The organism is Clostridioides sp. ZZV14-6387 (assembly GCF_020657835.1).
Taxonomy (GTDB): Bacteria; Bacillota; Clostridia; order Peptostreptococcales; family Peptostreptococcaceae; genus Clostridioides; species Clostridioides difficile_A.
This window is the reverse complement of the sequence record NZ_JAGWCW010000001.1, coordinates 173,015-230,685: the sequence shown is the minus strand read 5'-3', so window position 1 is coordinate 230,685 and position 57,671 is coordinate 173,015. Positions and strand designations below refer to the sequence as shown.

The window sequence follows — 57,671 nt, the reverse complement described above, 5'->3', positions numbered from 1 at the left end:
AAAGAAACAGGGCTTCCAGTAATAGTAAGTATGGGATATTCAGCAGAGCAAATAGCTGAGGTTGCTCCTTTAGTAAAACCTTATGCTGATGCAGTTGAATTATCTACTCATTATGTAGGTACAGATGTTGCTCCAATAGTAAATGCTTTAAAAGCAGCAAAAGCTGTTTTAGATGTACCAGTGTTTATGAAAATGAGTCCTCATACTGATATTCAAACTATTGCAAAAGCTGTTGAAGAAGCAGGAGCAGATGGACTTGTAATGATAAACTCATTTGGACCATGTATGGCTATAGATGTAAATACAGGATACCCTATAATGGGAAGTAAAGCTGGATATGGATGGTTATCAGGTGCACCAATAAGACCTTTAGCAATAAGATGTATATATGAAGCTTCTCAAGTTGTAAATATACCAATAATAGGTGTTGGTGGAATCACTTGTGGAAAAGATGTAGCTGAAATGATGATGGCTGGAGCAAGTGCTGTTCAAGTATGTACAGAAGCAATTCTTAAAGGGCCTTCTATCTATGGAAAAATTGCTAAAGAATTAAATGAATTTTTAGATGAAAACGGATATTCTGATGTTAATGAAATAAAAGGATTAACTCATAAGAAAATGGCAGCTAGAGGATTTAGAACTCATTCAGTAGCTCCAGTTGTAGATGATAACAAGTGTATCAAATGTAAGCAATGTGTAACAAGCTGTGTATATGAAGCATTAGAAGTTACAGATAAATTAAATATAGATGCAGACAAATGTTTTGGATGTGGATTATGTGTAACTAGATGTCCAAAAGGAGCTTTAAGCATCTGCTACAATCAAGTAGAAGCTGTAAATGAATAATATTGTATAGAATTTTAATAATTAACTTAGAGTAATATGTACTGAAATGATAAATATATATGATTAGTAGACGAGCTATAGTAATAATCTAATATAAAGCAATATACAAAACTATTCTAGCACAGTTTAGGTGGTATAAGAGTTCTAGTAAAATTACTTTAAGTTAATTGCTTGAGATAAAATAAATTGATACGTTATAAGTAAGGTGGAGTCTATATGGGAATTGTTTTAAAAGGTGGCAAAGTAGTAACAAGTGAAAAAACTTACTGTGCAGATGTAAGAATAGAAGATGAAAAAATAGTCGATATAGGTTTTGATATATCAAAAGAAAATGATGAAATAGTCGATGTTAGTGATTCTTATGTTATACCAGGAGGTATAGATACACACACTCACTTTGACTTAGATACAGGGGTTACTAAAACAGCAGATAACTTTGAGACAGGAACAAAAGCTGCTATAGTTGGAGGAACTACTACTATATTGGATTTTGCTACACAAGCTAAGGGATGTTCTTTAAGAGAAGGATTAGAAGAATGGCATGAAAAAGCCAAAGATAAATCTTACTCAGATTATGGTTTTCACATGGCTATAACAGACTGGAATGACTCAGTTTGTAATGAAATGGAAGATATGGTAAAAGAGGGTGTATCTTCATTTAAATTGTATATGGCATATAAAGGAAGTCTCCAAGTTGATGATGGTGTCATATTTGAAGCCTTGAGAAAAGCAGAAGAGATAGGTGGAATTATTGGATTCCATTGTGAAAATGGGGATATAATATGTGAACTTGTGGATAAAGCGAGGGCAGAAAATAATTTGTCTCCAAAATATCATCAATTAACTAGACCAGCTATACTCGAGGCAGAAGCTACATCAAGGCTTATGAAGATAGCTGAAGTTGCAAATTCTAAGGTGTATGTAGTTCATCTAAGTTGCAAAGAATCCTTGGATGAAGTTTTAAAAGCTAAGCAAAGAGGTGTGGATGTAATAGTTGAAACTTGTCCTCAGTACCTTCTATTAAATGATAAATTGTATGATTTAGATGGATTTGAAAGTGCTAAATACATTATGTCACCACCTTTAAGAGATAAAGAAAATAATGAAATATTATGGAATGCTATTTCAGATAGTCAAATAGATACTATAGGAACAGACCATTGTTCTTTTAATTATAGGGGACAAAAGGAGCTTGGAATAAACGATTTCAGCAAGATACCAAATGGTTCTCCAGGTGTAGAACATAGGATGAGTCTTTTATACACATATGGAGTATGTAAAAATAAAATATCTATTAACAAAATGGTAGAAGTAACATCAACTAATGCAGCAAAATTATTTGGAATGTATCCTAGTAAAGGAACTATAGAAATAGGTAGTGATGCAGATATATTAGTCTTAAATCCAAACAAGAAAACTAAAATAGAAGCAAAGAAACAATTGCAAAATGTAGATTATACACCTTATGAAGGGTATGAAGTGGATTGTCAAATAGAACATGTTTATTTAAGAGGAAAAGAAGTAGTTAAAGAGGGAGAGTTAATCTGTAATACTCCAAGTGGGAAATATATAAAGAGGCGTCTAACAAAGGGGGCTAGAGAATGGTAGAATTTATATTAAATGGAAAGAAAGTTGTTGCAAAAGAAGGAAAAAAACTTTTGGACTTCCTTAGAGAAGATATGAATATAACTTCAGTTAAAAATGGATGCTCAGAAGGTGCTTGTGGAACATGTATGGTTATAATAGATGGCAAAGCAACTAAAGCATGTGTATTTAAAACTGATAAATTAGCTGGGAAAAACATAACGACTATAGAGGGATTATCAGAAAGAGAAAGAGATGTTTTTGCATATTCTTTTGCTAGCCAAGGAGCTGTACAATGTGGATTTTGTATTCCAGGTATGGTAATTAGTTCAAAAGCACTCATAGACGTTAACGATAATCCTACTGAAGAGGATATAAAGAAAGCTTTAAAAGGTAATATATGTAGATGTACAGGATATGTAAAAATAATTAAAGCTGTCGATTTAGCAGCAAAGATTTTTAGAGAAGATATAGATGTACCAAAAGTAAACTGTAAAGGTCTAGTAGGTGAAAATCTTCCTAGAGTTGATGCAGTAGGTAAAGCACTTGGATATTCTGAATATGTAGATGATATGAGAATTGAGGGTATGATTTATGGTTCAGCAGTTAGAGCAAAATATCCTAGAGCTTTAGTCAAAAAAATAGATATAGAAGAAGCAAAAGCCTATCCAGGAGTTGTTGCAGTGTTAACAGCTAAAGATATTCCAGGAACTATAAAAGTAGGTCACTTAAAGAAGGATTGGGACACTTTAATACCAGAAGGTGAAATAACTAGATATTTAGGTGATGGAATAGTCTTAGTAGCAGCAGAAACTAGAGAAGCATTAGAAGAAGCAAAAAAGCTAGTTAAAATAGATTATGAAGAATTAACACCATTAAGTACTACAGCAGATGCTCTTAGAGAGGATGCTCCAAAGATACATGAGACAGGTAATATACTTGTTAAGGAACATTTAGTAAGAGGAAACGCTGAAGAAAAGATAGAAAATTCAAAATATGTTGTAACTAAAAGATATACTACACCTGCTACAGAACATGCATTTTTAGAGCCTGAGTGTGCAGTAGCTGGTCCTTATGAAGAAGATGGAGTAATAATCTATTCAACAGACCAAGGAGTATTTGCTACTCAGCATGAATGTGCAGACATGTTAGGGTTACCACATGAAAAAGTAAGAGTGATAAATAAAATGGTAGGTGGAGGATTTGGTGGAAAAGAAGATATGAGCGTTCAACACCATGCAGCCTTACTTGCTTATCATACGAAAAGATTTGTAAAGGTACAGTTAACAAGAAAAGAAAGTATTATTGTTCATCCAAAACGACATGCCACAGAAATGGAATTTACGACAGCATGTGATGAAAATGGATATTTAACAGGGATGAAAGCAACTATAATATCTGATACAGGTGCATATGCATCTCTTGGAGGACCAGTACTACAAAGATTGTGTACTCATGCAGCAGGACCATATAATTATCAAGATATTGATATAACAGGAACAGCAGTATATACTAATAATCCTCCTGGTGGAGCATTTAGAGGTTTTGGAGTTACACAGAGTTGTTTTGCAACAGAATGTAACCTAAATTTACTTGCTGAAATGGCAGGCATATCACCTTGGGAAATAAGATATAAGAATGCAATAAGACCTGGGCAAGTTTTACCAAATGGTCAATTTGCAGATGAAGGAACAGCAATGGCAGAAACGCTAGAAGCTGTGAAAGAAGAGTATGAGAAGCACCCACGTGCAGGTATAGCTTGTGCAATGAAAAATAGTGGAGTTGGCGTTGGTATACCTGATGTTGGAAGATGCAGATTAGTAATAAAAGATGGAAGAGTTCATATAAGAACAAGTGCTTCTTGTATAGGTCAAGGTCTTGGTACTGTTATGACTCAAGTAGTTTGTGAAGCTACTGGTTTACCACCTGAAAGTATAGTGCATGAAGTTCCAGATACTCATCTTACACCAGATTCTGGTAATACTACAGCTTCAAGACAGACAGTATTTACAGGAGAAGCTACTAAAGTTGCATCAAATAAATTAAAAGAAGTTTTAGAATCTGGTAAAACTTTACATGAGCTAGAGGGAGAAGAGTTTTACGGAGAATATTCAAGTGTTACAGATAAAATGGGTTGTGATAAGGAAAATCCAGTAAGCCATGTCGCTTATGGGTATGCGACACAAGTTGTAATGCTAGATGAAAATGGAAAATTGGAAAAAGTAGTGGCAGCGCATGACGTTGGAAGAGCTATAAATCCAATCAGTTTAGAAGGACAAATAGAAGGTGGAGTAGTTATGGGTCTTGGATACGCTCTAACTGAGGATTACCCAGTAGTTAACTCTGTACCTACAGCTAAATTTGGTACATTAGGTTTATTTAAGTCTACAGATATACCAGAAATACAAGCTGTGATAGTTGAAAAGAACAAAGATTTACTGGCTTATGGAGCAAAAGGTGTAGGAGAAATTTGTACAGTTCCTACTGCACCAGCAGTACAAAATGCCTATTATGTATTTGATAAAGAGTTTAGAACTGAACTACCATTACAAAATACTCCATATAGCAAAAAAAAGTAACAAAAAAAAGAAATATTAAATAAAAAAATAGATGAAATTGTAAATAAAAAAAACCCTTTTGCATAAGGTATATTTTAAATGATAGAATATACATATACAGGAGGGTTTTTCTTTTATAAAATAAGTTTAATAAAATTGAGAGGTGAGCAGAATGAATTTTAATAATAGTCTAGAATTAACTCAGTCTCAGAAGCTAATAATGACTACACAACTCAAGCAATCATTATCAATATTAAATATGAGTAAGTTAGAATTAGAAGAAGAGATTAAAAGAGAGGCAGAGAATAACCCATTAGTTGAAGTTGAAAAAAGTGGGGAAATAAATTGGGAAGAATATATAAAGGATATGGACAAGTCAAGACGTTTAGACAGAACAGAGATAAGCTATAATCCTGATAATGAAGTTAATCTAGAAAATTTAGTTAAATATTCGTCAAATTTATATGAGGATTTGAAATTTCAGATAAGCTTATATAAACTGACAGATAAAGAATTGGAAGTCTGTGAGTATATAATTGACAGTTTAGATGAGGATGGATATTTAAGAACTGAGGAAAAAGTAATTGTTGATACTTTAAAGATAGATGAGGAACTTTTTGAAAAATGTTTGATTAGTGTTCAGCAGTTGGAACCTAGTGGAGTAGGAGCAAGAAGTCTTTCAGAATGTCTTATGATTCAAATGGCAAGTTTAGGAATATATAATGAAATTTTAGAGGAAATCGTTACAAAAGACTTAAATTTGATTGCAAATAATAAATACAAAGAGATAAGTAAAAAATACAATATGTCACTACAAAAGTGTGTTGAACTAATAAATATAATTAAAACATTAGACCCAAAACCAGGAAGAACTTGCTCAGTAGAAAAAAGTGTGTACATTCAACCCGATGTAACTGTAGAAAAAATTGATGATGAATTTATTGTATATTTAAATGAAAAAGATTCTTATCAGATAAGAATCAATAATTATTATAAAGACATATTAAAAAATTCACAGTCTGATGAAAGTGCAAAGGAATTTATAAAAGAAAGACTAAATTCAGCAACAGGACTTATGAAAAATATAGAAAGTAGGAAAACTACTGTACTTAAGATTGCAGAAGAAATAGTAAAAGCTCAAGATGAATTTTTGAGAAAAGGGACAAAATATATAAAACCTTTAAAAATGAAAGACATAGCAGAAAAATTGGAATTCCATGAATCTACTATAAGTAGAGGTGTAAATGGTAAATATATGCTGACACCTTTTGGTGTGTATGAATTTAGATATTTTTTTAGTAGTGCCATTGAAACTGAGAATAATGAAATGGCATCTAGTACAAGCATAAAAAAAATTATAAAGGAAACAATAAAAGACGAAAATAAAAAGAAACCTTTAAGTGATGACCATATATCTAAGCTACTAAAAGAAAAAGGAATCAATGTTGCAAGAAGAACAGTTGCCAAATATCGTGAAGAATTAGGAATTTTATCTTCAAGTAAGAGAAAAGAATACTAATAAGTAAAATACAAATATCAGTAGAACAAGGGGAAAAGGCTAATTAAAAGGGGAATGAAAATTAGGCTAAAAATGTTATGAAATAAAATACTAAAAAAATAGAAAACATAATTTAAATAAAAGTTTGGAAAGAATGATTAAATATTAGAACAAGAAGATTACTGGTATAAATAAAATATTATTAAATTTAATAATTACAAAAGGAAAAACACATAGAGTATAAATAAGACAAAAATATAAAAACATATATAAAAAACCTTATATAAAAAGAAAAAATACTGTACTTTGAAAATGGTGGAGAAATATTCTACAAAACAAAAAAATAAAAAAGTTTTTGAAAAACTATTGAAATCTATACGCAAATCCTATAAAATAAAAATATCTTGTGGGACTTAAATAAACACTAGGGACACAAAAAGTCCCGAAAGGAAAGTAATAAGGAGTATGTTATGAAGAACTTATTAGAAATTCAAAAGAAATTAATTCCACAGGCAATTGAACTTATGGAAAGAAGATACTCTATTTTAAGACAAATATCTTTAAGCGAGCCAATAGGTAGAAGAACCTTATCAAATGTATTAGAAATTAGTGAAAGAATAATCAGGTCAGAGACAGAGTTTTTAAAAGAGCAAGGGCTTATAGATGTAGCTGTATCTGGAATGACCATCACTAAAGAAGGTTCAGATTTGTTAGACAAACTTAAAGACATCATGAGTGACATCATGGGATTGTCTAAGTTACAAGATAGAGTTAGAGAAAAGCTTGGAATAAAAAAGGTAATACTAGTTCCTGGAAGCTGTGATGAAAATGGAAGTTTACTAAAAGATGTAACTCGATATGGATGTGAGTATTTCTTAAACATCTTGAAAGATGGAGATATTGTTTCAATAACTGGTGGAAGCACTATGTTGGAGTTTTCAAACGTTATTAAAACTGATAAGAGATACCCTAACTCTACAATAGTACCAGCTAGAGGAAGTATGGGAACTGATGTAGAGATGCAATCTAATAACATAGTTGCTTCAGTAAGTAAGAAGTTACATTCTAATTGCAAACTTTTACATATACCAGATGAGTTGGATGAAAGTGCAATGAAAACTCTTAGCCAAGTGCCAGAGATTAAGACAACTTTGGAGTATATTAAAAGAACAGACATTTTAGTTTTTAGTATAGGTAGAGCAGATGTCATGGCAAAGAGAAGAAAACTTCCAGAAGATAAGGTTGATGAGATATTATCTAAAAATGCAGTTGGAGAAGCATTTGGATATTATTTCAATAAAGATGGAGAAATAGTTTATAAATTGAATACTGTTGGAATTGATTTGGAGACAGTTAAACAAGTAAAAGAAACTATTGCAATCTTTGCAGGTACTGAAAAAGTAGAAGCCTTATTAGCCATATCGAATATGCATAAAAACATGGTTCTTGTAACAGATGAAGAAAGTGCTTATAAGATATTGTCATTATTATAAAAGTCAAGACCTAGCACAGAGCTAGAAAACATACATTTACTTTATAGGAGGTAGCGAAAATGGTTAAAGTAGCTATAAATGGATTTGGAAGAATAGGAAGATTAGCATTAAGAAAAATGATGGAGCAACAAGATATGTTCGAGGTTGTTGCAATAAACGACTTAACAGACGCTAAAATGTTAGCTCATTTATTTAAATATGATACAGCTCAAGGAAGATTTAATGGAGAGATAGAAGTTAAAGAAGGTGCTTTTGTAGTAAACGGAAAAGAAATAAAAGTAACAGCAGAAAGAAATCCTGCTGACCTACCATGGGCTGAACTAGGAGTAGATATAGTATTAGAATGTACAGGATTCTTTACATCTAAAGATAAAGCTGAAGCTCATATACAAGCAGGAGCTAAAAAAGTTGTTATATCTGCACCAGCTACTGGAGATTTAAAAACAATAGTATTCAACACAAACAGTGACATATTAGATGGTTCTGAAACAGTTATATCAGGAGCTTCTTGTACAACTAACTGTTTAGCTCCAATGGCTAAAGTATTAAACGACAAATACGGTATAGAAAAAGGATTAATGACTACTATACATGCATACACTAATGACCAAAACACTTTAGATGGTCCTCATCCAAAAGGTGACTTAAGAAGAGCTAGAGCTGCTGCTGGAAACATAGTTCCAAACACTACAGGAGCTGCAAAAGCAATCGGTCTAGTAATACCTTCATTAAAAGGAAAATTAGATGGTGCAGCACAAAGAGTACCAGTTGTAACTGGTTCAATAACTGAATTAGTTTGTACATTAGGAAAAAATGTTACAGTTGAAGAAATAAATGCAGCTATGAAAGAAGCTTCAAACGAATCTTTCGGATACACTGAAGAAATGTTAGTATCTTCTGACATAATCGGAATAAGCTACGGTTCATTATTTGACGCTACTCAAACAAAAGTTATGGAAGTAGATGGAAAGCAATTAGTTAAAGTTGTTTCTTGGTATGATAATGAAATGTCTTATACTTCTCAATTAATAAGAACTTTAGGATACTTTGCACAATTAGCAAAATAGTCAGCTTTGAGAAAATAGAAAAGTAGATTGACAAAGTCCGAGTTTGTAGTTTAATACTACGGACTCAGGACTTTTTTTAAGAAAAAATATATAAAATACACCTAAATAATGTTACATACTATATATAAAAATATGATAATATGATATATTTAATAGGGTAAAAGTATGTACTATATTATACTTGGCAATAAAAAATTACTTTATTAAAAGGAGAGATATTTATGTCAATGCTTAACAAAAAAACTATAGAAGATATTGATGTGTGCGGAAAAAAAGTATTAGTGAGATGTGACTTTAATGTGCCATTACAAGATGGTGTAATTACTGATGAAAATAGATTGAACGGAGCTTTACCAACGATTCAATATTTGATTTCTAAAGGAGCAAAAGTTATATTATGCTCTCATTTAGGAAAACCAAAGGGAGAAGCTAAACCAGAATTATCTTTAGCACCAGTTGCAAAGAGATTATCTGAAATGTTAGGTAAAGAAGTGGTATTTGCAGCGGACGATAATGTTGTAGGAGAAAATGCAAAAAAAGCTACTGAGAACATGGAAAACGGAGATGTAGTATTATTAGAGAATACTAGATATAGAAAAGAAGAAACTAAAAACGAAGAAAACTACTCTAAAGAATTAGCTTCACTTGCTGAGATATTTGTAAATGATGCATTTGGAACTGCTCATAGAGCACACTGTTCAACAGTTGGAGCGGGAGAATTTTTACAAGAGAGAGTTTGCGGATACTTAATCCAAAAAGAATTAAAATTCTTAGGAGAAGCTGTTGCAAATCCAGTGAGACCATTTACGGCTATACTTGGAGGAGCTAAGGTTTCTGATAAATTAGCTGTTATAAATGAATTATTAGAAAAAGTTGATAACCTAATAATAGGTGGAGGAATGGCTTATACATTCTTAAAAGCTCAAGGTTATGAAGTAGGAACATCTCTACTTGAAATAGATAAGGTAGAATATGCAAAAGAAATGATGGAGAAAGCTAAAAATAAAGGGGTTAATTTACTATTACCAGTAGATGTTGTTATGGCAGACCACTTTGCACCAGATGCAACTCCAATAGTAACAGAAGATGCTAATGTAAAAGAAGATTATATGGGATTAGACATGGGACCTAAGACTATAGCAAACTTTGTAAAAACTATAAAAGAATCAAAAACTGTAGTATGGAATGGACCAATGGGAGTGTTTGAATTTGAGAACTTTGCAAATGGAACATTATCAGTAGCTAAGGCTATGGCAGAGTTAACTGATGCAACCACTGTAATTGGTGGTGGAGATAGTGCAGCTGCAGTTAATCAATTAGGATTTGGTGATAAGATGACTCACGTATCAACAGGTGGTGGAGCATCACTAGAATTTTTAGAAGGTAAAGAATTACCAGGTATTGCAGCATTAGATAATAAATAAACTAATATATAGAGGAGATTGTAAAATGAGAAAACCTATAATTGCAGGAAACTGGAAAATGCATAAAACAATAAAAGAAGCTTTAGAATTTGTAAATGAAGTTAAAGATAAAGTTAATTCTGATAAAGTAGAGGCTGTTATATGTGCACCATTTACTTTATTAAAGGATTTAAAAGAAGCTACTAAGGGTACAAATATAAAGATAGGTGCTCAAAATATGCACTTTGAAGAAAAAGGAGCATTTACAGGAGAAGTTTCACCTCTTATGTTAAAAGAAATAGATATGGACTATGTTGTAATAGGACATTCAGAAAGAAGACAATACTTCAATGAAACTGATGAAACTGTAAATAAAAAAGTTTTAAAAGCTTTAGAAGTAGAGATAGACCCAATACTATGCGTTGGAGAAACTTTAGCGCAAAGAGAAGCTGGAAAAACTAAAGATGTTTGTAAAGTTCAAGTTGAAAAAGCTTTAGAAAATGTTCTTAAAGATGATTTAGCAAAAGTAGTTGTTGCATATGAGCCAATCTGGGCTATTGGAACTGGAAAAACTGCAACTGCTGAAGATGCTAATGATGTTATATCATATATAAGAGAAGTTATAAAAGGATTATATGGAGAATTAGCTAATGAAGTTAGAATACAATATGGTGGAAGTGTTAAACCTTCAAATGTAGCTGAAATAATGGGTCAAAGTGACATAGATGGAGCTTTAGTAGGTGGAGCTAGTTTAGCTAGTAATGACTACCTAGACCTTGTTAATTTCTAAGGAGTGAAATGATGAAAAAACCAGTTGCTTTAATTATTATGGACGGGTTTGGATATAATAAGGATGTTAATGGAAATGCAATTGCTAAGTCCAAAACTCCTAACTTAGATAAAATAATGAAAGAGTATCCAAACACATTGATAAATGCTAGTGGTCTTGATGTTGGTTTACCTGATGGTCAAATGGGAAATTCAGAAGTTGGTCATACTAATATAGGTGCAGGTAGAATTGTGTATCAGGATTTAACTAGAATAACAAAATCTATAAAAGATGGTGACTTTTTTAATAATGAAGTTTTATGTGAAGCTATGGATAATGCAAAAGAGCATTCTCTTCATGTAATGGGACTTTTGTCTGATGGAGGAGTACATTCACATATAGACCATCTTAAAGCTATAATCAAAATGGCAAAAGATAAAGGTATAAAAAAGGTGTATGTTCATGCATTTACTGATGGTAGAGACACTGACCCTCAGAGTGCACTTGAATATGCTAAAGAAGTACAAGCTAGTATGGATGAAATTGGAGTAGGAGAATTTGCTACAGTTTCTGGTAGATATTATGCTATGGATAGAGATAAGAGATGGGAAAGAGTAGAGCTTGCATACAATGCTATGGTTAGAGGTATTGGTGAAAAAGCAACTTCTATTGAGGAAGCTATTCAAAACTCTTATGACAATGGAAAAAATGATGAGTTTATAATGCCAACAGTTATTATGAAAGATGATAAGGCAGTTGGAAGTATAAAGGAAAATGATTCAATTATATTCTTTAACTTTAGACCAGATAGAGCTAGACAAATAACTAGAGCTCTAGTTTGTGAAGAGTTTGATGGATTTAAAAGAGAAGATATTAAAAACTTCTTTGTATGCTTAACAGAGTACGATATAACTATAAAAAACGTGCATATAGCATTTGGGCCTCAATCTTTAACTAATACTCTAGGTGAGTATCTAGCTAACAATGGAAAGACTCAACTTAGAGCTGCTGAAACTGAAAAGTATGCACATGTAACTTTCTTCTTCAATGGTGGAGTAGAAGAACCAAATAAAGGTGAAGAAAGATTATTGATACCTTCTCCAAAGGTTGCAACTTATGATTTACAACCAGAAATGTCAGCATATGAATTGACAGATAAAGCTTTGGAGAAATTAGGAGAAGATAAGTTTGACTTTATAGTGTTAAACTTTGCAAACCCTGATATGGTAGGTCACACAGGAAGTGTCGAGGCGGCTATAAAAGCTGTTGAGACTGTGGATACTTGTGTAGGAAAATTAATAGATAAAATAGTAGAATTAGGTGGAAGTGCAATAATAACTGCTGACCACGGAAATGCTGAATATATGTTAGACCCAGAAACAGGAAAGACTGTAACAGCTCATTCTATTAATCCAGTACCATTTATTGTAGTTGGTCAAGAATTTGAAAGTGCAAAGTTATTGGATGGAGGAAGATTGTCCGATATAGCACCAACTGTTTTAGATATGATGAAGTTAGAAAAACCAGAAGAAATGACTGGTCATTCACTTATCTCAAGATAATTAACTCTGATAAGTAGAAAAGAAAGTATAAATATAAGCAAAAATTTTAGAATCATTAGTTGTACATTTTATGTTTAATGTTTTAAATCTAGTTATAATGTTATATATTAAAGGTTACTTTTGAATTTTAGTCAAGTTTTTTAATACTATATAAGTTAAAATATTATAAAAAATAAAATAAAAATAAGAACTTTTACAAATTTACCCATCAAATAAATTTGTACCTAATTTTCAAAAAAGTCTTTATGTACTATAATATAAAAAGTAGAGTAAAATAGTAGATGTAAGTTTACAGCAAATGAAAATTTAACTAATAGAAAATCGAAGGGAGATATACAAATGTCAGTTATTGAATTAGTATATGCTAGAGAAGTATTAGACTCAAGAGGAAATCCAACTGTAGAAGTTGAAGTAGTATTAGAAGATGGAGCGATGGGAAGAGCAATAGTTCCATCAGGAGCATCTACAGGAGCTTTTGAAGCTGTTGAATTAAGAGATGGAGATAAAGACAGATACTTAGGAAAAGGTGTAGAAATAGCTGTTGCTAACGTAAATGAAATAATAGCACCAGAAATAGAAGGAATGGATGCATTTGACCAACCAGCTATAGATGCAATCATGATAGAATTAGATGGAACTCCAAACAAAGGAAAATTAGGAGCTAATGCTATATTAGGTGTTTCAATGGCAGTAGCTAGAGCAGCTGCTGATGAAATAGGTCTTCCATTATTCCAATATTTAGGTGGAGTAAATGCTAAGCAATTACCTGTTCCAATGATGAACATATTAAATGGTGGAGAGCATGCTGATAATAATGTTGATGTTCAAGAGTTCATGATATTACCAGTAGGTGCTTGTTGCTTTAAAGAAGGTTTAAGAATGGGTGCAGAAGTATTCCATTCATTAAAGAAAGTTTTAGGAGAAAAAGGATTAGCTTGTGGTGTTGGTGACGAAGGTGGATTTGCTCCAAACTTAGGTTCAAACAGAGAAGCTTTAGAATTAATAGTTGAAGCTATAACAAAAGCTGGATATAAGCCAGGGGAAGATGTTATGTTAGGACTTGACGTTGCTGCTACAGAAATGTACAACAAAGATACTAAAAAATATGTTTTAGCAGGAGAAGGAAAAGAGTTAACTGCTGCTGAAATGGTTGCTTTATATGAAGATTGGTCAAACAACTTCCCAATAATAACTATAGAAGATGGTTTAGATGAAGAAGATTGGGATGGATGGAAATTATTAACTGAAAAATTAGGAAATAAATTACAATTAGTTGGTGACGACTTATTTGTTACTAATACAGAGAGATTAGAAAAAGGAATTGAAAATGGAGTAGCTAACTCTATATTAGTTAAAGTTAACCAAATAGGTACAATAACTGAGACTTTAGATGCTATAGAAATGGCTAAGAGAGCAGGATATACTGCTGTTATATCTCATAGATCAGGAGAAACTGAAGATTCTACTATAGCAGATTTAGCTGTTGCAGTAAATGCTGGTCAAATAAAAACTGGTGCTCCATCAAGAACTGATAGAGTTGCTAAGTACAACCAATTATTAAGAATAGAAGAAATGGTTGGAGAGCAAGCTAGATACTGTGGATTAAAATCTTTCTATAATTTAAAAAAATAGTTATTGAAGATTAAAAATATGGTATTAAAGATTAAAAAGATAACATAAAAGATAAAAATTTATCTTATAAGGGATAAGTGATAGTTGATTTTTCAATTCACTTATCCTTTTTTATATTTCATTTCTTACTTTTATTCACAGCTTTAGAAAAAATACGAATAAAAGTTTCTATTTCATCTTTATCTAATTGATGTAAGAGATTTCTAAATACAATTATTTCTATATCTCTATGTTCTTGTTGAGCCTTTAAACCTAATTCAGTTAAGACTAAGTTATACCCCCTTTTATCTTTAATACAGGGATTCTTTTTAATAAATTTTTTTAATTCAAGGCGTTTTACAGCACTTGTTAATGTGCTTTTTGGCAATTCTAAAATTTCACTAATTTCTTTCATCATACTATTTGGATACTGTTCAACTATTTCTAAAATGCTTAATTCTACTAAAGAAATACCATGAATAGTAGGATACTTACCACTACACATTTCTGTTTTCATCTGCATACTAACAATATGCCACAGGTTGTTTAGCTCTTTTACAGGATTCATTGACTTTTACCTCCATATATGATACGATTGTCGTACTAATATAGTACGATAATCGTATTAATTTGTCAATAGGATGGTGTTTTTATGAATTTAGAGATTATACGAGCTACAATTGAAAATGCTACAGAAATGGGTCTTATACATTCTTGTTCATGGAGAAAAGCGTATAAAGGAATTATTCCAGATAAGATAATAGATGAATTCACTTCTGAAAAAAGAGCAGAAGTTTTCCAAAGTGTTATTCCAAAAGCTGAAGAGGAATATTATCTTTTTAAAGTGAATGATATACCTGCTGGTTTTGCTTCATTAAATAGAAGCCAAGAGGATAATGCTCCAAAATGTATTGGAGAAATATATTCTATATATTTCCATCCCGATTTTTGGGGAACATCTGTTACAAAAAAAGGATTACAATTTTGCATTGATAGATTAAGCAATTTAGGATATTCACATATAACGATATGGGTTCTAAAAGACAATACTAGAGCTATAAAATTCTATAAAAAAAATGGTTTTACTTGTGATGATTTTGAGAAAGAGATACATATTGGGAACAAATTATTAGAAGTACGTTATTCAAAAAAGATATAGTAATTGCACATTATTTTTGTTTGTTATTTATGGCTTAATAGTCTTGAAATGACTATATTATTGTGATACACTAAAGAGTAATGAAATTTAAGTAATAAATAGATAGGAGGGGCAATAATGAGCAACATTTTAATGGGTGTGCAAGTAGTACTAGGGATTTTACTAGTAATTAGCATAATGCCTCAAGATTCAAAGAATGCTTTGCCTTCAGAGTTTGGTGGAGAAGGAAGTCAAGCTTACTTTAAACCAAAAGGTAAACAAGCATTTCTTGCTAGAGTTACAAAGATAACAGCAGTATTATTTTTTATAAATGCATTGGCATTACTTATAGTTAAGAAGTAATGATATTGTTGAATAACTGGCCATTATTTAATTAGTGCATTTGGAAAATATTTAAAAATTAAATTTAGTTTTTAATGAAAGTACGTAAAGTAAAAAATAAAACAGGACTAATAATTTTACATTGTTAGTCCTGTTTTTATTTTAAAGATTAAGTTAGATATTTTGATTATTTATATTTATGTGTATCTTTATCAAACCAGATAATTAGTTTATTACAACTTGGACAAGTGCCACAAAATAAGCCACAAATAGCAGCAGTATTTTCATAAGGTTTCATAAAATCATCTCCATTAAGTTTTATAGTATGGCTAGTATTTTGTAAATATAAACATTATTTTCATAGTATTTTATAAAATAATCTTCATTAAGGCTTATATCGTAAATATGATGTAGAAGTAAAAGCATACAACTATAAAATATCATATAAGCAAATTTGAACATTTAATAAGTAAATCTAAATATTTAGATAAGATTAATTTAAATAAGATTATTCTGTTTTAAAATAAATATTATTAAAAATACTGTAATTATAGAAAATGCAGAGGTAAATACCACAATTTGACCAGCTAGTTCACTATCAGAATCCATCTGTTGTGCCATTGTAAATGAAGAAACAGCAGTTGGAGCAGATAACATTATCATAAGTGAGGCTAATTCTACATTTCTAAATCCAAGAAGAATACTAATTGGCAAGAATATAGTAGGTACAAGTATAAGTCTTCCACATACCCCCAATAAAATGGGTCTTAGATGTCCCTTTATAGAAGAAAAACTAAAAGAGCCTCCTAATATTATAAGAGATAAAGGGTTGCAATTTTAGATATATCTCCAATTGTCTTATGTAAAAATGTAGGAATATTAATATCTAAAATTAACATAATAAGACCTATTGCAGAAGCTATTATAAGTGGATTTGTTATAATACCTTTAATCATATGTTTTATGTTTACTTTTCCACCTCTAAAAATTTCAAGTATTACAACAGATAATACATTAAACATAGGTACAATGACTGCAATTAATAAAGATGTGACTCCAATGCTCTTATCTCCAAATAGTGAGATTGTTACAGGTATACCAAATATAACGAAATTGCTACGGAATATACCTTGTATTAATGCACCTCTTGATTTATTATCTTTTTCAATTTTAGGGATAATAAAAACTAGGATTAAGAAGGTTGAAAAAATGATTATAACAGCTACAATCATAAGTCTAAAATTAAGAGAGCCATTTAAATCTGTGTTATATATGTTAAAAAATAATAATAATGGCAAGAAGGATTTGAAACAAACATTATTCATTTTATTTAAAGTGTGTTCATCAAATAAGCCTAATTTTTTTAGAACATATCCAAGTGACATTGTGAGAAACAAAGGAAGAACAACATTTACTGATAAAATTAAATTTTCCAAAGTCTATTCTCCATAACTCGATAATTCAATTAAATTTCCATCAGGGTCCCTTAAATAAATGGATTTCATTTTACCAAAGACTCCTGTACGCTCTACAATTCCTTGTTCAACTTGAATATCATTTTGTTCTAAGTATTTTTTTGTCTCATCAATATTTCCATTTATTTCAAAACATAAATCAGCACTACCTGTTTGTACGTTTTTGCTATGTGGTGAAAGTTCATGACCTTTTATATGGACATTTATCTTAAAATCTCCAGCATAAAGCTCATATCTTTTATTCATTTCCTTAAATGTAAAACCAAGTTTTGTATAAAATTTGATACAATTTTCTATATTATTAGTAGTAATTACTATATGGTCTATTTTTTTTATCATAACAACTCCTTAAGATTTTATATATTGATAAACTTAACATAAATTTATTTGATTTTATAAACTGATATGATTTATCTTGATTATCTAATTTTATCTTGATTGTTGAACTTTATATTTATTATTGAATTTCATGTAGAGTGTTAAATTTTATGTAAATCGCAGGATTTAATGTAATCTGTTAATTAAAATATAAAAAATATTCTAATAACAATTAAGCTAATCATTAATCAAATGTAGACATTTAATTAATGATTAGCTATAGTCAATCTAATTAGTTAGAATAACTTCCTTTTAATGTAAATGTATCTAAAACGTGTCCATCCATAGCTTTAAAAAACTCATTCATATAGAATCCTTTTTCAAGGTCAAGAATAGTATCAAGTGCAAATACATGTATTTCATAAACATGAGGTCTGTCTGGAGGTGCCATACCACCATATACACTGGCTTCTAATCTGTCAAGACCTCCTAGTTTACCATGCCAGCTAGTAGTCCCTTGAACAAAATCAGTAGCTGTTATACTTTCATTTTCACTTAATTCATCTCTTGTTATATTTACAGCTAACCAATGTATCCACGCAAATCCACATACAGGGACAGAGTCTTTGTCTTCTAAAAATACCGCAAAGGATACTGTATTCTTTGGAGCATCTTCAAACTTTAGAGGTAGTGAGTATGTAGGCATACCACCTTCATTGAATTGAGTTCCTCTTTTTCCATATTTATCTTCTATAACGCCATTTACTATACCAGTACTAGTTACTTTCATAATAATTTACCTCCTAAATATATAATAAACTAATAGAATATTTCTGTAATTTAATTATATACCAATTGAAAATAATGGTAAATTACTTACTTTTTTGTGTGTATCTATTTAGGGGGTATCTATTTATTTTAAAATACCTTTTTCCTTAAGTATATCTTCCATGCCATTATCGAGCATAAAGTTAATTCCTATATCTTGCATTATAGCCAAAGCATCTAACATTTGCTTTCCTCGAATAGGTGTAAGTGAATACTCAACCTTAAGTGGGTAACCATCATATGTCTTTTTATCTACAAGACCAAATTCGATTAATTCTTTAAGCTGTTCAAGCAACATTTTTTGATTAATACCATTAATCTCCTTCTCAAGTTTTGATAGAGAAGTTGGCCCCATACGTAATCTCCATAATATAATAGATTTCCATTTGCCTTTTATCATATCATGTGTTAATTCTAAGGGGCAAGTATATTCATCACGAAGTTTCAAATAAGGTCACCTCCAATTTATTTTGCTAATATACGTTTTGAAGCAAGCTTATATACAAACTCAACTTTTTTATTTGTGATATCCCATGAGTCTAATTCTTTTTTTATTAAATCTGGATATTTTTTACTTATATCTCTAAGAGCATTACCAACAGATTTTCTTAAGTATTCACTATCATTATCTTTTAAACTAGAAAGTAGAGATATAGCGACATCAGGATTAGATTTAAAATAATCTCGATTGGTCCAAATCCTAAGGCCTTCTGTGACAGCTCTTTTTACGTTTGGATTGTCAGAATTAATCCATTCTTTTATTACAGGAAGTGCTTTTTCATATCCTACCTCACTACAATAATAATCAAATGATTTAGCTAGTATTTCCTGTACTCTCCAGTTTTCATCTTTACTAACATTATCTTTTAAAAATAACAACGCTTCAGAAATTGTTATTGATATAAATCCAAGTATAAACACTGCCAATTCTCTTACTTGATAGTATTCTGATCTATATAAGTAGATTGACAGATAATAACATTTTTTTGATTCATTATTTTTTACAATCTTTTTAGCTATAGTTTCAATTTCTTTAAATCCATTTTCTATAGTAATAATTTTTGCAATTACTTCTTCCAATTTTATCTCCTCCAATAAGTAGATTAGTTTAAATTTCATGTATTTATTTGTAAAAAAAAGTTTGTTTAGTTTAGATAAAATAAAGACTTGTCAAAAAACGTTTGCAAGTCTTTAGTACTAGCATAAATAAAAAATAATAAAAAATCAACCTCATTTAACATATAAATTTACTTTTATTATGAGTTTTATATTATTAAGTTGTGTTTAAAAAATTAATTGAGTTATATAAATTTTACATGATTTGAGTATACTAATAGAATAAATTATTATATAGTAATACTTATATGAGATGAATATTTTACCAATCCTATCTGATAGTGTATAATTAGGTGATAAAGTAGATGACAAACAGTAATTTAAACAATCATAATGATATTTATACAGATAATTTATTCTTAAAGAATCAGCATAATAGTGTTTTAAGCTATTACTTTACAATTTATAATAAATACAAAATATAAATAAGTAATTTAACTTGTAGGAATAATAAAAAGTATAAAAAGTTATATGTAATTAATAAAAAAGCTTTGTTCTAAGGAATATAAAAGGTAATGTAATATAAACAATAATATAATGAAAGATTAAAATAGGAGGGAAAAATGATACCAGGACTTAAAGAGAGTTTGTTAGGATTAATAAATGAAAGCGCATATAATCCTCTAAAGAAAGAAGAATTAGCAGAAATTTTTGATATACATTCATCAGAAATGCCAATGTTCTATAATTTTTTAAATGAATTAGAAGAAGATGGTTATATAAGTTTTACTAAGAAAGGAAAAATAATATCTCCAAATCAAATGGGATATTTTGTTGGAAAATTTGTATCACATAAAAAAGGATTTGGATTTGTTGAGTCTGATGCTGAGTATACGCAAGATTTATTTATTTCAAGTGACAATATAAATGGAGCTATGCACAATGATAGAGTTATGGCAGAAATAGTTGTACCTGCGACTGAAGAAAAGAGAGCTGAAGGAAGAATAGTAAAAGTTATAAAGAGAGAGATAACTAGAATAGTGGGTACTTTTCAATCAAGTAAAACTTTTGGCTTTGTAACACCAGATAACAAAAAGTTTACTAAAGATATATATATACCTAAAAAACATTTTAGTGGAGCAGTAGATAATGATAAAGTAGTATGTGAAATTACAGTATGGCCACAAGAGGATAGAAAACCAGAAGGAAAAATTATAGAGATACTAGGTCAAAAAGGTGAAAGAGGCGTAGAAATAGACTCTATAATAAGAGAACATGGTCTTCCAGAAGAGTTTCCAAAAAAAGTATTGCAAGAAGCTGAGGCTGTGGCTGTTGAAATTCCTCAAGAAGAGATAAAAAGAAGAAGAGATTTAAGAGATTTAAACATATTTACTATAGATGGGGATGACGCAAAAGATTTAGATGATGCTATATCAATAGAAATATTACCTAATAAAAACTTTAAATTAGGAGTTCATATAGCTGATGTCACACATTATGTAAGAGAAAAAAATAAACTCGATAAAGAAGCTTTAAAAAGGGCTACATCAGTTTATCTAGTAGATAAAGTAATCCCAATGTTGCCAAAAACTCTTTCAAATGGAGTATGTAGTTTAAATCCATTTGAAGATAAGTTAACTCTTTCTATATTTATGGAAATAGACCATAAAGGAAATGTAGTTAAACATGAGATATGTGAATCTATAATAAATTCAAAAGCTAGAATGACTTATACAGAAGTGTCTGACATATTAGAGAAAGATGATGAAAAACTTAAAAAGACTTTTGAACATGTTGCAGATGACTTTAAGAATGCTGAGGTCTTAGCTAGAATTCTTATGTCAAGAAGGGAAAAAAGAGGGGCTATAGATTTCAATTTTCCAGAAGCAAAGATAATTCTAAATGGAAATGGTGAAGTTGCAGATATAAAGCCATATGAGAGAAGAATATCTAATAAGATAATAGAAGAATTTATGCTTATAAGTAATGAGACAATTGCAGAACATTTTTATTGGATGGGGATACCATTTGTGTATAGAATACATGAGACACCATCTTTGGAAAAAATGGAAGAATTGAGTAAGTTTATATCTACATTTGGATATGTAATAAAGGGTGACAAAGAGGAAGTACATCCAAAGGCATTACAAGGTATAATAGAGAAGATAAAGGGCAAAAAAGAAGAAGGTGCTATTAGTACTATAATGCTTCGTTCTTTAAAACAAGCTAAGTATTCACCAGAATGTAGTGGACATTTTGGATTAGCAGCTAAATTCTACTGTCACTTTACTTCACCAATAAGAAGATATCCTGACCTTCAAATTCATAGAATAATAAAAGAATCTTTAAATAATAAGATAAGTGGAAAGAGACAGGAACAGCTTACTACTATAGTGGATTATGCATCTGTTCAATCATCTGAAAAAGAAAGAAAAGCAGAATTGGCTGAAAGGGATGTACATGATTTCTATAAGGCTCTTTATATGAAGGATAAAGTTGGTCAAGAGTTTGAAGGCGTTGTATCTAGTGTAACTTCATTTGGAATATTTGTTGAGCTAGATAATACTATAGAAGGATTGATAAGACTTGCAAATATGAATGATGATTATTATATTTATGATGAGAGTTCTTATAGTGTTGTAGGAGAAAGAACTAAGAAGTCATATAAGATAGGTGATTTAGTTAAGATAAAAGTTGAGGGTGTAAATGTAGATTTTAAAGAAATTGATTTTGAAATAGTTGAAAAAATAGAGGAATAAGTAAAACATCTAAAATAGATATGAGAAGTTGTAGTATTTATGGTATAACTAAATTTGTAATACTCAATGTGCAATGAAAATTAGAAGTTAAAAAATATTTAATGAGAATAGATAATATAAAAATATTTGATGAAAATAGGTAGTATAAAAATACTTAGTTAAAAACAGATATTTAAAAAATAAATTTTTAATATAAAATAAGTGTATCATTTAAAACTTGAGATACACTTATTTTTTTTGTTCTACATAAATTTTTGTTTTATTTAATTTATAATGATATATTACTTTTTATAAATTTAGTGTTAAAATAAAAAAAACACTACTTAGGAGGAATAGAATTATGGGTATGATAGGATGTTATATTAGAATAAGTGAAGAAAATGTTTTGAAATTACAACAAGCAGAAGATAACTTACAAGGTTTATTTTTTGGAGATATGGATGAAGATAATACTATCAGTATTGATAAAGCATGGCATGCTATTCACTTTACTTTAACAGGTTGTCCATTTGGAGGAGAGGATGATAATATATTTAGCAAACTAGTAATGAGTGGAAATGTATTTATGGAGATTGATGGAGAACCACCTGCAATGCTGATTACAGCTAATGATGTAAAGAAGCTATCAGAAGCAATGGACAGTTTGGAAGAGCAGCAGTTTAGAGAAAAATTTAATATTAGTGAGATGTTAGAAAATAATATTTACCCTGTTATGGATGATGAGAATGAAGAAGAGTTTTTTGATTATGTATGGGCAAATTTGATTGAACTTAAAAAGTTTATAGAAGAAGCTGCTAATGATAGACAAGCAGTAATATTTTATATAATGTGATGATTACTAAAAAACTATGAACGATTAATACATTTACATATCTTAGACATGAGGAAGTATGATTTTATAAGGGAAGGTACATATTAGCCTTTTAATTATTTATTTAATAGTAGCATTTTAAAATATATCAATTATTTTTGGATTCTTGTGGTGTGTAGCTACATATATTTTATTTATCTTAAAAGGCTAAATGATTTATCCGAAGTTAGTATCATTAGGATACAAGTATGTGATAAATATTTCTTAGAACAGACTATATAATATGATTCTGAAATATATGAGTCTACAATAAGCATTTAATAATCTTCCAGATTCTAATTTAATTGATAAAATAGAGGATTTTTTAATTATAGTTTTGAGTCTATTATATTTTTGAAATTTATCTATTGTGTTCTATAATTCTCTTGTATATCTATAATATTTTTTCATTATGTGACTCGATTTATTTTTGAAGCTAACCTATCATATTCAATAATTCTTTTAATTAGATAGTATGTTTTTTTATTATGTGAATTAATTTTTTAAAAAATTTATCTCTTATATCCAATAATTCTTTTGTATACTTATCTTATTTTTTCATTATGCAAATCAACTATCTTCTGAAGCTAATCTCTTATATCCAACAATTCTTTTGTATACTTATCTTATTTCTCATTATGCAAATCAACTATCTTTTGAAGCTAAACTCTTATATCCAACAATTCTTTTGTATACTTATCTTATTTTTCATTATGCAAATCAATTATCTTTTGAAGCTAATCTCTTATATCCAATAATTTTTTTAGTTATCTACAATATTTTTTCGTTATAGCAACTTACCATCATATTGAAAGCTATCCATTATAAATAATTCCTTTAGCCATCCACCATATCTTTTTATTATATAAAATGGACTCACAAATAAAGTAAGTAAAAATAAAAAATATAGATACTCTAATTAAAAGTAGAAAAATTAAAATCTTTAGGAAAAATTTAGAAATTTATAAATAATATCTTAAGTTTTAGAATTTATTATGAAAATACAATAAAAAATTTATAGAAATACAATTCTATAAAACTATTTCTGGAGGTGTATTTATATATGGAAATGAAAATATCAGTGTCTAATCTTAGTAAAAGATTTGGAACAAAAAGTGCTCTTGATAGTATAAATCTTGAAATTGACAGTGGGATGTTTGGGCTTTTAGGAAGAAATGGAGCAGGAAAAACGACTTTTATGAGAATTTTAGCTACCTTATTATCCAAAACAGAAGGTTCAATAGATATGTGTGGGGTTCCTATTGAGAATACTAAAGATATTAGGAATATGGTTGGCTATTTACCACAAGATTTTTCAATGTATCCCAATATGACAGTATACAAGGCAATGGATTATTTAGCAGTTTTATCAAATATACCACTAAGGAAAAGAAGTAAAGTTATATGCAAGTTATTAAGTAAAGTAAACCTTACTAATCATCAAAATGTTAAGGTAAAGTCTTTATCTGGAGGTATGAATAGAAGGCTTGGCATAGCACAAGCACTAATTCATAATCCAAGAGTTTTAATAGCAGATGAACCAACAGCAGGTCTTGACCCAGAAGAGCGTATAAGATTTAGAAATCTATTATGCGAAATTGCAAATGATAGAATTGTTATATTATCAACGCATATTGTTGGAGACATAGAAGCTACATGTGAAAATGTGGCGATATTAGATAGTGGAAAAGTTATATACAATGGCTCTACTGAGGCTTTAGCAAAACTAGCTCAAGGAAAAGTATATAGTATTGAAGTAGATAAAAAAGATATTGAAAATATAAAAAATAAATTTGTAGTTATAGGTATGCTGACTCAAGGTGGAAAGGCTACACTTAGGGTCATATCAGATGATAAACCTTTTGAAAATGCAGTAGAATGTAATCCAACTATTGAAGATGGCTATATGCTTATAATGGGAGGAGAGAAGATATGAATCTATTTTTAAAAGAATGTAAAAATATATTAAAAAGTATAGTATATTATGTCTTTATTATAGTTTTAGTGTTTTTCTATGTTTCTCAACTTGGAGGTTCAGTTTCTAAAGATGTAAGTAAAAATGTTCCTAATGATGGGAATCCATTAGTTGCTCCTCAAAGGGTAGAAGATATTGAGGAATATTATTCTATACACAATCAATATCCATATGGTCAAAAAGAATCTATGAAAACAGAAGAAGTCATTCCAAATGCAACTATAAATTTAATTAGAGAATATCAAGAAAACTCATATACAACATATCCAACAGGAATAGTTAAATCTATAAAATTGGACCAAAATAAAACCAAAACCATAGAACAATATATAGAGGAAATAACTGGTAGAAGTATTGAGAAAATAAATTCACTATGGAAAAAAGGAGATAGCATAAAAATAGATTATTCAAGAGTATCTATTGGAAGATTTGAAGAAATAATGCAAAGAGTAGATGATATTTTAGGCGGAGGGTCTGCATATGCCTTTGATAAGTTGCAAAGATTTGGAGTAGTTCCAATTTCTTATAATGAAGCAATGCAGAATTATAACTATACAATAGAAAAAGATAAAATTACTAATGGCTATGCAAGAATTTTTTGTGATTATATAAGTATAGTCTTAAGTATATTTCCAGTGTTTGTGGCAGTTTTCATGTCACTTAAAGATAAACGTTCAAGAATGAGAGAAATTATTTATTCAAAACAAGTATCATCATACAAAATAGTTTTATCAAGATATTTTGCACTTGTTTTTATGATGTTATTACCAGTATTAATTTTAGGTATAAAAGATTTGCTTCCTTTGATTGAATTTGGCAAAAATGAAGGGATATCAGTTGATAATTTAGCATTTATAAAATATACAATATGGTGGCTACTTCCAACACTTATGATAGCTACAGCTATAGGTATGAGCCTTACTATATTAACAGATACACCAATAGCAATTATTGTTCAATTAATTTGGTGGTTTTACAGTATAAATTCTACAGGTCTTAAAGGTGATTATCCAACAATGGGGTTAATGATAAGACATAATAGTGTGCTAAGTGGGAATATTGTTGCACAAAACTTTAATCAAATTATGAGTAATAGATTTATGATGAGTCTAGGTGCATTAGTGATTGTTTTGCTAACGATATTCTTATATGAGCAAAAAAGAAGGGGGAATCTTGATGTTGCATCAAAGCTTTCAAAACTGTTTAGTTTTAATAAAAGAAAACTTCAAATTAAGCACTTTAATTAATTTGATATGTTCAATTATATTGTTATGTTTGATTCCTCTAATACAAGGAGTAGCTAATTTAGATAGAATTTCGTCAGCCATATGCTTAGAAAATTATGTTGTAATAGTAGGAATAATAATGTTGGTACCTATATTTTCACTAGAGCAATCAAAGGAGATTGATGAAATAGTATCATCAAAATCACTATCTCAAGTTATTGTACAATTAATTAGAATACTGATGTCAATTATAAGTATAGCTGTTTTAATCATAGGTTTTGTAAATGTTTTGATATATTTAGGTGGAGATTTCCCAGTAACTGAGTATATCGTTGGAAGCTTCGCATCAGCTATGTTTGTAGGAAGTCTGGGAATGTTTTTCTCGAATTTATTTAATAATACAATCATTGGATATATGGTGTCTATAGGATATTTAATTTTAAATATGATGACTAAAGATAAGTATGTTGGAAATTTTTTTATAATGTCTATGAGTCAAGGCAGTTTTGATGAAAAATATTGGTTGATATCTGGAAGTGTAGTGTTGATAATCATATCTCTATTGATAAAACCAATAAAAAGGAAGATTAGATAAATAATATGAGAGCTTTAATAAAATGAAGGTAATAGAAATAAAAAGTACATTTATGAGATGCAAGTTTATTTTTATATACACAAGATATAATTTGATATTTATGTATGTAAATAGATGTATTTATCTATTGGTATAAAAGTACATATATATACTGAATTTTATTAAAAGCTCTCAAATTTATATTTTTTAGTAATTCCACAGTAATAGTTTAATAAAATCTATGGTAAATTTATAAATTTCATAGTGATTTTACAAAAAGTAGTTTAGTAAAACCTACAATAATTTTATAAATTTCATAATGATTTCACAATAATAATCTAATAAAACTTATAGTAATTTTATAGTGAATTCATAATAATAGTCAAATAAAATCTATAGTAATTTTATAAATTTCATAATGAATTCATAATGATAGTCAAATAAAACCTATAGTAATTTTATAAATTTCATAATGATTTCACAGTGATAGTCAAATAAAACCTATAACAATTTTATAAATTTCATAATGATTTAGTAAGTATTTATAAAACTACTATTTTTGTTTAGAAACTTTATTATTCATGTTATCATTAGTAGGCATTGAGCCAAAGCTTAATTTTTCATACATTACTTGAGTTGGAGCTAGCCAAACTGTACCATTACCAGTAAACGTATTTAAGAAACCTTCACCATTTAAAGCAGAACCAATTAAAGACTTATCTGATTTAGTAACAGAGAAATTAACTCCAGATGTTCTTGCTATTGCAAAGTTACCATCTACCTTTAATTCTTCTCCATTTTTTAATTCATACTCTACAATTTCGCTTTGAGGGACAACACATTCTAGAACGATTACACCAGTACCACTTAATTCTATTTGGAAGAAACCTTCACCACCAAGTAAAGCAGATGAGAAATTCTTTTGTGTAAATGCCTTTACTTCTATTGTATCAGAACAACAATAGAATAATCCTTTATCAACAACTATTGAGTCGTTATCAAGACTCATAAATAAATAATGTCTAAAAGAAGGTTCTAAGTAAACTTCGCCAGTACCTTTATATACAGGTTTCATCATTGATTCATTAGTAAGTGCTCCTGATATTCCTTTTTTAAAAAGACCTCCAACGCCACCAATCTTAGTTTCAGAAGAGATATTACCTTTATAATAATATAATGCACCAGCTTCTGTTTTTATTGATGAATTATTTAACTTTATCTTAATTTGTCTAGCTCTTAAGCCAGCTTCTCTAGCAAAATATAATCCCATTGCCATCATTGGGCTAGAAGCACCTTCAAGTTTTTCAAATTCTAATATTTCAAATTCACTTTTACCATCTGATGCATTTTCTAAAATTCTTACTTTTTTGCTTAAATCCATACAAATTTCTCCCTACTATAGTTAATATTTATCTCTAAAATATTACAAGATATAATTATATATTACATTTTTTTTGGAAAAATGGCTACTTTATCATCAAATTTTTACATCTTTTAAGAAACTTTAAGATGGTTATAGCTGAAGTAGGATTGCTTAAGGATATGTGATTATTTAAATGGATATTTTGAGTATTATTTATTATTTGTGGGTATTATATTTTATGGGCATGTTAAAAGATAAAAGATAGATATTTAGAGTAGTTTTTGTTTTGAAGTTAATAAATTGATTTTAGCAGTTAAATTTAGCTTGGTATTGAATGTATTTGATATGGCTTGTTATTTATTTTGCTTTACTATTTATCATATTACTTAAGAAACTTAATATATTAGTGTAATCTTGACTAAAATTCCTAAATATGTTATTATACAGGTTAGTCAAATGATTTAATAGCATGAAAAATTTAGCAAATTATTAATATCAATTGAAGAAATTTCTAGCAAAGAAGGTGAGATTTATATGGCTGGTAAGAAAGTATTAGCAACAAACAAAAGAGCAAGACATGAATATTTTATAGAAGAAACTTATGAATGTGGAATTGAATTAAAAGGAACAGAAGTAAAATCAATAAGACAAGGTAAAGTTAACCTAAGTGATGGATATGCATCTGTAGATAATAGTGAAGTATTTTTGAAACAAGTTCATATAAGTCCATATGAGCAAGGAAATATATTCAATGTTGATTCTTTAAGAGTTAGAAAATTATTGCTTCATAAGCATGAGATAAGAAAACTTATTGGAGCAACTACTATAAAGGGGTATTCACTTATACCACTTAGTTTATATCTAAAAAATGGTAAAGTTAAAGTAGAAATTGCTTTAGCAAAAGGGAAGAAGTTATATGATAAGCGTCAAGATATGGCTAAGAAAGATGCACAAAGACGTATAGAAAGAGAAATGACAGGCAAGTATTAAATTAGATAAAAGTGTATTTTTTAGAATAAAATTCTTTATTATCTAGAACATAACATTGATTTTTATTCTTAAAAGTATTATATTATATATACATTAAAAATTTAATAAAAATGGTGATAAAGTTTGCGAAAAGTCTAATGGACTATAAACTACTCAAGGGGGCGTAAAGGTTTCGACGTGGGTTTGGAACTTGAGGCTGCATGTCGTGTTACTCTGGGTCACGTAAAAACTGGGGAACTTTAAAATAAACGCAGACGATAATTTCGCGATAGCAGCCTAGTTGCTGCTCGTCCCTCTTAGTCCTCCTGCCGACTAAGACTGGACGTCATTATGCAGGGAACTACTTTAAGGGTGTCTCGACTTAAAGTAGATTAATTGGGACTGGCTAAGCATAGAGCCTGCCACTTGGCGTTATGTGAGGCGAGATACTAGTGAAGTTGGCTAAGCATGTAGATGCAACGAGGAAAAGACTTACGGACAGGGGTTCGACTCCCCTCGTCTCCACCAATTTTGAAAAAAGAATGATGAAATACTTGGAAATACTAGTCTTTATTGACTAGTATTTTTTATTTTGGTGATAAAATCCACCAACTGTACCCCAACCACAGAAAAAGAGGTTTTTTTGAGGGTATATTGGGGTGCATTTAGGGTGTATAAAAAACCTTTATTTATTATGATATTAGGTAACATAGAATTTTAATATCTACTTTATGATATAATATTTTTATAAATGTAAAATAGTTTAAGTTGTTAATTAATAAAAATATATATTATATAAGTTTGATAGGAGTTGAGGTTTGTAATGGATGAAAGAAAACTAGAATTTTCTATTTTTTGCATTGAAGCTTTAGCAGAAAAATTGGATATAGATTCAGAAGGAGTTTATAAACTTCTTAAACATGATACTGATATTTTAGATAACTATATAATACCTTGCTATGAAGCACTACATTCTCAAAGTAAAAGTTATATAGTGCAAGATTTAATACAAGTGCTTAAAGAAAAGGGCGTGATGTAATGATTGTATATCATGGTTCATACTGTGTGGTAAAAACGCCTAATATTATCTTCTCAAGAGATTCTTTAGATTTTGGAAAAGGATTCTATTTAACTAGTATAAAAACACAGGCACTTAACTGGACAGAACGTTTTAAGAAAAGGGGTAAAAAAGCATATTTAAATAGCTATTCTCTAGATATTGATAAATTAAAAGAAAACTGCAAGGTAAAAATCTTCAATAGTTATAATTTAGAATGGCTTGACTTTATATTAGAATGTAGAAATATGAGTGATGTATATATGAAATATGATGTTATAATAGGTGGAATTGCTGATGATAAGATTTACAATACAATAGAACTGTATCAAGATAATCTTATTGAAAAAGATGAAGCTTTAAAAAGATTAAAATACTATAAGCCAAATGAACAAATATGTATAACTAATCAAAATGTAATAGATAAATATTTAAAGTTTAGATGTGAAGAGGAGGTATAGTGCTTATGGAAGCAAATAAAACATTATTACAGATACTATATAAAAAAATTATATTAGAATTTTCTAGGCAGACAGGCAAGAGTTTGGAAGAAAGTATGGATTATTTATATACTTCTGAAACATATAAACTTATAAGTGAGGGTGTATCAGATATGCACTGTAAGGGTCATATATACTTGGCTCAAGAATTAATGCTAGAAAATGGATTAATGTACCATATAGGTTATCCAAGATAAATAGTTAGAAAATTAGATAAGAGTAAGGATACAAGATAATATAAAATTAATTTGTATCCTTATTTTGATTTTGTAATTAACTATATGAAATTATAATATTTATATGTATTTGATTTTTACAATGAAAATATTTTATCCAACTTTTCTACAGCTTCAATCTTCTTGTCTTCCATAACTTGAGTATATATATTTAAAGTTATTGATATATCATAATGACCCATTAAAACTTGTACAGTTTTAGGAGGAACATCATTCTCAAAAAGTCTAGTTGCATAAGTTTTTCTAAGACCATGAAACTTTATAGGTTCTATATCTAAGCTATTTAATATAGACTTTAAATTCCTTAAAGGTCTTTTATCATCAATAGGGGCACCTAATTCATTGCAAAATACATAATTATCATTTCTATATAATTCTCCAGCCTTTAATATATCTGCATTTTGATTTACTTTATGTTCTTTCAATTTATTTAAGACATCCTTTGGAATAGGCACAGTTCTGTAAGAATTTGATGTCTTTGGCTCTTGTTCTAATACTTTAAGCTCTCTATTTCCATTTCTATCTATAAGATATGTTCTTTGAAGAGTTCTTTTAACTGTTAAATTAGACTTTTTAAAATCAATATCAAACCATTTAAGTCCTAGTAATTCTCCTAATCTAAGTCCAGTACCAAGAGCAAGTAAAAATAATACCTCTAATTTATGACAATCTATAGCTTTTATAAAATTCTTTTGTTGTTCAAGAGTCAATATTTCAAGCTTATTTTCCTTTTTCTCAACTGGTATATTTACCATAGTACAATAATTACGTTGTATAAGACCTTGTTTTTCAGCTTCTGATAAGCAGGTTTTCAGTTTAGTGTTTATTTGCCTTATAGTAGGTATACTTTTATTGGAATCAAGCAATCTATTGTAATATTTTTGCATGTGAGATACTCTTAAGTCCTTTAACTTAACATTGCCTAAATCAGTATCTTTAATATAATTACGATAGATGCTTTCATATCTTTCAAATGACTTTGGTTTTAAATCTTTTATTCTATATTCAAACAACCAATTGTAAAACCAATTCTCTAAAGTTATTTTATCATCTGAAATATCAGAACTTAAATAATATTGTTTTTTATAAGCATCAAGTTTATCTTTAACTTCCTTTTGAGTTTTACCATAAAATTCTTTTCTTATTGGTTTTCCATCTTCATTATAACCAATCATTATACGAGAACGCCAACCATCTTTATATTTTCCGATAGAGCCTTCTCCATTAGCTCTTTTAGTTGCCATTTTTAAACAACTCCTTATATGATTTATAGTTATATCCATCGAAGAATGTAATACATTTCTCTAATAAGAATTTTATAACTTCATCAGCTTCTAGTGTTTCATAGAAGTTTAGCATTAATGTGTTGTATTCTTGTTTATGTTTGGCTGGTATTGATAGAACTCCTATATCATTACTTATAAGTATTAGGTTTGAGGTAAGTCGAGCAGTTCTTTTGTTACCATCATAGAAGAATTGACAATAGGACAACCATAAATTTATTATTATAGCCTTTTCTAAGGGGTTAGTTATTTTATTTATGATACTTATGTCACTTATAAATAAATTATTTAATAGAGTGGCTTCTATGCACTCATATTGAGTAGTACCAGCTATACCTATGTTACCGTTTCTAAAATCTCCAACAATTAGAGCTTCATCTTTTGCAACTATTTTATGTATAGAGCAAATTGTATCTTTATTTAAAGATAAGTTTTCTTTGTTACTTAATTTTATTATATAATCCCATGATGATTTTATATTTAGTATTTGATTTTGGTCACTTAATTTATGTCCACCTACTGTTATACCATCAAGTAATGTTTGTACTTCTGGGAATGTGAAGGGGTTATTTTCTAGGTTACCCATATCATATACAAATTCACTTATCATTCTTCTAATGTATGTTAAAGTATATTTTTTATCTCCATGAGGTAGATTAGTAGGAAATTTATATGTGTATTTTGGTATATATGATTTATTCATGATTGTAGCTCCTTTCATAGTTTTTTATCATTGCTTTAGATAGTATTGATATTATTTTATATTTTATTTAGTAGTTTTTTTATTTCTTTAAGTGTATTTTCAAGCTTTTCATTTTTTTCCTTTAATTCATTATTTTCTTGTAATAATTTAAAGTAATCATTATTTTTAATAGTAATATTTTCTTTTTGAGATATTAATTTTTTTAGTCGAATATTACTCCCAGTATCTGTTGGGTCACTAAAATAATCATAGATTGTTTCTATATTTTCTTCTGATAGACCAATATCTAATAATTCATCAATTGATTGTTTTGTAAGAACATCATTTTTAATAATTTCTTTTATGTCATCAGGATGTAATGAAAAATCTAATTCAGTATTAGATATACAATCTGAAAGTATCCAATTATAAACTTGATTTTCATTTAGTTCTAATTTTTCACCAAGTTTATAATATTGGTCTTTATCAGACCAAGCACCTAGCAATAAACTTGAGGTAATTCTAATATCATCATCTTCCATAAGATTTGAAATAGCATTTAAAAATTCATCAAAAGAATAGTATTCTTCTGGGAATAAAGATTGTAAAAAGTATAAAACATCTTCATTAGTCATTACTTCATTTTCAATATCAAAATAAAAGATAGTCTTTTCAATTTTCAAAGCTTTAGCGAGTTTTGATAAGGTATCTATACTAGGTATTCTTTTATCATTTTCATAGTTTATTAGAGCATTTCTTGAGATGCCACTAATTTCAGCAAGTTGAATCTGTGTTAGTTCTTTTTGTTTTCTTATATTTTTTAAGTTTTTTCCAATTTGCAATATTATCACCTCGTATAAAGTATAGCCCAAAAGTACACAAATGAGAACAGAAAAATAATATATTTTTATTGACAGTACACATATGTCGACATTATAATTAAAATGTAAAGTTTACGAATGTAAACTAGAAAAAAGGAGGAAAAAGTATGGGAATCAATTTAAAAATATTTAGGATTAAAAAAGGTCTAAAGCAACAAGAACTGGCAGATAGAGTTGGTATATCAAGATATTATTTATCAAACTTGGAAACAGGTAAGGCTAATAATCCAAGCAATGATTTGATGATTAAACTATCTAGAGCTTTAGATACAACAGTAGAAGAATTATTTTTTAGTAAGGAGGAGTAAAATATGAAAGAGAATAATAATTTGGAAGTTTTAAAGACATTACAAGCTACTTTAAACATTATTGTAAAGAATGAAGAAGAAGCACAAGAAAAAAAACAAGGATATAAAATTATTGAAAATGCGAAAAGAAATAAAGCTGAACTTATAACATGTAAGGAAGCATCGAGACTTTATCCTATAGGAGAATCAAAATTTAGGCAGTTATGTCATTCTAAAAATAAAGGATTTCCTTGTATATGGATAAATAATAGAGTATACATAATAAAAAATAAATTGGATGATTGGTTTATTGAAAATGCAAATGGTATCAAGTTATAGTCTTAAAGTAGGTGTTTGCAATTGAGTAATAAAGGGTGGATAAAGCTTTATAGGGAGTTGTTGGATAAATCAATTTGGAAAGACATTAAACCAGAAAGAAAAGTAATATTAATAACTATATTACTTATGGCTAGTCATAAAGAAAACCATGTTTTTATAGATAATAAAAGGATAAAAATAAAGTCTGGACAATTTATTTCTTCCTATAGCAAAATAGCTGAAAGATGTGGTAAAGGAGTTAGTTATCAAATGGTTAGAAGCTGTTTGTTGGTTTTTAAAAATGCTGGTTTTCTAACATACGAAACAACAAACAAGTATATAGTCATAACTATTGAAAACTGGGAGCTTTATCAAGAGAACATAGAAAATCAACAACCTAATCAACAGACGATTAACAATCAATCAACAACAATCAAGAATATAAAGAATGAAAATAATATTATATATAGTGAAATTATAAGCAAATTTAACTCAACTTGTATTGAACTTTCAAAGGTCAAGAAACTAACAGACACAAGAAAGAGGAGAATAAATTCAAGAATAAGAGAATATGATAAAGAAACTGTATTAGAGGTTATAAATATAGTTAGTAAAACAAGTTTTCTGAATGGAAATAATAATACGGGATGGAAAGCAAATTTTGATTGGATAATGAGTTCAAGTAATTTTACCAAGATACTAGAGGGCAATTATCATAGCAAGGAAATTGTCATAAATAAAGAGACAGGAACATATAATCCAGATGACTCACAATTAAAGTGGTAAGGAGGTTATATTATAAATAATTCAAACAACTTAATTAAAAATACAGAAGCAGAGCAATCAATATTAGGAAGCATTTTATTAGATTCAACAATAGTGGAAGAGTTAGAGCAAATGTTAAATGAAGACATGTTTTATCATGAGGAACATAAATACATATTTAATGCTATAAAAGAAATAAATAAGAGAAATGAAGTAATAGATATAATAACTCTTACAGAAGAATTAAAGAGAAAAGGTCATTTGAATAATATTGGAGGTATAAGCTATATCACTAGTTTGTCAACAATAGTTCCAACAGTATCAAATTTCATGAGTTATGTAAGTATAGTTATTGAAAAATACAAAAATAGAAATATAATTGATAAATTCAAGAAGTTCAATCTTGGAGAAATAGATGATAATACTCTTATATATCAGTTAGAAAATGATATAAATAAAGCTAATCAGAAATTAATAAAAAAGGATTCAAGTATAACAGCCATATCAGAGAGAGCCTTTGAATATATAAATGATGAAGTAAATGAAGGTATTAAAACTGGAATAAAGTTCTTAGATGATACTATAGGAGGTTTATATGGGGGTGAACTAACTACAATAGCAGCTAAAAGTGGAAGAGGTAAAACAGCATTGGCGTTACAAATACTTAGAAATGTAATATTTCAAGGTAAGAAAGTACTTTTTATAAGTGGAGAAATGAGCGATATACAGATTCTATTTAGAAATATAGCCTCACTAACTGGAATATCAGTTGTAAAAATGAAAAATAGAAACTTAGATGATGAAGAAATAGTCAAATATATACAAGCTTTAAGTATAATAAATCAAGAAAATAATCTTTATATAAATGACTCTGTAAACACAGTATCAGGAATAAAGAGGGAAATAAAGAGTATTAAACCTAGTTTAGTAATAATTGATTATTTGCAAATTTTGGATTATGAAGGTAAAGAAGTAGGAGAAGCTAAATTTGCTGACTTATCAAGACAAATAAAAAAGATTACTTTAGATTTTAATATACCAATTATTCAGCTTGCTCAATTAAATGATGAATTGAAGGATGAAAGACCTAAAGGGGATAGAGTAATGAGAAGCTCAAAGCAGATATATATGGATTCTAATTCAGTTATATATATTCATAGACCTACAGAAAAAGAAGCTCTTAATTATTGTAAGACAATGGGAATTGAGGATATAAGAGAACTGAGACGAAGAGAAAAAGGTTTTGGTGCTAATTTAAGTGAGATTATTGTTGCTAAAAATAGGGATGGTGAGTCAGGATTTAGACCATATTGGTATATAGGAAATTTGTTTTCTTTTGAAGAATGTAAGAAGATACAAGAGATATAAAAAAGAAGCATGATTTATTAAGTAATAGATAAATTATGTTTCAAGAAGTATTGAAGGATAAAGATAAGTATTAATTAGATGTAATGAAGATTTAAAATATATTGAGTTTAGATTTAAACACTTATTAGAAAAAGGTAGTTGCCATATAAATATAACAACTACCTTTATAAATTAGGTACTTAATGTACACTAACCTAGCAACTTAAGTATATATTAAGTGCCTGAGGAAAGTCAAGGAGGTACTAAAATGTATGATGAAATTATAGAAATATATTTTGATTATTGGATAAATGAACATATGTATAGAGATATTTTAGAAAAAGACAAATATTATATTGAAAGTTGGAAAGAAATTATGGCGATTAATGAATCATTAGAAAAAAGTTTATTAGATGAGAACAGAAGAGATGAATTATTAGAATTGAACGATTTATTCAATTCATTGGTAGAGTTTGAAAGAGAACTTAGTTATAAACTTGGATTTAAAGCAGGAGCAAAGTTTATAGGTGAGTTGTTAAAGTGACTTGATTAGATATACTGAAAAATATAATTTATGAAACTTCTTAAAATATTAACTTTATATGTTTAGTATTGAAAGTATAAGATATTTATCTTGATTTAAAAAATTATATTTTGGATTCAAGGTTGATAAAAGTATAGTTTATAAAGTTTTAAATTTTTTATTAATTTTCATATTTTTACAACTCTGATATAATTAAAGTGTAAAATTTTGAAATATGGGGGATAAATTAAATGGCTATTGATACTAAACTAATGACAGAATTAAAAAATATTTTACAAGAATTTGATGATAGGTATTTTGTAGATGGAAAAATGAAACGAGCTTCTATAATTGATGATTTAAACAATTATAATGCTGATTTGATAAGTGCTTTACTAAAAAGTGAAACAATTAAAAAAAATTATTTGAAAAATGTGGATGGGAATAATATTTTTAAACTAAATCAATTTATTGAAATACTTCAATATAAAGAGTTTTGGCAAGATAGTTATACAAAGTATGCTAATAAAATTGGTTTAGCTACAGGTGGAAAATTTATTGATGAGTCTGAAGATATTGTTCTCGATTTTCCATTTAAAGATACTATATTAAAAGCGAGTATGAGCAAAGAAGATAGAAATAAAGAAGATTTACTTCCAGATGAACCTTTCTTGAATACAATCTTGGCTAAAGAAGAAATTGATGTTCTTTTTGATAAAAAAATTTTATATAATGTAAAAAAATTTGATAAAAATGAAAAAAGTAATATAACAGAATTTTCAAAAACTGATAGTTTAGTTATTAAAGGTAACAATTTACTTGCATTATACTTATTAAAAGAGAAGTATGCTGGAAAGATAAAATTAATTTATTTAGATCCACCATATAATACTGGTAAGGATAGTTTTATATACAATGATAGTTTTAATCATTCTTCTTGGCTAACATTTATGCATAATCGTTTAGAGATAGCAAAAGAGTTTCTATCTGAAGATGGTGTTATTATTGTTCAAGCTGATGATAAGATGCAGGCATATCTCAAATTGCTTATGGATGATATTTTTGGAAAAGAACAATTTGAAACTACTTTTCATATTCAAGTTAGATATACAAATAAAACCTTATCTGAAGATAATGATTTTCAAAAAGTTATGGAAGTTGCACATGTATACTCAAAAAATACAACAGTTTTTAAACCATCAAAAATCCAAGAAGAATATTCTATTGATAAGTTCAAATATCAAATTAAAGAATTAGGAGAACCGTATGATATATTTGAGGAAAATGGAAAAAGGGTAGAGGTATTTTCTTCAGAAGATTATGAAGTAAAAGAAATTCAACCATCATTTGATGGACTTAAAGAAACTTGGGCAAGTGGTTCATTAGTTAGACAGGGTGGAACAGCAGCTGAATTTCTTGATAAATATTTAATTAAAAGAAAGGAAATAGGTGTATTATATAAAATATATGGAATGGGAAGTGATGGTCTTGGCTATAGATATGTTCTAGGTCCAAAGAAAAAGGGAGCTACACGAGGAAAATTCTATTCAGGTATTCCAATAGATATTAAATCTGATGTTATTTCAGGTAAATATTGCAAGGAAAAACCAATTCCTAATTTGTTGGATAACGAATTAAAATATGAAGATGCATTTGGAAATATCCGACATGAAGGAGGAGTTGATATTGGAGGAGGGAAAAAACCTGAATGTCTAATCAAATTTTTTACTGAGTATTTTACATCAAAACAATCTGATATAATCTTAGATTTTTTTGGCGGAAGTGGTACTACTGCATCAACTGCTATGAAACTTGGTCATCCTTTTATTATAATAGAACAATTAAATTCTCAGATAGAATTAATCTTGAAACGATTAAATAATGTTATTAATGGAGATAAGACTGGTATTTCATCTGATGAAGAAGTAGGTTGGAAAGGTGGAGGTAGTTTTATTTATGCTGAACTAATGGAAAAGAATCGTAGATATTTATATAATATATGGGATGCAAAAAATGAAAATGAATTAAAACAAGTGTATATAAACATGAAAAAATCTGCTGATATTGATTTTCGTGTTGATTTGAATAAGGTAAATGATTCACTTTGGTCATTACCTTTTGATGAGCAAAAACTTATACTTATTAATATCATTGATAAAAATCAGCTTTATTATAATTATTCTGAAATTGAAGACGAGGAAGTTAGAAAATTAATTTCTGAATCAGATTATAAATTTAATAAATGTTTTTATAAGATGGAGAGTGGGTTATAATGAAAAAAGCTAAAGAGAGACTAAAAAAGCGTGATTTACCATTTTTAAAATTCTTAAAAGATAGAGATAAACTTCGTTTTGATGGACCAGAAAATTATCATGTGCCTCTGTATATTAAAGAAAATTTGAAGCACACTTTACGTTCATATCAAAATCAAGCTTTGCGTTTTTTTCATTATACTCAAACTATGGAAGGGGCAGATTATCGTCAAAATCACTTGCTTTTTAATATGGCAACTGGATCAGGGAAAACAGATGTTATGGCAGGTATCATTTTGTATTTATTTGAAGAGTTTAATTATCAAAATTTTTTGTTTGTAGTAAATACAAATGGAGTAGTATTAAAAACGAGAGAAAATTTAATCAATCAAAATTCTTCTAAGTATTTATTCAAAAAAGATATTGAAATTGAGGGAAATAGAATTAGTATTCAAGAGGTGAATCGATTTCCTAAGAATGCTACTAATAATACTATTTATATTAGATTAGCGACAATTCAAAGTATATCAAATGAATTAAATTATCCAAAAGAAAATGGACTAACTTATGATGAGTTAGAAAAAAATTCAGTTGTTATATTAGGAGATGAAGCACATCATTTTAATGCATTCACTAAAAGTAATTTAAGTGCTGAAGAAAAGATGGAACAAAGTTGGGAGAATACACTTGATAGAATTCGCCAATTGAATATCAAAAACCGTCAAATAGAGTTTACTGCCACTATTGATATAGAAGGGGATAATAATGTTTATGAAAAATACAAAGATAAGATAGTTTATCAATATGGATTAGATTCATTTATACGTGAAGGGTTTTCTAAAAGAGTATTTCGTTTACAAGCTAATTCAGATGATAAATCAAAAATGTTAAATGCTGTTCTGTTAAGTCAATATCGTAAATATTTATCAAAAAAATATGGAGTTACCGATTTTAAACCAATTGTGATGTTTAAATCTAATTATGTAAAAGTTTCTATTAATATGTGTGATAACTTTATTACAATGATAAAAGATTTAAATGTTGAGGATCTCCAAAGATTTATTCAAACAGAATTTAATACAACAGTTAGTCCTACCTTAAAAAGTGCATATGAGTATTATCTTACCAAAGATTTAGCTCATATAATTGTAGATTTAAAACGAGATTTTTCAAAAGAAAGAATAATAAATGTAAATGATGGTAAAAAAGGAATTTTGGAAAATTCAAGTAATTTTAAGTCTCTTAATACACTGGAAGAGCAAGATAATCCTTTTAGAGTTATATTTGCAGTTGCCAAACTAAGTGAAGGTTGGGATGTATTAAATCTTTATGACATTGTACGTATTAGTGAAAGTGCAAAAGCTACGCCAGTTGCTACTATGAGTGAAGCTCAACTTATAGGGCGTGGAGCGAGGTACAATCCTTTTAAATTTGAAGGGAAATATTCATTTGCTCGTAGATTTGATAATACAGTTAATGAAGAACTTAAATTATTAGAGTCTTTGCATTATCATACTATGAACGATCCTAACTATATAAAAAATCTTGTTAAGTCATTAGATAGTATTAAATTGTCAGTAGAAGATGATAGTGACTTTGATATATATTCAACTGATATAAAATCAAGTTTTAAAAGGTCAGAAGCATACAAGACTGGTAAATTATATTATAATATGATTGAAGATGTGCCACAAGAAACATATACATCTTTAGCTGGCTTTGGAGTTAAATTAGATGAAGTATATACAGCTGACTTAATTTCAATTACTACTGAAGCGGAGTTTGTATCAAAAGAAAGACAAGTACAAATAAGAGATGAGTTAATAACAAGAGATATTCGTTTATTTAAGAAAGCTATGGATCGTAATTCTTTCTTTAAATTTAGTAATTTGAAAGAATATATGCCTACTCTTAAGTCAAAAAATGAATTTATCAATGATAAAAGATGGCTTGGTAAAGTTAGAATTCAAGCAAGGATAGCAAATGAATCTAATAAGTTAACGAAAGAACAAGAACTACATGCTATTGAGATGTATTTGAAATATTTGGAGAAAACTATCAAGAAAAATTATTGTAAAAAACGTGGAACAAATATTTTCAAAAGTGTTTTAATTAATCAAGTAGTACAACCATATAGGAAAAAAGTTTCAAAGGGATTTTCAGGAATTTCAATTCATGAAAAGGTATTACCTTATTCAATGAAAGGTAAAGATTGGTTTGTGTTTGAGAATGCAATTGTAAACGGGTTGGAAAAAAGTTTAATTGATTTAATGAGTAATTTTATTAAGACATTACAAAAAAAGTACAAAAAGGTGTACTTAATTCGTAATGATGAACAAAGTGGTTTAGTAAAATTGCATCAATTTTCTTCAAACTCTGGAATAGCTGTATATGATGGATTTATGCCCGATTTCATTCTTTATTTGGAAGGAGAAGGGTATATATATCAAGTGTATATTGAACCTAAAGGAGATAATTTGTTGGAAAGAGATAAATGGAAAGAAGAATTATTACTTTCATTGAATAATGAAAAAATTGAATTTATTGGAGAAGATGAAAAAGTAAAACTATTTGGCTTAAAATTTTATACAAATAGAAATACTAGACAAATAGAAAAAGATTTGTCAGAATTAGTTTTTGATGGTAATGATTTAATGGAAGAATTTTATTTTTAAATAAAGTTATGTAAATATATTTAGCATATTTTTATGTAGTTATTCACTTATGACTAGTTAATTTCATAGTTAAGTTCACAAATATGAAAAAGTATTTTTTACTCAAAGCCACTCTTATTTTGTAAGAGTGACTTTGAGATTCTCTATAGTATGAGTACATTTATAATGTTATCATTAAGAAGAATTTTAAATAATATTTTTACTATATTTTATTGACACAAATAATTGAAAATCTTAAGTTAGTATTAAATACCCCAATTTTACCCCAACTAGAAAAAAATAGTAGAGAAAACCATAAAAAATATTATTGATTAAGTACATAAAATACTTATATTTAAATGATTTAGTTAAAATAAAAATTGTGTAAATTATATGAATAGACTCCCCTCGTCTCCACCATTAAAATCTAAGAAAAATATTAGCACTTTGCTAATATTTTTTTTGTGAAAACTAATCATAACCTATATAATTAACTTATAAAACACACACAAAGAGGTAAAACTATATGGCTAAAATTGATAATATGATGTCCATATTATGGATGCTAAACTCAGATAAAAAAATAACCGCAAAACAAATATCTGAAAAACTAGAAATAAACATAAGAACTGTTTACAGACACATTGATGCATTATCTGCTACTGGAATACCTATAATTTCAGATACAGGTCATAATGGTGGATATACACTTTTGAATAATTTCATCAAAGCACCTCTTTTTTTCAATACAGAAGAGCAAACTGCTCTACTTCATGCAGCTATATTTGCTAAAGAAGAAGGGTGTTTTTTAGATGAAACATTAGATAAAGCAACTTCAAAGTTAAAAATGTATTCAAATCAAAAACAAGAAGAAATTTTAACAAAACATTTAATAGGTTTTGAAGTAATAAAACCCACTGGAAAAATATCCATAGAATCTGTACTTAAAAAATTGAAAAATAGTATAGCAAATGAATCATCTGTAGAAATTAACTATCGTACAGCTCATGAAGAAAAATCAAAATGTAGGATTATAAATCCATATGGAATTGTTCGTTGGAATAATAATTGGTACATAGTAGCATTTTGCCAAATGAGAAATGAGATTCGTAGCTTTAGGTTAGATAGAATTAGTAGTGTTATAGAAACATCAAATACTTTTAATAGACCAAAGGAATTTTCAGCAAGTGAATTCTTTATAAAGGGGATTATGGACGAGACAAAAGATGAAGATAATACTATACAATTAGTTATAGAAGGAAAGATAAATGCATTGGACAACTTATGTCAGCATTGGCTTCTAGGATATTATTTGAAAGAAAGAACTTCAAATAAAGCAATATTTAAACTTCAAGAAGATATAATATTTACATATGTACCAAATATACTTATACCTTATAGAAAATCTATACAAATAATTGAACCATTAAGTCTTAGGTATAAAATGGTTGAAGATTTATTCGAATTAATTAATCATTATCAAATTTAATAACTTAACTGACAGAGTATGTCAGTTAAGTTATTTTACAATGTAGGTATATTAATTGATAAGATAAGGAGTAAAAGATGAAAAATAGAAAAGTATATATGTATGTATTCGATACTATGTCAGATTGGGAAGTTGGATATTTAACTGCTGAATTAAACACAGGAAGATATTTCAAAAAAGGATTAAAGCAACTAAAAGTAATTACAGTAGGAGTTGATAAAAATCCTATTATAACAATGGGTGGATTAAAAGTTTTACCTGAGATTACAATTGATGAGCTTAATATTGAAAGTAATGATTTATTAATTTTGCCAGGGGGAAATACTTGGATGTCTATGGGTCATGAGAAAATATTAGAAAAATCTAAGGGGGCTTTGGAACAAGGGTCTATAGTTGCAGCTATTTGTGGTGCTACTTTAGGGTTAGCTAAAACAGGTTTACTAGATTTTAGAAATCATACAAGTAATGATTTAGAATTTCTAAAAATGGTGATACCAAGTTATTCTGGAGAAAAATATTATAAAATGGAATCTGCAGTTAGTGATGAAAATTTAATTACTGCTTCAGGAATTGCACCATTAGAATTTACGATACAAGTTTTAAAAGTTTTAGATGTTTTTAAAGAAGAAGCATTAACTTCTTGGCTAAATCTTTATAATACACATGACTCTAAATATTTTTTCAAATTAATGAATTGTAATAAATAAATTTAAGATTTATTTTTAAATTCAAATTCTAAACCACTTTCTCTATGGCAATAGATAAGTGGTTTTTTATTTTGATTATGAAATCCAAAACCATACCCCAGCCGCAAGAAAAGGTATTTTTGAAGAATATTGAAGTGAATTTAGGTTGTATAACTATACATTTCAATTATTGCTTATTAATTAGGATAATAGTTAGTAAATGATATGATTGAGAGAATAGATATAATAAACTAATCTAGTACTGTACTGCTTACTAAAGAATAAATTTTTATGGTATAAGAATTTTTTAGAGAGCTGGTTATATAGGAGTGAATAAAAAAGTAATTTTATAATATTATTTGTAAGCATTAGATATCTATTATGAAATCTCTTATGGACTATACTTGTAAAAATATTATTAAGTATTTACAATATTTTCTTGCAATTTATTTGGAAAAGTTATATATTTATAACATGAGGTGTTATAAATATATAACTTTTAAGGGGTGATTTTATATGTCTAGATTGAAGCTTGGTGTTAAAGCAAATCTTGTTTCAGAATTCCTGATGCTATCCTATTTCTTTATAGACTTATTATTAGAAAAGTTTATTTTTAAAGGCGAAGGTATTTGGATTACTTTTATAATCTTATTAGTTTTTTGGGTATTTGACTCAATGTATAATAAAAAATATAATGATTTAGTCGATGAGGCATCAAAACTTATGTTATTAAAGGTTGATCAAATTGCATCAAAAATAATGCTGTACTCTATGTTTGTAATAGCTGTTCTCTTTTCAGCTAATCATACAAGAGCTTTAGATGTATCAAATTTGGATATAGGTATAATTCTATTAGCAGTTTTATTTATACAATCGTTATCTAAATTAATTCTGTATATACATTTTGATAAAAGAGGTATATGTAATTAAGTAATTATATTAATGAAAACAAAAACTAAAGAATATATAACTTTTAAGGAGGATTTTTATATGTCTAAATCAGAAACTGGAGTAAAATCAAGGCTTATCTTAGAATTACTTGTAATAACTTATTTTTTTATAGCAGTATTAGCGACTAAGTATATTTTTAAAGGTCCAAGTACGGCTTCTCTTCCAGGGCTGAGCTGGTTAATAGTTTTTGGTTGTTATCTAATTTATAATAAAAAATATAATGATTTAGTTGATGAATCATCTAAATTTATACTATCAAAGGTTAATCAGATTGCAATAACAATAATGATGTATTCCATAGTTATAATTGCTATTTTCTTTGCAACTCCTTATACAAGGAATATAAATATATCAAACATGGATACTGGCATAATTCTTATTGCAGTTTTATTTATACAATCATTATCTAAATTAATTTTGTATGTGTACTTTGATAAAAGGGGGATATGTAACTAAGTGGCAATATTGATGAAGACAAAAATTAAAGAATATAGGGAAAAACTCCTTATGACACAAAATGAACTTGCTAAATCGGTTGGAGTAAGACGTGAGACTATTGTACACTTAGAAAATGGAAAATATAATCCTTCTTTAAAGTTAGCTATGGATATTGCTAAAGTATTCAATACTACAGTGGAAAATTTATTTGAATTTATTGAGGAAGAATAGTGGATAGGTTATAAACATTTATAAGATGGTTAATGAAATATAGCTATTTAATTATTAAGTTTGCTAAAAATATTTGTATGTAACATAATGTGTGATTAAAGTTAGATTATAATTATTTTAAGATAAAAAGAGTATTGTAAATGATAAAAATAATAAGTGATTTAAGAAAATATCTCATATACCATAAAATCATTAGTTCAGATGACCTATTTATAGGTCATTTTTTATGTATATAATGATAATACTAATACTTAAAATATGTCTTGAAGAAATACAATACTAATATTAAAAAAGGATTAATGTGAATACAAAAATTATATGTATAAAAAAATAAACATGGATATAGAAAAAAACAATAACAAAATAAGTGACTATAGAAAAATACAATTATATAGATTGTTGTCGAATCGTTGACTATAAGAATAATAACATTTAAAATGAACATGGAGAATATGGGGGGAGGAGTCAATATGAAGAGAAAAATAGCAGCTATTTTATCAACTGTAGTGATGTCATTATCACTTGTAGCTTGTAGCAATGATAATACAGCAAAAAGTGATAAATTAGAGGATACATTAGTAGTATATACTACTCATGGTGAGGATATGCTAGGAGCAATTTCTGAAGAATTTACAAAGGAAACAGGAGTTAATGTTGAATTTATAAACTTAAAGGGTGAACTAGCAGATCGTGTTAGAAGTGAAAAAGATAATCCACAAGCAGACGTAATGTTTGGTGGAGATACATCTACATATATGCAATTAAAAGAAGAAGGATTATATGAAAAGACTGAACCAAGCTGGAATAATGAATTAGAAAAGTCTTATAAAGACTCAGAAGGATATTGGTATGGAACTATAAAAACACCAGTAATGATGTTTTATAACACAAAATTATTATCAGCCGATAAAGCACCAAAAGATTGGAGCGATTTAACAAAAGAAGAATATAAAGATTTAATAGTTACTAGAGACTCATTATCATCATCTATGCGTTCTACTGTTAGTAACTTAATCAATTACTATTCAACTACTAAGAGTGAAGCTGAAGCTTGGAAGTACCTTGAAGGTTTAAATAAAAATATCAAGAACTACTACAATAGTGGAAGTGTTATGTATTCAGCAATTGGTAAAGGTGAGTCTGCGATATCTGTTGCAGTGTTAAGTGATATAATAGATAATAAAGAAAAAAATAATATGCCATTAGAAGTTGTAGATGCAGAGAGTGGTTCTGTAGTAATTACAGACTGTGTAGCAGCTCTAAAAAATGCTCCACATCCAAATGTAGCAGCTAAATTTGTAGATTTTGTTGGAAGTGCTAAGATTCAAGCTATGATTGCAAATGATTTTAACCGTATACCAACATTAGATTCTGCACTTAAAGATTCACCAAAGTGGATGTCGAAAGAATATAAAGCTATGGATGTAGATTGGTCTGTAATTGGAAAAAATCAATCTAACTGGATTGAAAAGTGGGAAACAGATATAATAGATAATAATAAAACTATAAAATAGTCTAGTTAGATAATTTAATATTATATACAAAAATAGTGAGGATTTCCCTCACTATTTTACGTATAAGGGAACTATAGTGTATCATGGTTTTTGTGTAATTCACGCTACCTAATGATGCTAATACTCTGATATTAAATAAAATAGCTTTTGAGTAATTAATGAAGTAGTCAATGATGTGAAGTGATTCATCATGTGTATATTTAAAATTTATAAATATTAGATAATTTGTGGGGTCGATATGAAGAATATAGAATTAAAGGAAATTAATCATTATTATGGAAAAGAAAAAGTATTACATGATATTAATATATCCATCAAAGAAGGCGAATTTTTTACTTTATTAGGCCCTTCTGGATGTGGTAAAACAACCATTTTAAGAATAATTGGTGGATTTATAAAACCTTCTTCTGGGAGTATTTATGTTGGTGATAAGAATATTACCAACCTAGAACCAGAAAATAGAAATATGGGAACTGTTTTTCAAAACTATGCATTGTTTCCAAATATGACTGTAGAAGAAAATGTATCTTATGGATTAAAAATAAAAAAATTATCTAAAAAAATTATAGTAGAAAAATGTGATACTTATTTAGAACTGGCAGGAATGAAAGATTTTAGGAAAAAAAAGATTGATGAATTATCTGGTGGACAGCAACAAAGAGTGGCAGTAGCAAGAGCATTAGCTATTGAGCCTACTATGCTTTTATTAGATGAACCAATGTCTAATCTAGACGTAGCTTTAAGAGTCAAAATGAGGGAAGAAATAAGAGAGATACAGCAAAAAATTGGTATTACTACTTTATTTATTACTCATGATCAACAAGAGGCCTTGGCTATTTCTGATAGAATAGCTGTAATGGATAAGGGTAAAGTTCTTCAAATTGGTATGCCAATGGAAGTCTACAAAAGACCATTGAATGATTTTGTGGCAAATTTTGTAGGCACTTCAAACTGTATTGAAAAAGAGGATTATGTTAATTTTAATATTGAAAAAGAGACAAAGCCTTATATTTATAAAAGACCTGAAGAAATGGTATTGTTGCAAAATACTAACCAAAGTGGGTTTGTAAAAGTAAAAGTAGAATCTAAGCATTTCTTAGGTCCAATTTTAGAATATACAGTATCAAATAATGAGAAAAAATATCAAGTGACTGAACTTAATAGGCTGAATAATAGTAATAAATTAAATGTAGGGGATAAGGCATATTTAGGTGTGCTACAGGGTGAATAATATGATTAAAAAAAGAAACCATAGTAAATTCACATCTAAAAATATTATTTCTATTATTTTATACAGTATATTATTTTGGATTCTGATTGGATATATTATCGTTCCAATAGCTAACACCTTTGCACAAGCATTTCAAGGTGAAGGTGGATATTCTTTTGAAGTATTCAAAGAATATTTTTCAAATACTAATAATTTAAGGGTAGTAAGCAATACTATAATTTTGGGATTGGGTTCTGTACTTGTATGTGGAATTATGGGTATATCACTTGCCTTGTATATGACATTTGTTTGTGATAAACACAAAAAAATCATACATATTCTTTTACTAAGTCCGATGATGATTCCTGGAGTAATTATGGTAATTGCATGTATTCAGCTTTATGGAGAAAGTGGGATAGTTACAAAATCTATAGAAATTTTACTCTCATTTATCAACAAACCCTATGATTTTAGTGGATTAAAGGGAATTTTATTTGTGGTTGCCTATACTCAGTATGTGTATTTTTATTTAAATGTATATGTTGCCTTAAAATATGTGGATTACTCAACAGTTGAAGCTGCAAAGGGAATGGGAGCATCAAAGCTAAGAGTATTTTTTGATGTAATATGGCCTGTTATTACACCAGCTGTTATAACTTCTACTATTATAACTTTTGCATCAGGGATTAGTTCTTTCTCAGCACCAAATCTTATAGGTGGTGGTTTTAAAGTTTTGAGTACTCAGATTGTTAGGTCTAAGGCTAATAACCATATGGATATAGCCTCAGTTCAAGTGATTACTTTGTTACTAATGGGGATTGCATTTATGCTTTTGTTACAGTATTATGGCAAAAAATATGGAGTAGTATCATCCCTAAAATCTCAAAGTTATAAAGTTGATAATAGAAAAAAAGACTTATTTACATTTGTATGTAAGATTATTATTGAAATACAAATTATTATTATTATACTCCCTATAATTACTATTGTATACTTATCATTTGTAAGTACACATTCAATTATGACGACCATATTTCCTAGAGATTTTACACTGGAAAACTACCAGATGATTTTCCAAAAATCACGTGTATTACAGCCTATTTTAAACAGTTTGAAAATGTCTTTAATGGCAGTGGCATTAGGATTGATAATTACAGTACCAGTATCATATTTAGTAATTAAAAAAGATAATACATATAATCGACTAGCAAAATTTATTATAATGTTACCTTGGAGTATGCCTGCAAGTGCTATTGCAGTTAACCTAATTAATACATTTAATCAAAAAAGTATATTTGCTTTTAATGAGTCCTTAATAGGTGGTTTTTATATTTTGCCTATAGCATATACAATTTATGCCTTGCCATTACTATTTTCATCCAATGAGGTTGCTATGAAGTCAATAAATTTAGGATTAGAAGAATCATCAAGGAGTTTAGGTGCTGGAAGAATACAAACCTTTTATAATATAATAATCCCAAATATGATGCCAGGAATAATTTCAGGGGCTATATTAGTATTTATTCGTACAATTGGAGAATATACAATGTCAGCCTTGCTTTATGGCGTTTACAATAGACCTATTTCAATATCCATTGTAACTAATATGCAAGAATTTAAGATAGGAGTATCTATGGCTTATGGTGTATTAGTAATTGGGATATGTTATATAGCATTAGGAATAATTTTTAAATTAGATAGAAAAAGATTTACATAAAATAATAGAGACTAACTTATAAATTAGTGATTAGAAAACCAAGTTTCTTTATTTCTTAGAAATGAACTCAAGAAGTATGATTTTGGTGTGTTATGTCAAGCTTATGACATCTAAAAATTAGATAATTGTGAGTATGATTTCTATAAATCATCTCTACCATTGAAATGTACAAAAAGATATTGGCTATCTGGCTAATATCTTTTTGATTTTTTGATATCAATATAACATTAACTATAGTGCTAGTGTTTTAAAATTTATAGCTATAGGTATGTAAAATATAACATCTATGTAAGATATGCTATTATTGAATGTTAATTTTCAAGTAAATGAAAGTAGGGTATTTGATATGTTTGTATCTTTTGATAAATTGATGATATAGCTAGAGGATAGAATTTAAATGAAGATTTACAAAGTAATCACAATTATTAGAGTCAGCTTTTGAGCTTATTGAGTATTGATAATAAATAAGTTTAAGAAATATAATTAACTGTGATACAGACTTCTAAAAGCTCCTTATTGAAAAGGAACTAAGAATATATAATAAAAGTTCCTTTTCAATAAGGAAAACGATTGTTATTTTCTGACTTTTATTACCCTGATATTATTTAAATATAAACAACAACAAAATCAATAACAAATAAATCAAAATTAAAAATATCAGGAGGTACAATATGTTAATAAATATGAAGGAAATGTTACAAGTGGCACAAGAAAATCAATTTGCAGTACCAGCATTTAATATAGGGAGTGGGCAAATACTTAAAGCGGTAGTACAGAGTGCTAATGAAAAAAATGCACCAGTAATCCTTGCAATTCACCCAAATGAGTTAAGTTTTCTAGAAGATAGTTTTGTAGCTAGTTGTATAGAAGAAGCACATAAGAGTAAGGTACCTATGGTAATACACTTAGACCATGGAGCAAATAAAAGTCAAATATTAAGAGCTATAAGATGTGGATTTACATCAGTAATGATTGATGGGTCACATTTACCATACGAAGAAAATGTAGCTATATCTAGAGAAATAGTGGAAATAGCAAAAGGATTAAATGTATCTGTAGAAGGAGAACTTGGGACAATAGGGACAACTGGAACATCAGGAGAAGGTGGTTCTGATGAAATAATATATACAAATCCACAATTAGCTAGGGATTTTGTTGAAAAAACAGGAGTAGATACGCTAGCTATTGCAATTGGTACAGCACATGGTATATATCCAAAAGGGTTTAAACCAGAACTTAGATTAGACTTATTGAAAGAAATAAAAGAAGTAGTAGATATACCTTTAGTCCTTCATGGAGGCTCATCAAATCCAGATGAAGAAATAGCACAAGCAGTTAAACTAGGAGTTTGTAAAGTAAATATTTCAAGTGATGTTAAATCAGCATATTATAAGAAGTGCAGAGAAGTATTACAACAAAATCCAAGTCTGTATGAACCAGATGCTATATATCCACAATGTATAGAAGCTGCAAGGGAGGTTATAGAGTTTAAAATGAATTTATTTAATGACATAGATAAATTAAAATGTTTTTCACAAAAAGAAGAATTAGTAATTGGATAATAAATTACGAGGAGATGAGAGTCTATGATAGAGCAAATATTACGTAGTGATTGTATTGTATTAGATAAACAATTTAAAACTAAGAAAGATGTAATTGATTATATGGCAAATCATTTGTATCATGGAAATTATATAAATGATAAAGAAAAATTTATAATTGATATTAATAAACGAGAAAAAGAATCACCAACCAACATGGGAAATTTAATAGCTATCCCCCATGCCAAGTCAAGTGCAGTAAATCAACCTGTAATGATGTATTTAAGAACAGATAGGGAGATTATGGATAATGATGGTCAAAAACTTAGGTCATTTTTTATGATAGCAATTCCAGAATCAGGTTTAGACATTCATCTTAAGATTATATCTAAATTAGCTACATATTTAATGGATGAAAATCTTATTAAGAATCTACTAAATGCAGAAACTCCATATGAAATATTAAATATATTTAATTGTAAGGCAGTAGAATCAGGAGATTTAAGTAATAATCAAAGTAAAGGTCTTATAGTTGGAATAACAGGGTGTCCAACAGGGATAGCCCATACTTTTATGGCAAAAAAAGCGTTAGAGGAAGCAGGGCAAGAGCTCGGATATGAAGTAAAAATAGAAACACATGGAGCTATAGGTATAGAAAATAAGTTAACTAAAGAGGATATAAAAAGAGCAGAGTATGTGATAATAGCTTGTGATAGAGAAATTCAAACAAGTAGATTTATAGGAAAGAAAGTATTACAAAAGAAAGTAGCAGATGCTAAGAATGTTTCATTAGCAAAAAATTTAATTATAAATGCTGAAAATGGCATGGCTAAAGAAATTAAGCCAGGTGGAAAAACTTTAGAAGATTCAAAAGAAATACTTCAAGGAGCAGAGAAAAAAGGTATTTATAAACACTTAATGAATGGTGTATCTGAAATGATTCCATTTGTAGTAATAGGTGGGATTGGTATAGCTATAGCATTTATGTTTGGTATATTTGCATCAGACCCAACTCATGAAACATACAATCCTATAGCTGGATTCTTTGGACAACTTGGAGGCGACTCAGCATTTAAGTTATTCATACCAATACTTGCTGGTTTTATAGCTAAATCAATTGCTGGAAGGCAAGGTTTTGCTCCTGCTATGATATCTGGTTTTATGGCAGTTATTGGAGGTTCAGGATTTCTAGGTGGTATGGTAGCCGGATTTGCAACAGGATATATAGCTTTAGGAGTAATGAAGATAACAGAAAACTTACCAGATGTATTAAAGGGAGTAAATGCTGTACTGATATGTCCACTATTGATTGCATTCACGAGTGGGGCTATAATGTTCTTCATAGTTAATACGCCAGCATCATGGTTAAATGAAGCTTTACAGTCTTGGTTACAAGGTATGTCTGGAACTAATAAAATATTATTAGGTGCAATATTAGCAGGAATGATGGCTTCAGATATGGGAGGCCCTATTAATAAAACAGCTTCAGCATTTGGATTGGCTATGTTCTCTAGTAATGTATTTGAACCATCAGCAGCATTAATGGTAGGTGGAATGGTACCTCCATTAGCAATAGCATTAGCTATGTTAATATTCAAAAATAAGTTTACTAAAGAAGAAAGAAAGTCAGCACTGCCAACTGCTATAATGGGTGCATCTTTTATAACAGAAGGAGCAATACCATTTGCAGCTGCAGACCCATTAAGAATGATTCCAGCAAATATAATTGGTTCTTGTATAGGTGGAGCAATATGTATGAGTTTAGATATAACTTTGATGGCACCACATGGAGGAATATTTGTAATACCATTTGCATGTAGTTCGCCAATTGCGTATATAGCTTGCATATTAGTTGGTACAGTAATAACAACATTAATTATAGGGATAACAAAACCTACTATAAAGAGTGAAAGTAGTGAATTTGAAATACTTAGTGCTTAAATTATAAATAAGATTGAAAATAAGGATATTGAAGAAGTAGTTGGCTACATCTCAATATCCTTATTTTTTATTTTGAAATTATATTATATGAATTTTGCAAAGTGTATCATAAATTCTTTTATGATACAGAAGTATCTTAGTATTCTTACATAGCTATGAAATATGCTAAAATAGTACTTAATAGAAATATCAAAAAATAGGTAGGGGGCATAAGTATGCTTGTATCAAGACAAATTGAATTTCTTAAATTGATATTAAATGAAAATGAATATAGACCTATAAAATACTTTAAAGATAAATTAAATGTATCAGATAAAACATTACAGAAAGATTTGAAGGTTATTGAGGTATATTTAGAAACTTTTAATATAAAAATTGATATAAAAAGAGGTTGTGGAATATTAATAGAAGCTTCAGCAAAGAACAATATAGACCTAATTAATAGTTTAAATATACAACCAAAAGGAAATAAATCTTTATCAGTAGAGCAAAGAAGAATGGAAATTTTAAAATATCTATTATTAAATTCAAGTAATATAACTTCAATAAATCAGTTATCGGATAAATATTATGTAAGTAAAACCTCTATAGTAAATGATTTTAAATATATAGAGGAATGGATAAAGGAATATAATTTAAAACTTAATAAAACCCTAGAGGGAACTAAAATTATAGGTAAAGAAGTGGATATAAGGAAATCGATTGCTAAGATGGTGGACGACTTATTAGATGAAAATTATGAACAGCATGATATATCTGAGTTAACAAGATTAGATTCTGCCACATTTAGTGCATTGATAAATTTATTTGATATTGATTCCATTATATTTGTAGAAACTATAATTACAGAATTGGAAGATAATTTAGGATATGTTATAAGTCAGCCCTACTATATAAATTTAATTACACATATACTTATATGTTTAAAGAGAGTTGAAGAAGGTAATCAAATAGAGTTTCAGGAGGAAAAGGAAGTTTCTATATGTAATTTAGATGAGTTAGTATATGAAAAGGTAACTACACTTATAGGAAAAATAGAAAATAGATATAGAGTAAAAATAACTAAAGATGAAATTAAATATATTTATATATATTTAGTATCATCTGGATTTAGTAGCGAAAGTAATAAGAGTAGCAATGATGAATCAGAGATATTAAGTGATAGTGAAAAAGTATCATCTATAATGATAGAGAATATGTCACAGTTTTTAAATATAAATCTTAGAGATGATGAATTATTACAAAAAAGTCTAGCATCTCATGTAAGACACATGTTAAACAGATTAAGATATGATATCCAAATAAAAAACCCATTATTAGAAGAGATACAAGAGCGATTTTCAGATGTATTGGGGTTGTGTATGATGACTTTAAATATTATGACAGAGTATTATAATTTAAAAAATATTAGTATAGATGAAGTTTCATATCTAGCTACATATTTTCAAGCAGCTATAGAAAGAAATATGAGTGATAAAAGAGTAATAGTAGTTTGTAATACAGGGTATGGAACATCTCAGCTTCTTGCGGCTAGATTAAAAAGAGAATTTCCTGAGTGGACTATAGTTGATATAATCCCTATGCATCAATTGAATAAGCGAAATTTAGATGATGTAGATTTTGTAATATCTACTGTAAATTTAGACTTGAAAGACAAATTACATATAGTTGTATCAGTACTATTAATGGAAAGTGACATTAATAATATAAAAAATGCTCTACTTAATAAACCTCAAAATAACAAAGACTTAGATACAAACTTATTAGGAGTATATTTAAAAGATAATATATATTTTAATTCTGATATAAGTCAGATGAAAAGTCTAATAGGTATGAATTTAAGTAGTAAATATGAATCTATCTCATTAGGAAAAGATTTAAATATATATATATGCAATCAAAGCAAAGTAAATAGAGGAATAATGAATGTCAATAATGTTAATAGAACGATTAATCTTTATTTAGAAACTAGTAATCGTAGCTTTTTAAAGCATATTCTGATTGAAGTATCAAATCTATATAGGCAAAAGAACTATATAAATTATATAATAGATTGTGAGAGAAAAGAGGATATCAAAATATTATTTAATAACAATGTACTGGAGAAAATAAATGGAAATTAGAGATATATTAAGCGAAGAAAGTATTATCTTAGACTTAAAATCAACTACAAAAGAAGGCATAATACAAGAATTAGTAGATAAATTATACGATGAAGGAAGTATAACTTCAAAAAGTAAGTTCATAAAGGCACTAAAGCATAGAGAAAAAATAGGCTCTACAAGTATAGGTTATCAGATGGCGATGCCACATGGAAAAACAAAGTATGTAAAGAAAGCATCTGTGGTAATAGGTAAATCTAGAGAAGGTGTAGATTGGCCAAGTATAGATGGGTTGCCTGTAAAAATAATAATTATGTTTTCTATGCCACAATCTGAAGGAAATGAAGATATAATATTAATATCTAAAATATCTTATATTTTAGGTGGTAAAGATATAAGTAAAAAGCTTTTAAATGCACATACTAAAAAAGAAATATTAGATGTGCTTTATGAAGCGTAGATATTGTATAAACTAGAGATTTGAATTTACCTTGGGGTATTGAATTAATCTAAAAAAATCTAGTGAAATCTACATGGATTATAATCTTTATAAAAGATATATTTATTTAAAATGTGCATCTGATTGGGGATGTGCTTTTTTGTTATTTGTTATAACTACAAATAAAAGAAAGTTATTATATGAAAACCATAATACTTTAAAATCTATAAAAAGATTGTGTAATATAGATGGTAAAAATTTAATGGTAATCAAATTCTTTACCAATGAATATAAAAAATATCTACGTGTTATAATAGTTTAAACTAATGAACGAAAGGTAGATAAAAGCATATGAGATATAAGCATATAATTGAAGTTAATAAAGAACTCTGTATTGGATGTGGACTTTGTAAAAATGATTGTCCAGTAAATAATATAGATATAAAAAATAAAAAATCAGTAATAAAAAATCAAGATTGTCTAATGTGTGGACATTGTTCAGCAATCTGTCCAAAAGAAGCTATTACACTAACAGGATTTAATGACCCACCAATAGAACTTACAAAGAAGCCAAATCTGGACCCAGATGAATTGCTAATGGCAATAAAATCAAGAAGAAGTATTCGTAAGTTTAAAGATAAAGATGTTTCTTCAGAGATTGTAAAGCAAATTATAGAAGCAGGTAGATATACACCTAGTGCTAAAAATTCACAAGATGTTTCATATATTGTTTTGGATAATAAAAAATCAATATATGAGAAGGAAGCAGTAAAGTTTTTTAGAAAAATAAAACCTATTGCAAATATTACTGTTAAACATTCAAAGGAAGTCTCGATTGATGATAACTTTTTTTTCAAGAATGCTCCTATTGCAATAATGATAGTTACAAAAGATAAGATTAGTGGTTCACTTGCAGCATCAAATATGGCACTAATGGCAGAATCTTATGGATTAGGAGTTTTATTTAGTGGATATTTTTCAGATGTAGCAAATAATTCACCAAAGTTAAAAAAACTTTTAGGTCTAAAACATAGGGCTCATGTACTTACAACACTAGTGATTGGATATCCAGATGTTAAATATAGACGTACTGCACAAAAAGAACCAGCAAATGTTAGATACTTATAAGAGGTGGAGGATTTTATGGAAAAAGAATGTCAGCAAAGAATGCAAGAAATAACATCTAGATTTAAAGAATGTCGCAAAGCTATCTCTGCTATGGGTGATGAAACTAGACAGTTAATTTTAATTACGCTTTTAGAGAGTGATTTTAATGGAATACGGGTGGGCGAGATTACAGAAAAAACACATCTTTCTCGTCCTGCTGTATCTCATCATCTTAAAATATTGAAAGAAGCAGAAA

At 28.4% G+C, this 57,671-nt stretch carries 54 protein-coding genes and 1 other RNA gene (2 of these 55 running past the window's edge); 44 read left to right on the top strand and 11 right to left on the bottom strand.

The window, feature by feature from the left end; translation table 11 throughout:
* The 10 genes from KGF38_RS01025 to eno all read left to right on the top strand — a co-directional run.
* On the top strand, nt 1–846 hold the 3' portion of the coding sequence (locus KGF38_RS01025; protein WP_021385954.1) for a 4Fe-4S binding protein. It extends 264 nt beyond the left edge of the window; the window shows 846 of its 1,110 coding nt (coding positions 265–1,110); its start codon lies off the left edge, out of view; it ends in the stop codon at nt 844–846.
* Between the two features lie 216 nt (nt 847–1,062).
* Entirely contained in the window at nt 1,063–2,454 is a 1,392-nt protein-coding gene (gene hydA, locus KGF38_RS01020) for a dihydropyrimidinase (RefSeq protein WP_219672784.1), read from the top strand.
* Entirely contained in the window at nt 2,448–5,009 is a 2,562-nt protein-coding gene (gene xdh / locus KGF38_RS01015; protein ID WP_054271654.1) for a selenium-dependent xanthine dehydrogenase, read from the top strand. The genes hydA and xdh overlap by 7 nt, the downstream gene beginning before the upstream one ends.
* Before the next feature lie 151 nt (nt 5,010–5,160).
* Nucleotides 5,161–6,507 carry an RNA polymerase factor sigma-54 gene (rpoN, locus tag KGF38_RS01010; protein WP_054277599.1) on the top strand — a complete coding sequence of 449 codons (1,347 nt, stop codon included), beginning with the start codon at nt 5,161–5,163 and terminating at the stop codon, nt 6,505–6,507.
* Between the two features lie 449 nt (nt 6,508–6,956).
* Nucleotides 6,957–7,979 carry a sugar-binding transcriptional regulator gene (locus KGF38_RS01005; protein ID WP_054271652.1) on the top strand — a complete coding sequence of 341 codons (1,023 nt, stop codon included), beginning with the start codon at nt 6,957–6,959 and terminating at the stop codon, nt 7,977–7,979.
* A 59-nt stretch (nt 7,980–8,038) separates the two neighbouring features.
* A complete protein-coding gene (gap, locus tag KGF38_RS01000; protein WP_021385974.1) occupies nt 8,039–9,046 on the top strand; it encodes a type I glyceraldehyde-3-phosphate dehydrogenase in 1,008 nt (335 codons plus the stop codon).
* A 221-nt stretch (nt 9,047–9,267) separates the two neighbouring features.
* Nucleotides 9,268–10,470 carry a phosphoglycerate kinase gene (locus KGF38_RS00995; protein ID WP_054271651.1) on the top strand — a complete coding sequence of 401 codons (1,203 nt, stop codon included), beginning with the start codon at nt 9,268–9,270 and terminating at the stop codon, nt 10,468–10,470.
* 25 nt (nt 10,471–10,495) lie between these two features.
* Entirely contained in the window at nt 10,496–11,239 is a 744-nt protein-coding gene (gene tpiA / locus KGF38_RS00990) for a triose-phosphate isomerase (protein ID WP_227832089.1), read from the top strand.
* A gap of 11 nt (nt 11,240–11,250) precedes the next feature.
* Nucleotides 11,251–12,780, top strand: coding sequence for a 2,3-bisphosphoglycerate-independent phosphoglycerate mutase (gene gpmI, locus KGF38_RS00985; RefSeq protein ID WP_054271649.1), 1,530 nt, complete (start codon nt 11,251–11,253; stop codon nt 12,778–12,780).
* 339 nt (nt 12,781–13,119) lie between these two features.
* Complete coding sequence (gene eno / locus KGF38_RS00980) at nt 13,120–14,412, top strand: phosphopyruvate hydratase (protein WP_054271648.1); 1,293 nt, start codon at nt 13,120–13,122, stop codon at nt 14,410–14,412.
* A 118-nt stretch (nt 14,413–14,530) separates the two neighbouring features.
* Here eno and KGF38_RS00975 read toward each other — a convergent pair whose 3' ends face one another.
* Nucleotides 14,531–14,959 (bottom strand): MarR family winged helix-turn-helix transcriptional regulator, encoded by a 429-nt coding sequence (locus KGF38_RS00975; RefSeq protein ID WP_054277596.1) that lies wholly within the window; start codon nt 14,957–14,959, stop codon nt 14,531–14,533.
* Nucleotides 14,960–15,043: 84 nt separating this feature from the next.
* Here KGF38_RS00975 and KGF38_RS00970 point away from each other — a divergent pair, with 84 nt between their 5' ends.
* Together KGF38_RS00970 and secG are read left to right on the top strand one after the other, a co-directional pair.
* Entirely contained in the window at nt 15,044–15,550 is a 507-nt protein-coding gene (locus KGF38_RS00970; RefSeq protein ID WP_054271646.1) for a GNAT family N-acetyltransferase, read from the top strand.
* A gap of 117 nt (nt 15,551–15,667) precedes the next feature.
* On the top strand, nt 15,668–15,892 hold the full coding sequence (gene secG / locus KGF38_RS00965; protein ID WP_003421948.1) for a preprotein translocase subunit SecG: 225 nt from the start codon (nt 15,668–15,670) through the stop codon (nt 15,890–15,892).
* Between the two features lie 477 nt (nt 15,893–16,369).
* On the opposite strand, the gene KGF38_RS20540 is transcribed toward secG, so the two are convergent.
* From KGF38_RS20540 to KGF38_RS00940, 6 genes are all read right to left on the bottom strand, one after another.
* A complete protein-coding gene (locus KGF38_RS20540) occupies nt 16,370–16,654 on the bottom strand; it encodes an AEC family transporter (RefSeq protein ID WP_413926742.1) in 285 nt (94 codons plus the stop codon).
* Between the two features lie 29 nt (nt 16,655–16,683).
* On the bottom strand, nt 16,684–17,307 hold the full coding sequence (locus KGF38_RS00960; RefSeq protein WP_413926739.1) for an AEC family transporter: 624 nt from the start codon (nt 17,305–17,307) through the stop codon (nt 16,684–16,686).
* Nucleotides 17,308–17,310: 3 nt separating this feature from the next.
* The gene (locus tag KGF38_RS00955) at nt 17,311–17,685 is read right to left on the bottom strand and encodes a VOC family protein (protein WP_065388425.1); all 375 of its coding nucleotides are present in this window, start codon (nt 17,683–17,685) and stop codon (nt 17,311–17,313) included.
* Nucleotides 17,686–17,956: 271 nt separating this feature from the next.
* Nucleotides 17,957–18,454, bottom strand: a complete 498-nt coding sequence (locus KGF38_RS00950; protein ID WP_054271644.1) for a YbhB/YbcL family Raf kinase inhibitor-like protein — start codon at nt 18,452–18,454, stop codon at nt 17,957–17,959.
* A gap of 123 nt (nt 18,455–18,577) precedes the next feature.
* A complete protein-coding gene (locus tag KGF38_RS00945) occupies nt 18,578–18,940 on the bottom strand; it encodes a winged helix-turn-helix transcriptional regulator (RefSeq protein ID WP_054271643.1) in 363 nt (120 codons plus the stop codon).
* A gap of 17 nt (nt 18,941–18,957) precedes the next feature.
* On the bottom strand, nt 18,958–19,572 hold the full coding sequence (locus KGF38_RS00940) for a HEAT repeat domain-containing protein (protein WP_074179913.1): 615 nt from the start codon (nt 19,570–19,572) through the stop codon (nt 18,958–18,960).
* A 599-nt stretch (nt 19,573–20,171) separates the two neighbouring features.
* Here KGF38_RS00940 and rnr point away from each other — a divergent pair.
* The 5 genes from rnr (at nt 20,172) to KGF38_RS00915 (ending at nt 26,953) form a co-directional block, all read left to right on the top strand.
* Entirely contained in the window at nt 20,172–22,307 is a 2,136-nt protein-coding gene (gene rnr, locus KGF38_RS00935; protein WP_054271641.1) for a ribonuclease R, read from the top strand.
* 340 nt (nt 22,308–22,647) lie between these two features.
* Nucleotides 22,648–23,139 (top strand): YfbM family protein, encoded by a 492-nt coding sequence (locus KGF38_RS00930; RefSeq protein ID WP_227832088.1) that lies wholly within the window; start codon nt 22,648–22,650, stop codon nt 23,137–23,139.
* Between the two features lie 1,081 nt (nt 23,140–24,220).
* Nucleotides 24,221–25,093 (top strand): ABC transporter ATP-binding protein, encoded by an 873-nt coding sequence (locus tag KGF38_RS00925; RefSeq protein WP_227832087.1) that lies wholly within the window; start codon nt 24,221–24,223, stop codon nt 25,091–25,093.
* Entirely contained in the window at nt 25,090–26,379 is a 1,290-nt protein-coding gene (locus KGF38_RS00920) for an ABC transporter permease (protein ID WP_227832086.1), read from the top strand. Before KGF38_RS00925 ends, KGF38_RS00920 begins: the two co-directional genes overlap by 4 nt.
* Nucleotides 26,309–26,953: an ABC transporter permease gene (locus KGF38_RS00915; protein ID WP_227832085.1), complete on the top strand. Its 645-nt coding sequence runs from the start codon at nt 26,309–26,311 to the stop codon at nt 26,951–26,953. The genes KGF38_RS00920 and KGF38_RS00915 overlap by 71 nt, the downstream gene beginning before the upstream one ends.
* A gap of 532 nt (nt 26,954–27,485) precedes the next feature.
* Here the strand turns inward: KGF38_RS00915 and KGF38_RS00910 are convergent.
* On the bottom strand, nt 27,486–28,313 hold the full coding sequence (locus KGF38_RS00910; protein ID WP_167639924.1) for an AIM24 family protein: 828 nt from the start codon (nt 28,311–28,313) through the stop codon (nt 27,486–27,488).
* A gap of 516 nt (nt 28,314–28,829) precedes the next feature.
* On the opposite strand from KGF38_RS00910, the gene smpB reads away from it, so the two are divergent.
* From smpB to KGF38_RS00885, 5 genes are all read left to right on the top strand, one after another.
* Nucleotides 28,830–29,285: an SsrA-binding protein SmpB gene (gene smpB, locus KGF38_RS00905; RefSeq protein WP_021386105.1), complete on the top strand. Its 456-nt coding sequence runs from the start codon at nt 28,830–28,832 to the stop codon at nt 29,283–29,285.
* Nucleotides 29,286–29,442: 157 nt separating this feature from the next.
* Nucleotides 29,443–29,792, top strand: a transfer-messenger RNA (tmRNA) gene (ssrA, locus tag KGF38_RS00900).
* A 295-nt stretch (nt 29,793–30,087) separates the two neighbouring features.
* Entirely contained in the window at nt 30,088–30,303 is a 216-nt protein-coding gene (locus KGF38_RS00895; RefSeq protein ID WP_227450928.1) for a DUF3791 domain-containing protein, read from the top strand.
* On the top strand, nt 30,303–30,782 hold the full coding sequence (locus tag KGF38_RS00890) for a DUF3990 domain-containing protein (RefSeq protein ID WP_167650473.1): 480 nt from the start codon (nt 30,303–30,305) through the stop codon (nt 30,780–30,782). The genes KGF38_RS00895 and KGF38_RS00890 overlap by 1 nt, the downstream gene beginning before the upstream one ends.
* A gap of 5 nt (nt 30,783–30,787) precedes the next feature.
* Complete coding sequence (locus KGF38_RS00885; RefSeq protein WP_021426800.1) at nt 30,788–31,018, top strand: hypothetical protein; 231 nt, start codon at nt 30,788–30,790, stop codon at nt 31,016–31,018.
* Nucleotides 31,019–31,134: 116 nt separating this feature from the next.
* On the opposite strand, the gene KGF38_RS00880 is transcribed toward KGF38_RS00885, so the two are convergent.
* The 3 genes from KGF38_RS00880 to KGF38_RS00870 are packed head-to-tail and all read right to left on the bottom strand — an operon-like array spanning nt 31,135 to nt 33,873.
* Nucleotides 31,135–32,301 carry a site-specific integrase gene (locus KGF38_RS00880; protein ID WP_227832084.1) on the bottom strand — a complete coding sequence of 389 codons (1,167 nt, stop codon included), beginning with the start codon at nt 32,299–32,301 and terminating at the stop codon, nt 31,135–31,137.
* A complete protein-coding gene (locus KGF38_RS00875) occupies nt 32,291–33,043 on the bottom strand; it encodes a Fic family protein (protein ID WP_227832083.1) in 753 nt (250 codons plus the stop codon). Before KGF38_RS00875 ends, KGF38_RS00880 begins: the two co-directional genes overlap by 11 nt.
* A 56-nt stretch (nt 33,044–33,099) precedes the next feature.
* The gene (locus tag KGF38_RS00870; protein WP_227832082.1) at nt 33,100–33,873 is read right to left on the bottom strand and encodes a helix-turn-helix domain-containing protein; all 774 of its coding nucleotides are present in this window, start codon (nt 33,871–33,873) and stop codon (nt 33,100–33,102) included.
* A 137-nt stretch (nt 33,874–34,010) separates the two neighbouring features.
* On the opposite strand from KGF38_RS00870, the gene KGF38_RS00865 reads away from it, so the two are divergent.
* From KGF38_RS00865 to KGF38_RS00760, 22 genes are all read left to right on the top strand, one after another.
* Nucleotides 34,011–34,211 (top strand): helix-turn-helix transcriptional regulator, encoded by a 201-nt coding sequence (locus KGF38_RS00865; RefSeq protein WP_009891540.1) that lies wholly within the window; start codon nt 34,011–34,013, stop codon nt 34,209–34,211.
* 3 nt (nt 34,212–34,214) lie between these two features.
* Nucleotides 34,215–34,529 (top strand): hypothetical protein, encoded by a 315-nt coding sequence (locus KGF38_RS00860; RefSeq protein ID WP_038811149.1) that lies wholly within the window; start codon nt 34,215–34,217, stop codon nt 34,527–34,529.
* A 60-nt stretch (nt 34,530–34,589) separates the two neighbouring features.
* Nucleotides 34,590–35,294, top strand: coding sequence for a hypothetical protein (locus KGF38_RS00855; RefSeq protein WP_227832081.1), 705 nt, complete (start codon nt 34,590–34,592; stop codon nt 35,292–35,294).
* A 9-nt stretch (nt 35,295–35,303) separates the two neighbouring features.
* The gene (locus KGF38_RS00850) at nt 35,304–36,641 is read left to right on the top strand and encodes a replicative DNA helicase (RefSeq protein ID WP_413926741.1); all 1,338 of its coding nucleotides are present in this window, start codon (nt 35,304–35,306) and stop codon (nt 36,639–36,641) included.
* 247 nt (nt 36,642–36,888) lie between these two features.
* On the top strand, nt 36,889–37,164 hold the full coding sequence (locus KGF38_RS00845) for a DUF6809 family protein (protein WP_227832080.1): 276 nt from the start codon (nt 36,889–36,891) through the stop codon (nt 37,162–37,164).
* Nucleotides 37,165–37,394: 230 nt separating this feature from the next.
* Nucleotides 37,395–39,416 (top strand): site-specific DNA-methyltransferase, encoded by a 2,022-nt coding sequence (locus tag KGF38_RS00840; RefSeq protein ID WP_227832079.1) that lies wholly within the window; start codon nt 37,395–37,397, stop codon nt 39,414–39,416.
* Nucleotides 39,416–42,070 (top strand): DEAD/DEAH box helicase family protein, encoded by a 2,655-nt coding sequence (locus tag KGF38_RS00835; protein WP_227832078.1) that lies wholly within the window; start codon nt 39,416–39,418, stop codon nt 42,068–42,070. The genes KGF38_RS00840 and KGF38_RS00835 overlap by 1 nt, the downstream gene beginning before the upstream one ends.
* A gap of 505 nt (nt 42,071–42,575) precedes the next feature.
* Nucleotides 42,576–43,538 carry a helix-turn-helix transcriptional regulator gene (locus tag KGF38_RS00830; RefSeq protein WP_227832077.1) on the top strand — a complete coding sequence of 321 codons (963 nt, stop codon included), beginning with the start codon at nt 42,576–42,578 and terminating at the stop codon, nt 43,536–43,538.
* Between the two features lie 77 nt (nt 43,539–43,615).
* Nucleotides 43,616–44,245, top strand: coding sequence for a type 1 glutamine amidotransferase family protein (locus KGF38_RS00825; RefSeq protein WP_227832076.1), 630 nt, complete (start codon nt 43,616–43,618; stop codon nt 44,243–44,245).
* 495 nt (nt 44,246–44,740) lie between these two features.
* Nucleotides 44,741–45,154, top strand: a complete 414-nt coding sequence (locus KGF38_RS00820; protein ID WP_054271616.1) for a hypothetical protein — start codon at nt 44,741–44,743, stop codon at nt 45,152–45,154.
* Nucleotides 45,155–45,214: 60 nt separating this feature from the next.
* Complete coding sequence (locus KGF38_RS00815) at nt 45,215–45,631, top strand: hypothetical protein (protein ID WP_167639914.1); 417 nt, start codon at nt 45,215–45,217, stop codon at nt 45,629–45,631.
* The gene (locus KGF38_RS00810; protein WP_176702544.1) at nt 45,632–45,844 is read left to right on the top strand and encodes a helix-turn-helix transcriptional regulator; all 213 of its coding nucleotides are present in this window, start codon (nt 45,632–45,634) and stop codon (nt 45,842–45,844) included.
* A 470-nt stretch (nt 45,845–46,314) separates the two neighbouring features.
* Complete coding sequence (locus KGF38_RS00805) at nt 46,315–47,358, top strand: extracellular solute-binding protein (RefSeq protein WP_167639912.1); 1,044 nt, start codon at nt 46,315–46,317, stop codon at nt 47,356–47,358.
* Nucleotides 47,359–47,596: 238 nt separating this feature from the next.
* Nucleotides 47,597–48,589 (top strand): ABC transporter ATP-binding protein, encoded by a 993-nt coding sequence (locus KGF38_RS00800; protein WP_167639910.1) that lies wholly within the window; start codon nt 47,597–47,599, stop codon nt 48,587–48,589.
* Between the two features lies 1 nt (nt 48,590).
* Complete coding sequence (locus KGF38_RS00795; protein WP_074179904.1) at nt 48,591–50,285, top strand: ABC transporter permease; 1,695 nt, start codon at nt 48,591–48,593, stop codon at nt 50,283–50,285.
* A gap of 671 nt (nt 50,286–50,956) precedes the next feature.
* Nucleotides 50,957–51,847, top strand: coding sequence for a ketose-bisphosphate aldolase (locus KGF38_RS00790; RefSeq protein WP_054271611.1), 891 nt, complete (start codon nt 50,957–50,959; stop codon nt 51,845–51,847).
* Nucleotides 51,848–51,871: 24 nt separating this feature from the next.
* Nucleotides 51,872–53,767, top strand: coding sequence for a fructose-specific PTS transporter subunit EIIC (locus KGF38_RS00785; protein ID WP_074179903.1), 1,896 nt, complete (start codon nt 51,872–51,874; stop codon nt 53,765–53,767).
* Between the two features lie 215 nt (nt 53,768–53,982).
* Nucleotides 53,983–55,890: a BglG family transcription antiterminator gene (locus KGF38_RS00780; RefSeq protein ID WP_074179902.1), complete on the top strand. Its 1,908-nt coding sequence runs from the start codon at nt 53,983–53,985 to the stop codon at nt 55,888–55,890.
* Complete coding sequence (locus tag KGF38_RS00775; protein ID WP_074179901.1) at nt 55,880–56,329, top strand: PTS sugar transporter subunit IIA; 450 nt, start codon at nt 55,880–55,882, stop codon at nt 56,327–56,329. Before KGF38_RS00780 ends, KGF38_RS00775 begins: the two co-directional genes overlap by 11 nt.
* A gap of 73 nt (nt 56,330–56,402) precedes the next feature.
* A complete protein-coding gene (locus KGF38_RS00770; RefSeq protein ID WP_054271607.1) occupies nt 56,403–56,630 on the top strand; it encodes a hypothetical protein in 228 nt (75 codons plus the stop codon).
* 29 nt (nt 56,631–56,659) lie between these two features.
* The gene (locus tag KGF38_RS00765; RefSeq protein WP_074179900.1) at nt 56,660–57,436 is read left to right on the top strand and encodes a nitroreductase family protein; all 777 of its coding nucleotides are present in this window, start codon (nt 56,660–56,662) and stop codon (nt 57,434–57,436) included.
* A 15-nt stretch (nt 57,437–57,451) separates the two neighbouring features.
* Nucleotides 57,452–57,671: the 5' portion of an ArsR/SmtB family transcription factor gene (locus KGF38_RS00760; RefSeq protein ID WP_054271605.1), read on the top strand. The gene runs 146 nt beyond the window's last position; only the first 220 of its 366 coding nucleotides appear in the window; the start codon lies at nt 57,452–57,454; its stop codon lies beyond the right edge, outside the window.

What these genes read in the sequence shown, in the direction of transcription:
- hydA (WP_219672784.1), top strand. Translation starts at nt 1,063, where the DNA reads ATGGGAATTGTTTTAAAAGGTGGCAAAGTAGTAACAAGTGAAAAAACT.
- xdh (WP_054271654.1), top strand. Translation starts at nt 2,448, where the DNA reads ATGGTAGAATTTATATTAAATGGAAAGAAAGTTGTTGCAAAAGAAGGA.
- rpoN (WP_054277599.1), top strand. Translation starts at nt 5,161, where the DNA reads ATGAATTTTAATAATAGTCTAGAATTAACTCAGTCTCAGAAGCTAATA.
- KGF38_RS01005 (WP_054271652.1), top strand. Translation starts at nt 6,957, where the DNA reads ATGAAGAACTTATTAGAAATTCAAAAGAAATTAATTCCACAGGCAATT.
- gap (WP_021385974.1), top strand. Translation starts at nt 8,039, where the DNA reads ATGGTTAAAGTAGCTATAAATGGATTTGGAAGAATAGGAAGATTAGCA.
- KGF38_RS00995 (WP_054271651.1), top strand. Translation starts at nt 9,268, where the DNA reads ATGTCAATGCTTAACAAAAAAACTATAGAAGATATTGATGTGTGCGGA.
- tpiA (WP_227832089.1), top strand. Translation starts at nt 10,496, where the DNA reads ATGAGAAAACCTATAATTGCAGGAAACTGGAAAATGCATAAAACAATA.
- gpmI (WP_054271649.1), top strand. Translation starts at nt 11,251, where the DNA reads ATGAAAAAACCAGTTGCTTTAATTATTATGGACGGGTTTGGATATAAT.
- eno (WP_054271648.1), top strand. Translation starts at nt 13,120, where the DNA reads ATGTCAGTTATTGAATTAGTATATGCTAGAGAAGTATTAGACTCAAGA.
- KGF38_RS00975 (WP_054277596.1), bottom strand. Translation starts at nt 14,959, where the DNA reads ATGAATCCTGTAAAAGAGCTAAACAACCTGTGGCATATTGTTAGTATG.
- KGF38_RS00970 (WP_054271646.1), top strand. Translation starts at nt 15,044, where the DNA reads ATGAATTTAGAGATTATACGAGCTACAATTGAAAATGCTACAGAAATG.
- secG (WP_003421948.1), top strand. Translation starts at nt 15,668, where the DNA reads ATGAGCAACATTTTAATGGGTGTGCAAGTAGTACTAGGGATTTTACTA.
- KGF38_RS00955 (WP_065388425.1), bottom strand. Translation starts at nt 17,685, where the DNA reads ATGATAAAAAAAATAGACCATATAGTAATTACTACTAATAATATAGAA.
- KGF38_RS00950 (WP_054271644.1), bottom strand. Translation starts at nt 18,454, where the DNA reads ATGAAAGTAACTAGTACTGGTATAGTAAATGGCGTTATAGAAGATAAA.
- rnr (WP_054271641.1), top strand. Translation starts at nt 20,172, where the DNA reads ATGATACCAGGACTTAAAGAGAGTTTGTTAGGATTAATAAATGAAAGC.
- KGF38_RS00930 (WP_227832088.1), top strand. Translation starts at nt 22,648, where the DNA reads ATGGGTATGATAGGATGTTATATTAGAATAAGTGAAGAAAATGTTTTG.
- KGF38_RS00925 (WP_227832087.1), top strand. Translation starts at nt 24,221, where the DNA reads ATGGAAATGAAAATATCAGTGTCTAATCTTAGTAAAAGATTTGGAACA.
- KGF38_RS00920 (WP_227832086.1), top strand. Translation starts at nt 25,090, where the DNA reads ATGAATCTATTTTTAAAAGAATGTAAAAATATATTAAAAAGTATAGTA.
- KGF38_RS00915 (WP_227832085.1), top strand. Translation starts at nt 26,309, where the DNA reads ATGTTGCATCAAAGCTTTCAAAACTGTTTAGTTTTAATAAAAGAAAAC.
- KGF38_RS00910 (WP_167639924.1), bottom strand. Translation starts at nt 28,313, where the DNA reads ATGGATTTAAGCAAAAAAGTAAGAATTTTAGAAAATGCATCAGATGGT.
- smpB (WP_021386105.1), top strand. Translation starts at nt 28,830, where the DNA reads ATGGCTGGTAAGAAAGTATTAGCAACAAACAAAAGAGCAAGACATGAA.
- KGF38_RS00895 (WP_227450928.1), top strand. Translation starts at nt 30,088, where the DNA reads ATGGATGAAAGAAAACTAGAATTTTCTATTTTTTGCATTGAAGCTTTA.
- KGF38_RS00890 (WP_167650473.1), top strand. Translation starts at nt 30,303, where the DNA reads ATGATTGTATATCATGGTTCATACTGTGTGGTAAAAACGCCTAATATT.
- KGF38_RS00885 (WP_021426800.1), top strand. Translation starts at nt 30,788, where the DNA reads ATGGAAGCAAATAAAACATTATTACAGATACTATATAAAAAAATTATA.
- KGF38_RS00880 (WP_227832084.1), bottom strand. Translation starts at nt 32,301, where the DNA reads ATGGCAACTAAAAGAGCTAATGGAGAAGGCTCTATCGGAAAATATAAA.
- KGF38_RS00875 (WP_227832083.1), bottom strand. Translation starts at nt 33,043, where the DNA reads ATGAATAAATCATATATACCAAAATACACATATAAATTTCCTACTAAT.
- KGF38_RS00865 (WP_009891540.1), top strand. Translation starts at nt 34,011, where the DNA reads ATGGGAATCAATTTAAAAATATTTAGGATTAAAAAAGGTCTAAAGCAA.
- KGF38_RS00860 (WP_038811149.1), top strand. Translation starts at nt 34,215, where the DNA reads ATGAAAGAGAATAATAATTTGGAAGTTTTAAAGACATTACAAGCTACT.
- KGF38_RS00845 (WP_227832080.1), top strand. Translation starts at nt 36,889, where the DNA reads ATGTATGATGAAATTATAGAAATATATTTTGATTATTGGATAAATGAA.
- KGF38_RS00840 (WP_227832079.1), top strand. Translation starts at nt 37,395, where the DNA reads ATGGCTATTGATACTAAACTAATGACAGAATTAAAAAATATTTTACAA.
- KGF38_RS00835 (WP_227832078.1), top strand. Translation starts at nt 39,416, where the DNA reads ATGAAAAAAGCTAAAGAGAGACTAAAAAAGCGTGATTTACCATTTTTA.
- KGF38_RS00830 (WP_227832077.1), top strand. Translation starts at nt 42,576, where the DNA reads ATGGCTAAAATTGATAATATGATGTCCATATTATGGATGCTAAACTCA.
- KGF38_RS00825 (WP_227832076.1), top strand. Translation starts at nt 43,616, where the DNA reads ATGAAAAATAGAAAAGTATATATGTATGTATTCGATACTATGTCAGAT.
- KGF38_RS00820 (WP_054271616.1), top strand. Translation starts at nt 44,741, where the DNA reads ATGTCTAGATTGAAGCTTGGTGTTAAAGCAAATCTTGTTTCAGAATTC.
- KGF38_RS00815 (WP_167639914.1), top strand. Translation starts at nt 45,215, where the DNA reads ATGTCTAAATCAGAAACTGGAGTAAAATCAAGGCTTATCTTAGAATTA.
- KGF38_RS00805 (WP_167639912.1), top strand. Translation starts at nt 46,315, where the DNA reads ATGAAGAGAAAAATAGCAGCTATTTTATCAACTGTAGTGATGTCATTA.
- KGF38_RS00800 (WP_167639910.1), top strand. Translation starts at nt 47,597, where the DNA reads ATGAAGAATATAGAATTAAAGGAAATTAATCATTATTATGGAAAAGAA.
- KGF38_RS00795 (WP_074179904.1), top strand. Translation starts at nt 48,591, where the DNA reads ATGATTAAAAAAAGAAACCATAGTAAATTCACATCTAAAAATATTATT.
- KGF38_RS00790 (WP_054271611.1), top strand. Translation starts at nt 50,957, where the DNA reads ATGTTAATAAATATGAAGGAAATGTTACAAGTGGCACAAGAAAATCAA.
- KGF38_RS00785 (WP_074179903.1), top strand. Translation starts at nt 51,872, where the DNA reads ATGATAGAGCAAATATTACGTAGTGATTGTATTGTATTAGATAAACAA.
- KGF38_RS00780 (WP_074179902.1), top strand. Translation starts at nt 53,983, where the DNA reads ATGCTTGTATCAAGACAAATTGAATTTCTTAAATTGATATTAAATGAA.
- KGF38_RS00775 (WP_074179901.1), top strand. Translation starts at nt 55,880, where the DNA reads ATGGAAATTAGAGATATATTAAGCGAAGAAAGTATTATCTTAGACTTA.
- KGF38_RS00770 (WP_054271607.1), top strand. Translation starts at nt 56,403, where the DNA reads ATGGATTATAATCTTTATAAAAGATATATTTATTTAAAATGTGCATCT.
- KGF38_RS00765 (WP_074179900.1), top strand. Translation starts at nt 56,660, where the DNA reads ATGAGATATAAGCATATAATTGAAGTTAATAAAGAACTCTGTATTGGA.